Raw genomic sequence first — 57671 nt, forward strand, 5'->3', positions numbered from 1 at the left:
CGTTGTCGCCTTAACGACTTAATCTATCTTACAACTTCTTTATTTAAAAGTCAACAACTTTTTAAAAATAATTTAGTTGAGATATTTTGTCATGCTTTGTCGCAACAACATGAAATCTAATATACGCCCTTATTCAACTAAAGTCAACAGTTTTACACAAATTTTTCTTCTATCTTTTAAATTTCGTATATATGTTGCGATTATTCCTTCTATAACCTCTATATTTCTACCTCACTTTTAAATGTCAGTTTTCTATTAAATAAAAAAACAGCTCCTGATGCAAGTGCATCGGAGCTGCTCCTTCTATTAACGTACCCAAATAAAGTAGGCCAAGAAGACAAAGAATAAAACATACATCAATGGGTGAACTTCTTTTCTTCTTCCTGCTAAAAGCATTGTTATAGGGTAGAAAATGAAACCTACCGCAATACCTGAAGCAATACTATATCCCATTGGCATCATGAACATCGTCAAGAATGCTGGTACCGCAATCTCAAATTCATCCCACTTAATTAAACGAAGCGAGGAAGCCATCATGACGCCGACGATAACCAATGCAGGTGTTGTCACTGCTGTAGTCACAACACTCAATAATGGAGAGAAGAATAGAGCTAGTAAGAACATAATCCCTACTACTACTGCTGTGAAACCAGATTTTGCGCCTGCTGCCACGCCTGCAGTAGATTCAACATATGCCGTTGTAGTAGAAGTCCCAAAGATGGAACCAACTGTCGTGCCTAAGGCGTCTGCCATAAGGGCTCTCCCCGCGCGCGGTAATTTGTCATCTTTAACTAAGCCTGCTTGATTGGCTACGGCCATTAATGTGCCTGCTGTGTCAAAGAAATCTACAAATAAGAATGTCAGTACAACAACTAGAAATTTCACATTGAATAAAGAACTTGGATCATGGATAACCGGATCTAATGCAACACCAAATGTTGGTGCAACGCTAGGAATAGCTGAAACAATCGCTTTCGGAACTTCCACTAATCCAAATATCATACCGATTATAGCGGTGATGACCATTCCATAGAATATACCTGCTTTCGCTTTACGTGCTACTAAGATTACCGTAATAACAATCCCGATAATCGCTAGTAGTACATTACCGTCTGTAAAATCGCCTAATGTAATAAAAGTACTTTTGCTCGCTACGACGATTCCAGCGTTTTTTAAACCCACAAATGTTACGAAGAAACCAATACCTGCTGATACGGCATATTTCAACTGAACAGGAATAGCATTGATAATCGTTTCACGGATGCCTGTTAATGAAAGAATGATAAAGATAACACCTGAGAAAAATACTCCCGTCAGGCCAGTTTGCCAAGGGATATGGTAAGTCAAGATGACAGTGTATGCAAAGAACGCATTAAGCCCCATCCCTGGTGCTAATCCGATTGGATACCTTGCGACAAATCCCATAATGAACGAACCCACTGCTGCAGCCAAGGCTGTAGCTACAAATACAGAACCATAGTCCATGCGCATGGCATCTGGCAAATCTTTTACATCTGCTAGTGTCAGGATGAGTGGATTTAATGCTAATATATAGGCCATTGCTAAGAATGTTGTAATACCGCCAATTATCTCTCGACGATAGTTAGTGCCAAGCTCCTCAAATTGAAAATATTTCTTCATGTTAATCCTCCATATGCCGCCTTATACGCCAGAAAAGAAAAAACAGTCAACTCCCGATGAGCTGACTGTCTGCAAATTTCACTAGTATCCATAACTAATGAAATAAAAGGTTCCCCTTTTATATATATGCGTAGTCAAGTCATTTACGGTAACTCGGTAGAAACTTTCGGGCCATATTCCCGACATTATACGACGACTTTATTTAATTTACTTCGATAATATAGCATGCAACAGCTAGAGTTTCAATAGAAATTTACGAACAATTTATATATACATAGAATAATAGTTCGTAACTAATTCACTTTTATAGAAAAACGGTTCGCATATCAAGTTAAACCATTTACTTTTAGCTTTCATATATGACATCATTAGGAGAAAGCATTGAGGAGGCTAACCAAAAATGAAAAAACCTTCTGCACATTACACACAAACAATCCAAAGTGAGTATGTATTATTTGAAGAAATAGAAGACAACACGCTTCTGATTGATTGTGAGATTGATTGTCAATTTGGCAGGAAACAAATCCAAGAAGTAAAATTTGAGAATTGCCGTTTCAGCACAGTCGAATATAAACAAACGGAATTCCTAGATGTAATCTTCCAAAAATGTGATTTGTCTAATTTTAATTTCAACAAGTCAATATTCTATCGCTGTGAATTCCAAACCTGCAAACTGCTCGGAACGCAATTTATAGGAAGCACATGTAAAGATGTAAGCTGGCTGAATTGCTTGATGAATTACGCTATCCTCTCTGAAGGTAAAATGAATCAGGTTTGCTTCCGAGAAAGCCAGCTAGAAGAAGCTTTCTTTCACAATTGTAAATTCCAGCAAACCAGTTTTGAGTTATGCAATCTCCAGCTAGCGGATTTTTCAGAGAGCAAATTAAAGGGAGTGGATCTATCCTCCTCTGACTTCGTGGACATTAAGCTGACCCCTAGTTTAGCAAAAGGCCTCTCTATCCGTTTTGACCAAGCCCCAGCCATTGCGGCTATGCTCGGTGTAACGATTAAAAACTAAAGAGGTGTTTCCCATGAAAAAATATGATTTTTTAATTTTTGATTTAGATGATACATTATTAGATTTTCAGGATACCGAAATCAAAGCGTTAGAATCGCTGTTCAAAAAATATGAAGTACCTTTTAACGAAGAAAGTGTTAGCGCCTATAAAGCGATGAACAAGAAGTTGTGGGCTGAAATAGAAAAAGGCAGTTTAAGCAAAGCTGACCTACTTAATCAACGATTCGCCGCTTTCTTTGAACTTTATGAAAAAAAAGTAGATGGCCAATTGGCAGAAAAGGAATATCGTTCGCTCTTAAACCTAGGACACAAAATGCTTGATGGCGCTCTCGCCCTCTTAACTGCTTTAAAAAATCACGGCTACACCATTGTCGCTGGGACAAACGGCATCGGCATCACACAAAGACAACGTTTGACTGACGCCAAGATTATCGACTTCTTTGATGATTTATTCATTTCAGAAGAAGTGGGATTTGAAAAACCAAATACCCAATTTTTCGAAGCAATTTTCAAGAAGTACCCAGCTATGACAAAGGAAAATACCTTAATGATTGGTGACAGTCTCACTTCTGATATTAAAGGGGCCACAAACGCAGGCATCGATTCTGTATGGATGAATCCAGCAAAAGCACCTCATAACGGTATTGAAAGCACCTATGAAGTACAGACACTGGACGAACTACTTGCTCTATTAGGAGAAGAAGTTGCTTCAATGGAATAACTTTTTATAAGAATAGAAAAAGCCTAGAATCCCAAGTATATGGGTTTCTAGGCTTTTGTTTATTATTTAGTCTTTAGCAAAGTTACTCTGCTTCATTTGTAACATATCCTACTTTTCCAGCACCAATTCCCATTATGAGTAGAACGAATGAGATGAAGATGAGGAGGATGAGTGGGATTGTCCATCCACCAGTCAAGTCATGAAGTGTACCGACAAGAACTGGTCCAACAGCCGCTAACAGATACCCGAAGGACTGTGCCATCCCTGATAATTCCGCCGCTTCTTTCCCATTCCTTGTCCGCAATGTAAAGAACATCATAGCTAGACTGAAGGCACTTCCCCCAGCAATGCCAAGCATGATGGCACATACAGGAATGAGCACACGAATTCCTAGTAGAAGTCCTGCAAAGCCAAGGATAAACAAAGTAATCGTTATGATACTCAGTCCAACTTGGTTTTTCAATTTTTCCGCTATGATTGGAACAATAAACGTTACAGGAATAATGGAAAGCTGCATGATAAATACGATCCACCCAGCAGTGCTTGAGTTAAAACCAATTACACGGAGAATATCGGGCAGCCATGTAATTAATGTATAAAACATAAGTGATTGTCCGCCCATAAATATAGTTATCTTCCATGCTAGTGGCGAACGCCACAAACTACTTTTCTTCTCCGCTTTCACATTAACTTTTACTTTCTCGCCCTTCTGACTTTTACTAAGCTGCGGAAGCCAAAGCAGCAAAGATATGATGGTCAACACTCCCCATATACCAAGTGCTCCTTGCCAGCCTAAGTTACCCGTCGAAGCGATAGGTACACTGACTCCTGAACCTAGTGCACCGAAGAGATTCATGAATATAGCATATATGCCGGTCATGAATCCTATTCTCTGCGGGAAATTCATTTTCACAATCCCCGGGATCAGAACATTACCAATTGCAATGGCCATCCCTATTAAAATCGTTCCAGCGAATAAATAAAAAACGCCAGAAACTGATCGTACTGCAATCCCTATAATAAGCAGGATTAGCGAGAACGTAATCGTTAATTCCATACCAAACCGATTTGCTATTTTAGGAGCAAATGGAGAAAGTAGTGCAAAGGCAAGCAACGGCAATGTTGTGATAGTTCCTATAAGAGTATTGCTGATGCCTAGATCATCACGTATAAAAGGAATGAGCGAGCCTGCTGAAGTTAAAGGAACCCTCAAATTAGACCCGACTAAAATCACGCCAATAAGTAATAACCAGCCATTTTTTGTTTTTTTATTTGATGTAGACGACATGGCTTTCTGATTCATGCTGTTATTCCCCTGTCATTTTAATAATTTCTTTTCTTAGTAACTCCATATAGTTTTCCACATATGTAGCTGCAGCTTCTTTATTCTGGCCACGAATGGCTGACAATAAATCGATGTGAAGCTCTTCTTCAAATTTAAAAGTCGCATTCATTGCCATTAAATCCTGCACAAAAGAATAGATGGTTTCTAGCAGCGGTTCATATAAATCAATGAGGAGCTGATTGGTAGATGCCAATACAACCGCTTTATGAAAACGAATATCTAATTCGATAAATTGTGCCCAATCCTTACTTTTGACAGCTTGACGAGAAAGTTGAATATATTCTTCAAGCTTCGCTAAATCAGCCTCTGTTCTATGCTCGGCGGCTAGCTGTGCAGCCTGCTTTTCTAAAGCTAAACGTACATCAAGAATTTCAAGCAAAGCTGTTTTTTTCACATATCGCTTAAGCGCAGCTCCAAGAGAATTAGTAGAGCGTACAATCGTTCCGCTGCCTTGTTTCGTTTCAAGCAATCCCGCATGGACTAATGCCCGGATTGCTTCTCGAAGTGTATTGCGGCTGACATCAAACTTTTCCATTAGCTCCATTTCAGGAGGTATTTTCTTTCCTACTTTCCAGCTTCCAGATTCAATCAACTGCTCTATTTGAGTCGCAACCTGTTCTACTAGATTCATTTTGTTCGTTTTTTGAATCATTTTTATACCTCCTTTAAAATTTGTAGGATGATTGGTATATCGGTAAAATTATCATGGATAAATTAAATTGTCAATGGGATTTACTTTTTCTATTAAATTTATCCCATGCTAAATGCAACTCATCTTTCACCTGAAAACAAAATAAAGGTTACGATCTCTCTTAAGAAGAGCGTCGAAACCTTTAGCAGTTTTCTATTTATTGACCCTGAAATTTTTGGAAGTATTGTTGGGTTAATTCAATAAAACCTGTCAACGGAGGGGACATCCATTTATCCTTATGCCAAGCAATATGCGTAAAGATAGGAGGAATATTATTTTCCCACTTCAATTCCACTATTCTCCCTAGCTTTATGTCTTGTTCCACAACCATTGTTGGCAATGCGGCAATACCTATTCCAGCAATCACGCATTGCTTAATCGCCTCAATACTGCCAAATTCAAACTTATTGATTGGATACACTTTTGCTGAATGACAGGAATTTTCTAAAAGAGTGCGATAAGAACAGCCTGTTTCAGTTAAGAGAAGAGTTTCCTGTTCAATATCTTTAAGGTAGATCTCTGATTTAGATGCTAATGGATGGCTAGGTGATGCTACTAATTTTATATCTTCTTGGATTAGGGGTTTTATCGTTAAAGCCTCTTCCGGTTTAGAAATATCCATGATGAAAGCTACATCAAGCATCCCATTCATTAATTGCTCTCTAGCCAAATCATCTGAATGTGCAGGCTTAAACATCAACTTTACGTTTGGGTATCGATCTTTAAATTCTTTCAATATGCCCGGCAACCTATATGTACATTGGCTTTCTTGAGCGCCTATTATAAGGGTGCCTGAAAGTTCTCCATCTTGTGCGATCGCCATCTTCGCTTCTTCATTAAGTTTGATCATTTTTTCAGCGTATAAAAGAAATTTCCGTCCAGCTTCTGTCAAAACAAGACGCTTCCCTAAACGTTCAAATAAAGGTGTTCCAAGTTCTGCTTCTAACGATTTTATTTGGGCTGTAACACTCGATTGCGCAAAGTTTAACATTTTTGCCGTTTGAGTAAAGTTCAATGTTTCAGCAGCTACCATAAACGTAATAAGTTGTTTGTTTTCCATATTCTCGCCTTTCTAAATCGTATTTTTCGATTGATTCAATCAAAATAATCCGTTTTTACGATTCATACTTTCATTATAAAATAGAAATAATCAATTTAACAAATGGAGGAAGCAAATGATGAGCATTGTTGTTCTTTATGGCGGAAGCCGTCCAAACGGAAATACCGAGAGTTTAACCAAAAAAGTGATAGAAGGATTAATGGTAGAAGAAATCTATCTAAACGATTATGTAATTCAACCAATAGTAGATAAACGACATGCAGAGGAAGGATTTCAAGAAGTCGATGATGATTACAATTCCATCATTGAGCGCATTCTTCCACACAACATTCTTATTTTCGCTACGCCAATCTATTGGTATAGCATGTCAGGAACAATGAAAAACTTTATTGATCGATGGTCACAAACATTGAAAGACTCAAACTATCCAGACTTCAAAAAACAAATGTCCCAAAAAAGCGCCTATGTTATTTCAGTAGGAGGAGATGAACCTCATCTAAAGGGTTTACCAATGATTCAACAGTTCCAATTTATTTTTGATTTTGTAGGAGTACATTTTGCAGGATATATTCTTGGCGAAGGAAACAAGCCTGGAGAGATTATTGAAGATAAAGTAGCTTTATTTGCGGCTGAACAGCTTAATGATCAGTTACAAATACTACTATCAGAATAAAAATCGAGACTACAAAAGTGAGCTAGAAACCCTTATACACAAGGAATTCCTAGCTCTCAATACCTCAATATTATTCACCTTGCACTTATAACAAAACTATTTAATGATTGCACATTGTCATTTGGGGTATTCATCAGTTCAAAGTAACTGTTAACCATTGTTTGTATCATTTGAGGAGCAACGCTGAACTCTTTACGAATGCTATTCGCATAACTTGTCTCCCACTGCCCATCCTGCAAATACTTGGCATTGACTGTACATTGCTTCTCTATTTCGAAATTCGCCATTTCAAGCATCTCTTGTATTTGTACTTTATGAAACAAGTTTTGTATATTTCCATCATTGTCTACAAAGTTAGAGTGTAAGGCCAGAATGGAAGCTGCACAAAAATGGGCACGCTGGGTTATGTCAGTGAAGTTAAGATCCCATTCCGCAAAGCATATACGTTTAGCTACTTTTCGCAACTTCTTAAAATAGTGAAGCAAATCTTCCGGCCTTTTGAAGTACCAAGAACTATGGGATAACACGGCTATATCAAATACTTCGTTAGTGCCAAATGCGTCAAAATCCATTTCAAAATGAAACGTAATGCGATCTCCTAATGTAGACTTCTTAATCATGTCTGTAGCCTGCCCTAATGTCAAAGGAGCTCCATAATCACGACTGGCATTATCAATTCCAATAACCTTCCCTTCTTCTCCCACTGCGTCAGCTAAGGCGACTGTTGTATCACCTTGGCCACACCGAATTTCTAGTATTCTCATACCTCTTTTTATCTCAAATTCCTTCACTAAGTCTAATCGATGTTGTAACTGAACTTGCTGAACTTTATCTTCTTCAAATAGCTTATATGTAGCTAGAAACGTTAATGTTGATTCGCTTAATTCTATTGATTTCAACGTCATTCCTCCTGACTAGCAGTTATACGTCGTAATGTTTATATCATCTGAATACTGTACTTCTTTTAGGGATTTAATTCTTGATAAAAGCTTTTATATAGAAAAAATACATTCTTCAATAAATAAATTGGTTCCTATTTTAAAGAATATTCTAAAAATTATTTGTGAATTAATAATATCATAACTTGATTAATTGTATATTTATTTTTAATACCTACTTATTTTTAGCTCTGTTTACTTATAAACAGGTATCATTAAATTTTCTAAGAACATCTAGGCTTAGTATTTTAACAATAAAAAGACCTCCTTTATCACTATGAATATGAATAAAAGAGAGTCTTACTTTACTTACAGTTATTTTTCCTGAAACTGAGCGAATTTATCATAAAGTATGCGTTATATTAACTTCGCATTTTGTAAATCAAATGTAGCGTGTAGACTAACGTTTTACCGTAAATAATTCATTATATGGTATAATATGTTACTTATTAATATTTAGCTAAAGGATGATACCATTGGAAATATTAATTTTCTTAGGAGTAATATTTTTACTTTATTTCATAAGCAGATTATTTAAAGTTAAGAAATATATACACTTTATGTTAGTGATGTCTATCCTATTAATAGGAGTTTATTGGATGAACCATTTTTAAAGCTTATAAATAAAAAGACGGGCATAATCGCCAAGTCAGCGACAACACCCGTCGGTATTACTGTTGTTTCAAGCGTTCATTAAGAACCTTTATTCTAACCCGCTTACATCCATTTCTACCTTATCAGCAAGTCAAACGAACGTTGATACACTATTACCCCGTCAAACTGATCGTTAAAATGATTATAAACTAACTAAAATTATTATCTTAGAATTGCAGCCTCTACAACCCATTTGCCAAAATTATTATAATGCTTATAACTGCTGTAATTAAACCCAAAAGGAATAACAGTATTCTTTTTATTAAAGTAGGAGAAAATATATAAGTAATTTCATATATTAGTTCAACTAAAGTAGAAATAGACCCTGACCCTACCCTAATACTATCAATATCTTCTTTCTTACCAAATATAGCCCCACCCATCAGAATAAAGCCACCTATTGCAAATATCGCAAAAATAATATTTATCCCCATAATATAGTACCCCTCTTGTTGTTCTCTTGTTTTTCTTTATATTTTAATTTACTACCAATTGGATAACTAGCATTTCTTACCACTAAAAATGGCGTGCATATTTAGTAGACAACTGACTAGCCCTATATAGCACTCCCTCCCTATACATTTTTACTGATTTTAATATTTAGCCCATTATGTACTTTCTATAACTATCATTCCGTAAGTACTTTATCCTTCTTCTTTTTACTCCTTTGTTCTTTTCCTTTCCTTTCTTGTTCTATATCTTTCTATTATGATTTTTGATCTTCTTTTGCTGATTCAAACTACAATCATCAATCAATTAATTTAATTTAACCAAATAAAAAAACTCCCTTCTACTTAGTTAAAGAAACTAAATAAAAGAGAGTTTAAAAATTGACATATAAAAAGTGACATGTGATTCTAAAAAAATTCAGAACCAATATCAACTAAAACATTGATATAACTGTATTTATAGCATATTCACACTATAATACTTGCCCTTATTATTCCCACTCAATAGTTGCAGGTGGCTTGCTCGTTACATCATACAGTACGCGGTTCACATGGTTAACCTCGTTGACTAGACGTACTGAAACTCTTTCTAGTACATCATATGGGATACGTGCCCAGTCAGAAGTCATGCCGTCGATTGAGGTTACCGCGCGGATACCGATTGCATAATCGTATGTGCGTTGGTCGCCCATGACGCCGACAGATTTGATGTCAGGCAGCACAGTGAAGTATTGCCAGATTTGATCTTCAAGGCCGGCTTTTGCTACTTCTTCACGCAAGATTGCGTCTGATTCGCGGACGATTTCTAATTTATCTTCAGTTACTTCGCCAAGTACACGGATAGCTAGACCAGGACCTGGGAAAGGTTGGCGCCATACGATTTCTTTTGGAAGACCTAATTCAGTACCTAGAGCACGCACTTCATCTTTGAATAATGTTTTAAGCGGTTCAATCAATTCAAATTGCATATCTTCTGGAAGGCCGCCAACATTGTGGTGAGATTTAATCGTTTGAGCTGTTGCTGTACCGCTCTCGATAATGTCAGTGTATAGAGTGCCTTGTGCCAAGAAGTCCATGCCTTCTAATTTTGATGCTTCATCATCAAATACATAGATGAATTCGTTACCGATAATTTTACGTTTTTTCTCTGGATCGCTTACGCCTGCAAGCTTGTCCATGAAACGTTTGCGTGCATCAATTTTGATAACATTCATGTGGAAGCCATCAGCGAATGTTTCCATTACGCTATCTGCTTCACCTTTACGTAAAAGGTTGTGATCCACAAACATACATGTTAATTGATCGCCGATTGCTTTATGGATTAAAACAGCTACTACTGAAGAATCCACGCCGCCTGATAGTGCGCAAAGCACTTTTTTGTCGCCGACTTGCTCGCGGATTTTGCGAATTTCCATCTCGATGAAGCTATCCATCGACCAATCGCCTTTTGCACCACATACATCGAATACAAAGTGACGTAGGATATCGTTGCCGTATACAGAGTGGCGAACTTCTGGGTGGAATTGAACAGCATAGAACTTGCGCTCAGCATTGGCCATAGCAGAGATTGGGCAAGATTTGCTTGTCGCAATCGTTTTAAAACCTTCTGGAATAGCTGTTACCAAATCGCCGTGGCTCATCCATACAACTTGGTCTTTTGGAAGCTCTGCAAATAGAGCGTTGTCTTCAACAATATTGATTTCGGCTTTACCGTACTCGCGGTGATCAGCAGGCTCAACTTTGCCTCCTAGAGAATGTGTCATCAATTGCATGCCGTAGCAAATGCCTAAGATAGGCACACCCATTTCGAAGATTTGGTCATCAATGCGAAATGCATTTTCATCATATACAGAATTAGGGCCACCGGAAAAGATAATCCCAGTCGCGTTCATTTCTTTTAATTCCTCAGCTGTAACAGTATGAGGGTGCAATTCACTGTAAACGCCAAATTCACGGATTCGACGGGTAATAAGTTGATTATATTGGCTTCCAAAATCAAGAACGATAATTTTTTCTTGATCCTTTAAAATTGTACTAACTGACAACAGTTCCACCTCTTTTTTATTAGTAATGAACATCGCCTTGTATAAAAAAACGCGCACGAAAGAAAGCTCCTTCATACGCGTTTCAAATTATACAAAAGCAAAATAAACGAATGCATGCATACATCATCCATCGTCTAAATTGCCTTCATAGTCAAACTGTTTACGGTAGTTTGGTAGAAACATTCGAACCATATCTTCGAACATATATGAGGGTCGTTCATTTATTGTTAGTTTTCTTCATTTTACAGGCAATACGACGCAAAATCAACCTGATGTCCGATTGATTAAATATTTCCAACATTCGATTAGTTCATCGCTCGGTTTACCAGGTACATCTTTGTTGTAAAGCCGCTCCTCCATGGCTCTTGTTAAGATGCCCATTTTGTCTGTACTGTATGCGGCATCCACATGCTCAGCAAAGTCTTTGAGGGTTTGTCCTTCTTTTCTTCTGTGACCCGCTCGCTTCAATTGCTTTAGTAAATCTTCATACATTGCATCTAACTGGCGGTAGCCTTTTGTACGATGCTTAAAGATCAGCCATTTCGGCATCCACTTGCGGCGGGTAAAGAATAGAAGCAGAAGAATGGCAACGCCACCAATCAAGATACCCAACCAAATAGCACTCCAGTTGTTCGTTTGATTAGTAGCTGATTTCTTTTCTACCTGTTTCTTCTCTTTTTTCTTTTCTTTTTTTACTTTCTTTTCTTTTTTCTTTTCTTCTTTTTTCTTCTTCTCTACTTTTTGTTGTTCATTTTCTTTCTGCTTTGGATTGATGGCTGTTTTTTTCTCTTTGCTTTTCACATCATTTAGGACATTATCAAACCCACCAAAGCCAATTGTCGGTTCAAAGGACATCCATCCTACACCTGGAAAATAGGCTTCTACCCAAGAGTGGGCATTATTGTTAGTCACGACATAATGATGTTTGTTATCGCTCATCGGCACTTCATCGCCCTCTGAGAAACCCTTCACCCATCTAGAAGGAATGCCAATCGTCCTCAGCATGACCGCCATTGAGGTAGAGAAGTTGTCACAGTAGCCCGATTTCGTATCAAACAGGAATTGATCTACATAATCTTGTTTTCCCTCGGGTGTTCCTACTTCTAAGCGTGAATACTTATAGCCGTTGTTTTGAAAATAGGAAACAATGGCATTAGCCTTGCCGTATAAGCTCTTTTCATCTTTTGTAATAGTTTTAGCCAGTTTCTCTACTCTGGCAGGCAAGGTTTTCGGCACTTGTAAATAAGGCTTGAAATCCTTTGATAATCCCTTCAAGTCAGACGTCCTAGTTCTTGTTAAAGCCTTCAGGCTGTATTCTGGCTTGGAGTAGGTCATTGAATAGGATGGCAGGACAATTTTTTTGCCATCCATTGTCGGACGGATTTTTTCGCTATCAATCTCGATATAAAATTGATCGCCCATATTTTGTTCATCCATTTTTTGCAGTCCATATGGCTGAAGTACAAATTTGTAGTCTTTCTTCAGCTCAATTTCTGCATGTTCTCGGTTTTTCTGTTTGCCGGGTTTAAGCGACATAGGTATCTTTTCGCCATAGTCAAAAGTATGAACATATATGTCCCCTTTTTTTCTTACCCAGCCTTTACCTGTATAAATATTTTTCGTTTCAATGCGCCAATATTGGTTTTCTTTAGCCGTCGCGACAAAAACAGGTCTATGATCCTCTTCAAAAGGACCGCCTAATTTCTCGTCATCTTCGACGTACCCAATCTTGCCAATCTCTCCAGTCTGGTTTTGCTGCATATCTAGCAGTTTCTTGAGCGGCTGTGGCGGAGCAACGACTGCCTGCTTCTTAGGTGCCACATAGGCGAATAATGTACAAACTGCAATCATACACGCAAATGGCAGCAGCCATTTGAAGCTGCTTCTTTTTTTCGGTATAGCTCGTTCGCTTTCAAGCAACCTATAAAGATATAACCCTGACATTAATAGGGTTCCTTCAATCATAGTGCGGATAATGGCATACTTAGCATCATACTCCGTAAATGTATCTAACAGGCTTAAAAAAATGATGGTTACCAAAAAGAAATAAAAAATGGAACGCTTGGCAGTAATCCAATGGTGAATGAGATAAATCGCCATCCATAGCAGAACAAAGAATAAGATACTGCGGAATGAATCTGCGATGCCGTTCCAGTCGCCGTTTGTGACAGCTCCTATACTTCCAGTAAACTCGCTAATAATACGCGTAAAACTATTTAGTGAAAAAACAGCTGTGCCCATATAGACATACATCAAAAACCAGGCAATATAAATAATCTTCACCACAAAGGAAAGCACAATATTGATATTAAAGGCATTGCCCGCTAGGCATAAAACGATAAACAGTAGAAACAATCCAAGGTGCCCTGTAGAGGTTAAGTTCACGACTGGTATCAGCCATTCACATAACATCAGGAACACAAGAAGGTAAAGCCCTATTTTTTGAGCCCATTTTGCAATTGTTCTGCTCATGGCTTCATCACCTCCATAAAGGCGTTAGGAAACTGTGATGGCGTAAGAGGTACAATGCGGATACTTTGATCTATTAGTCCGCCTATTTTCTCCACACTATCTTCCAGCGGCCGAAGTAAAAAACACACTGCTGGTCCTGATTGTTTGGACGTTCTTTGCAATACCTGAGCCCATTCTTTCGAAAGATTGCTCGTGACAAAATAGATGCCTGAATTATTTTCGAGCAAACGATGCTCCGGCAGGCTTTTTTCAAACTGCTCTATTGGTTCTGGTTGTAATTGGGCCATTTTATATAACGCTTGCTTCAACTGATCATTCGTGTGGATGCCTTGGATGAATACTTGTTTAGCCCCTGCAAATAAAAAAGACAACGTTTCGCGCTTTTTGACAGCAGCAGCTAATATGGATGCACAGAATTCCACTTGTTCTTCAAATAGCTCTTCCTGTGTCCCATCCAGGATCAGGCACCACTCTTTTGACTGTTGGCTTTCAAAGGTTTTGGTCTGCAAGGTTTGTGTTTTCGCGAATGTCTTCCAATGAATCCATGACATCCGATCTCCTGGCTGATAGTCACGAACACCAGATACCACCGTGTGATCGCGTTTCGATGAAAGATTAGAGCTCCCAGTACTACTTTTATTTTGCAGAGGTGGGCTTGTATATTTCATCTCAGTAATTTTAGGCGTCACCACAATAATTAACGGTGACGGCACAAATACTTTCCTTTTCATCCACCCAAAGAAATCTGTTACAGTCAGCTCAATGCCTGCTTGTTCATAATATCCTCGTTTCAGTTCAGTCGCTTCATAAGCAAATACAAAACTTTTCTTTGTTCCTAGCATTGTTACCTGCCGGGTATCTTCTTCCTTTACGGGAAGTGCGCCTTCAGCGGCCTTTTCCTCAGCTATCACATACAGTAGCGGAAAACGGAACATCCGCTTGATGGTCGTCTCCACTATGACTGACTCCCCCTGTACGGCTTGCTTTTTTATACTTGTCCGTTCTGCAGAAAAGCGAAATGGCCAGAAAAATAGCAGAGTTGAATACAAGGCAAATGGCAGAAACATAAAAAAGATAAACCAGCTGACAAAGCCCCCCTGCATTAAAGCGAAGGAAAGAGAGATTGCAAGCAACAGCAAAATCAAGAATAATCGAATAAATGCTTGCAAACTCCGCCCTATTGCATGGCGCTTCATCATAACAATGCCCTTTTAACTGGAACTGGAGTATTTATGATCATGCGGCCAATCACATCCTCAGCCGAAATTTCATCATATCTTGCAGCCGAGTTCAAAATAATCCGATGAGAAAATACATAAGGCGCTAAATATTGGACATCATCAGGCGTCACATAGCGTCGGCCCTTTAAGAATGCATAGGCTTGAGAGGCTTTCATCAGAGCAATGGATCCCCTCGGGCTGACTCCAAGGAATACAGACGGATTCTCTCGTGTGGCTCTGGAAAGGTCTACAATATAGGTTTTGACAAGTTCATCTACATGGACCGTCTTGATCTCTTTTTGAATCTCTTTTAATTCCTCTAATGAAAGAACAGCCTCCAGTGTTTCTATAGGACGCGATCCTTCAGCCCTTCTTAATACTTCCATTTCGTCCTCATGCGAGGGATACCCCATATTTAATTTTAAGAGGAAACGATCCAATTGAGCTTCTGGCAGTGGATACGTCCCTTCGTATTCAATAGGGTTTTGGGTGGCCATGACAAAGAAAGGCTTGGTTAATTCAATTGTCTTTCCTTCAACCGTAATAGCTGCTTCTTCCATCGCTTCAAGCAAAGCGGCTTGCGTTTTAGGAGATGTACGGTTTATTTCATCCGCTAGCACGATATTTCCCATGATAGGACCTGGGTGAAAACGGAATTCCATCTCTTTGGGATTATAGATTGATACACCAAGCACATCAGAGGGCAACAAGTCAGGTGTAAATTGAATCCGTTTAAAATTGGCGCTAACGGATTTTGCAAGAGCGCGCACCATCATGGTTTTCCCAACGCCCGGTACGTCTTCGAGCAATATGTGGCCTTCCGCTAATAGTGCAACAATACTTAACTCTGCTATATGTCTTTTGCCAATCATCACCTTTTCAATATTTCGTATGATGGCTTGAATTTTTTCTTGCGCTTCCATACTTGTCCTCCTCTACCGTTATGTATCATGAAAATCGATTCGTAGTTCTCTTATTATATAGGCTAATGTACACTGTGGCAAAAAACCTATTGAGTTCCCAGTCTTTCCACTGCGAAAGAATTTTAGAAGCGCCATCAAAAATAAAACCGGTTCTATCTTTTTAAGAACCGGTTTCTAGTTGAGTAGTGTATGAAGTTATTTCCAAAAATCATCAAAAATCGTAATAGGCATATGGCGTTTATGTTGGGACTTGCAATAGTAATCCTCTAGTTTCTTGCGAGCCGCTTCAGGGATTTCCTTGCCGTCCAAGTAATCATCAATTTCGTCATACGATACGCCAAGTGCTACTTCATCCGGAATAAGAGGACGATCTTCTTCCAAATCAGCTGTTGGCACTTTTTCATATAAGTGTTTTGGACAATCAAGCGCTGAAAGCATCGCCTTTCCTTGCCATTTGTTTAAGCGGAAGAGCGGCATAAGATCTGCTGCTCCATCACCAAATTTGGTATAGAAACCTGTGATGGCTTCAGCCGCATGGTCTGTACCAAGTACCACTGCACTATGATGAGCAGCAATGGCATATTGCACTTTCATGCGTTCACGCGCTTTTTCATTTCCTTTTAGGAAGTCTGTCAACTTAATGCCCGCTTCTTTTAACGATTGGACACCCGCATCTACTGCAGGCTGAATATTCACTGTATAGGTGAAAGTGGGATTAATAAAGGTCAGCGCATCCTGGCAGTCCTGTTCATCTCTTTGGATACCATATGGTAATCTTACTGCCCAGAAGGAATACTTATTATCCCCGTTTTCCGTATTTAGCTCATCCACAGCCATCTGTGCCAGTTTGCCCGCTAATGTCGAGTCCTGTCCGCCTGATATGCCAAGCACGAAACCTTTGACGAATGAATTCTTCTTCGCATATTCCTTTAAGAAATCAATGGACTTACGAATTTCTTCTTCAGGATTAATCTCAGGCTGCACACGCAATTCTTCGATTATTCTCTGTTGCAATGTCATCTATTATCTCCTCCTAAATGTAATTCGTGCACCATATCTCTAACTTCTTGAATGTTGCGCATTTTATTGTCCCAACATTTTTGGCTAAGGTCGACAGGGTATTCTTCCGGATTCAATGAGCGTTTATATTCATCCCATAAGAAGTTGAGATTGTCTTTTGCATATTCTTTCATCTCTTGTACTGAAGGTGTTTCATAGATTTGCTTACCGTCTTCAATTACTTTCTTATGAAGGTTTTTAGCAGCAAAGTTCGTAACAAATTTTGAGATAAAGGTATGCACAGGATGGAACATTTTCAGGCGCTCTTCCGCTTCTGGATTTTCATCATGCATGGTGATGTAATCTCCTTGCGCTTTTCCGTTTTCTAAATCAATAATACGGTAAACTTTTTTCAATCCAGGAGTCGTTACCTTCTCTGCATTAGCGGAAATCTTAATGCGATCCTGCATGTTCCCTTGCTCGTCTTCCAACGAAACGAGTTTGTATACTGCTCCTAATGCTGGTTGATCATATGCTGTGATTAGTTTGGTGCCTATACCCCAAGTGTCGACCTTAGCGCCTTGCGCAAGGAGATTCAAAATTGTATATTCATCTAAATCATTAGATACCACAATTCTGGCATCCGTGAAACCTGCTTCGTCTAACATTTTGCGGGCAGCCTTTGATAAAAAGGAGATATCGCCGCTGTCGAGACGGATTCCCAAGAAATTAATCTTGTCGCCTAATTCTTTCGCAACTTTAATGGCTGCTGGTACTCCGGATTTTAATGTATCGTACGTATCTACTAAGAATACGCAATTTTTATGGCGGCGTGCATATGCATGGAATGCTTCATAGTCATTTTTATAGGCTTGTACCAAAGAATGTGCATGCGTTCCAGCAATTGGAAGATTAAATAGCTTTCCAGCTCTAACATTACTTGTAGAATCAAACCCACCGATAAATGCTGCACGTGATCCCCAAATTGCCGCATCCATTTCTTGCGCACGTCTTGTGCCGAATTCCATGACGATATCTTCTTTGACTACTTGCTTAATGCGGCTTGCTTTAGTTGCAATCAATGTTTGGTAGTTCACAATATTTAGCAAAGCTGTCTCAATAAGCTGTGCCTCTACTAAAGGTGCCTCTATCCGGAGAATGGGTTCATTGCCGAATACAAGCTCCCCTTCTTCCATCGAATAAATATCACCTGTAAACTGCAAGTCTTTTAAGTAATCTAAAAAGTCTTCTCTATAACCTTGTTCCTCACGAAGATAGTTAAGGTCTGATTCGCTAAAACGAAACTCTCGTAAATAGTCCAGTATTCTTTCTAAACCTGCAAAGATTGCATAGCCATTGCCAAACGGCAATTTTCTAAAATATAATTCGAAAACTGCTTTTCGATTATGTATTCCATCTGCCCAATAGGACTCAGCCATATTAATTTGGTATAGATCTGTATGCAGCGCTAGGCTATCATCTGGATAATGTGATTTCATTTTTCATAGTCCCTTCTTCCACATTTTACTTAAAACATAGTATACACCAATTGTCTCTGAATATATCTTCCTAAGGCAGTAGTTGCCACAAAAAGGGAGCACTATTCCTTAAAAGGCACTTTTTCAATGGTCAATAACATTTTCTTTAACGGAATTCCACTGCTAAATCCAGTTAACGTTCCGTTCTTACCAATAACCCTGTGGCATGGCACCGCAATGAGAACAGGGTTTTTGCCAATTGCACCACCGACTGCTCTCACAGCCTTCGGATTGCCGATAGCTTCTGCTATATCTGCGTAGGAGACCGTTGACCCATATGGAATTTGCTGTAATGCTTCGAAAACCTTCAGTTGAAAAGGTGTACCCTTTAAATCGAGCGGCAAATCAAAAATTGTTCTTTCCCCCGCAAGATATTCTTGTAATTGGCTTTTGTAGAGGGCCATTTTTTCTGGAGCTTCCACTAATTCGGCGTCGCCTAGATACTTACTTCCCCATTCTTGTACTTCTTCCAATGTGATCCCGACACAACACACCCCTTGATCGGTCGCTGCCAAAACTAAAGAACATTGTTCATCTTCCAAGCGTGTCCAATATAAATGCACTTTGAATCCCCCCTGTAGCTTTCAAAATTCAGTAATTTTAGAGAGCAAGAAAATGAAGCCTTGCTTACTAAATGAATAGATATTGGTAATAATTCTATCAAAAAACCAAGTATGTTACATTAGAAGAAACACTATTCACTAGGAGTTACATATGAATTCAATCGAACCTTCAGCCATTCACTTTAAACATATAGAGTACGAAACAGGAGAACAGCATATCTTACGTAATATTACAGGTTCTATTTCAGCAGGTAAGATTACGGCGCTTGTAGGACCTTCAGGGGCAGGAAAAACGACTTTGCTTCGGCTTTGTAACGGATTAATCTCCCCTACAGCTGGTGAAATTTTCATCGATCAAACGCCTATAGCTTCAATAGATCCGATTTCACTACGACGACGTGCGGGCATGGCGCTTCAATCTGCACCCATGCTGAACGGCACAGTTTTTGAAAATTTAGCTTTGCCAAGGCAGCTGCAAAATCGGTCATTAGATAAAAAGGAAGCGATTAAATTATTAGATGATGTAGGATTAAAACCCGAAAACTTGAAGAAGTCTATTCGCGAGTTATCCGGTGGCCAGCGACAGCGCGTATCGCTTGCACGTACATTAGTGAACCGTCCGAGCATTCTTCTATTGGATGAGATTACCTCTGCGCTTGATCCTTCTTCTATTAAGGAAGTAGAAACATTGATCAAAAGGTTGAATGAAAAGGACCAAACGACGATTATTTGGATTACACATAATTTAGAACAGGCCGTCAGAATGGGACATTATGCATGGGTAATGGCAGAGGGAAAACTAATAGAAGCAGGAGAAAGCTCTCTGCTAAAGAATCCAAATGAAGAAATCACCAAACGGTTTATTAAGGGGGAGTTGGTATGAGTTACGGTACACTCTCGCTTACACTCGTCTTTGTCTTAATTCCGCTGCTACTATCTAAAACACTTCATCTTCAGTTAGAAAAAGATGTTTTAATCGCTACCGTTCGATCCATTATTCAATTGCTTGCTGTCGGGTATTTCTTGAAATTCATCTTCGAATCAGACCATCTTGTTTACATCCTATTCATGGTTGCATTGATGATTGGTGTCGCTACAGGCAATGCCAGAAAAAAAGGCAGCAAAATAAAAGGCATCACATGGAAGATTGCCTTGACGCTTACAGCGATTGAGATATTAGTGCAATCTATATTACTTGGATTTCACATTGTGCCGCCAACAGCGCAATATATTATACCTATTAGCGGGATGGCAATCGGCAACTCGATGGTGCTGTCGATTCTCTTTTTAAATCGGTTTCAGGCTGAAGTCGATGCCCATCGCGATCAAACCGAACTCATCCTGACACTTGGCGGAACGCCGCGGCAAGCCATTCATACACAATTGACCAGAGCTATAAAAGCAAGCATGATACCGACAATCGAAAGCCAAAAGACGATTGGTTTAGTCCAATTGCCCGGCATGATGAGCGGTCAAATTATTGCTGGCGCAGACCCTGTACAAGCTGTTCAGTTTCAACTTTTAATTCTCTTTATACTTCTTACTACTGCAGCGATTTCGAGCATTCTTCTCGGCTTCCTATCATACCCCTCCTTATTTAATGAGCGGATGCAGTTGTTGAAAGAGAAAGAATAATAGAATTTAGGCAAATAAAAAAACGTTTTTCCTATTCCATGTAGGGAAAACGTTTTTCTGTCATAATATTAAATTTGTACCTCAATACTAAGTTACTTATATTATTGTGCAATTGCAACTTGTTTTCTTAAAAAGCAACATAATTCGACACAAAAGAGCCTAATCATTCTATATAAAACTCTTCTGTCCGAACACATTTATCATAAACCCCTCCTAGCTTTTCAACAACTTTTTTGCTTAAAAAGAAAATAAGAAATGAATATAAAAACGTTACACCGGGACACCAGTGCGCTAATTGATTGAAACTTTCCTAAAATTATTTTTTTCATTTAACTTTGAACAGAATGACTTTTTCGTTAAATATGATATAATTGAAAAAAATAAAATATTCACAACAAGGGGAAGTAGCATATGTCACTTAAGGATTTTTTCATCGCATTGTCTGAAAACCAGTTTTTAAACAACAATGCGAAAAAATATGGTCTTAAAATGGGAGCTGCGAGTGTTGTAGCTGGCACGAATATCAATGAAATGATTAAAAGCATTAAAGAGTTAAACTCACATGGCATTTCGTGCACAATCGATAACTTGGGGGAGTTTGTTCACGATAAAGCTGAAGCTACAGCTGCAAAGAATCAAATCTTAGCTGTAATTGAAGCCGTTAACGAAACAGGGGTAGATGCGCATATCAGTTTAAAACCTTCACAACTAGGTTTAGATATTGATTATGATTTCTGCTATGAAAATTTGAAAGAAATTGTCGAATTAGCAGACCGCTATGATATCTTTGTTAACTTCGATATGGAAAACTATGCACGCCTACAACCATCATTTGACTTGCTTGAGGAATTGTCACGCGAGCACGATAATATCGGAACTGTTATTCAAGCATACTTTTTCCGTGCAAAAGAAGATATCGAGAAATATAAAAACTATCGCCTTCGCATCGTAAAAGGCGCTTATAAAGAGCCAAGCGAAGTAGCTTATCAAACAAAAGAAGAAATCGACCGCAATTATATTGAGCTGTTAGAGTACCATTTATTGAATGGCAAATTCACATCAATTGCAACGCATGACCATAATGTAATCAACCATATGAAACAATTTATCGCGGCACACAACATTCCAAAGGAAAAGTATGAATTCCAAATGCTGTATGGCTTCCGTCGTGATATGCAACTTGAGCTTGCAAAAGAAGGCTATAACTTCTGCACGTACGTACCATTCGGCCAAGATTGGTACGGGTACTTTATGCGCCGTTTAGCTGAGCGTCCACAAAACTTAGAGTTAGTTGTTAAACAAGTGTTCAACAAAAAGACAAACACATTAATCGGCTTGACTGCTGCAGGGTTTGCCCTTGGTCGTTTAACAAAACGCCGCAAGTAATATGTTAAAATAGATAAAGCGGATTCATATTTATATGAATCCGCTTTATCTTATTTATTCCACCCTTTTTCTTTAAAACGGGCAATAGCTTCAATTCTGTTGCTGACTTCTAATTTATCTAGGATTGTGGAAATATAATTTCGTACAGTACCCGGGGAGAGAAAAAGTTCAGCGGCAATTTCTTTCGTTGTCTTCCCTTTTGCGACAAGTTCTAATACTTCACTTTCGCGATCGGTTAAAGGATTTTCGATTTCTTCCTCATAAACAATATCGATTAGTTCTGGTGCGAATATCCGTCTTCCATCCATAATGACTCGTATTGCATTAACTAATTCCTCAATTGGGCTATCTTTTAATAAATAACCTCTCACACCTGCTTTTCGTGCACGCTCAAAGTATCCTGGCCGTGCAAACGTCGTCAGGATGATCACTTTACAGTCTTTATCTTTTAGTTCTTCGGCAGCATCGAGCCCTGTCTTCTCAGGCATTTCGATATCCATGATGACAATATCAGGTTGAAACTCTTCTACTAGTGTTAGGGCATCTAAGCCATTATAGCCTACCCCTACTACTTCCATATCTGCTTCCATATTAATTAAAGACTTGAGCGCGCCCAGCAGCATTCCCTGGTCTTCTGCTATAACAATTTTAATCACTTTGCATCCTCCTCTTTGACCGAAGGCATTTTATGTCCATTATACTAGCAAATAATTGAAAAGCCATTCCATTTGACTGGAACAGCTTTTTGTGGAATTTTTCTTTATAAATAGTGCGGCACTTTTCTTTTATATTTTTGTGTACGCACTCTTTTTTTGACATCTTTAAACGTCACAAAGCTTTTTTGCGATGTATCATACAATTTATAGCGTAGTGATTCTAGGCTTGTTTTTAGCGTGATTGTAGTAGCCCGTTGCAAAGGCGGTGTTTGCTGGTGCGCATCAGCTAAATGATAATTTGGTATGCGCGGCGCTAAATGATGAACATGATGGAAGCCAATATTGCCTGTTACCCATTGCAGAACAATCGGCAATTCATAATAAGAACTTCCCTCCACTGCCGCTTTTACATAATCCCATTCTGATTCATTTTCAAAATATGAATCCTCGAAGGTATGCTGAATGAAAAAGAGCCAAATACCTAGCGCACCCGCTACAAACATGGTCGTCCCATGGATAATCAAAACGGAGGGGATATTTGTCAGCAATGCGAGTCCAACAAGCAATGCAGCAAGTCCCAAGTTTGTCGCGTATGTGTTAAGGCGTTCTTTTTTCCTTGCGTCTTTACGGTTGAAGCGATTGGATACCAATACTAGATAAAGAGGCCCTAAACCAAACATCACGATTGGCTGGCGATACGCTCTATAGCAGAAACGGCGCCATGGTGTAGCGCTAATATATTCCTCAACTGTCATAACCCAAATATCGCCGATTCCCCGCTTATCCAAGTTTGAGCTTGATGCATGGTGAATCATGTGCTCTCTCTTCCACTTTTCGTACGGAAAAGATGTAAGCACCCCTGTCACAAACCCCACATAGTCATTTGCTTTCTTGTTTTTGAAAAAAGAACCGTGTGTACAATCATGGAAAATAATGAACGTTCGCACTACAAAACCTGCAGCAACAATGCTTAGAATAATTGCACCCATCACTGTATATGGCAAAATCAAATAGGCAATCACCCAAAGAATTAACATCGGCGCAATGGTATTAATCATTTGATAAATACTTTTTTTCATTTCTGATTGCGCAAATGGCATCACTGCTTTTCTTAATTGTTTCGTTTTTTCGCGATCTGTCAAAAACTCCACCCCCAGCTTTTTAATCTCTTGATATTATTTTAAGCGAGGTAGAGTCATCCCCATAGACATAGATGTCATAAGGATAATATGACACTTATCATGTTTGGCCATCTAATAAACTATTGACTGTCTATTTCATTTGCCGGATACATAAAGTATAATATTTTATACATGAAGCAGCATAATTCATTACGATTTTATGAAAAGATCTGATAGGGAGGGCTTTTTTATGGAATTACTTCTAAACCAAAAGCAAGAACTAAAGCTTTTAATGACGTCTCAACTCCGCCAATCGATTGAACTGCTACAATACTCAACAACAGATTTAGAACAATTCATACGGGAACAAGAGCTGGAGAACCCATTGATTGAATTGCATGATTCTCCCCCTTCTCCCCAAATTGAAAGGATTTCTTCTGAGTGGGCGATAAAACCTGCGGGCATGCCTCAGGAGATGATCAAGGCTCGTGAGGAAAATGGAAGAGATCAATTAATACAAATTGTTAATGTCACTTATAAAGAAAAGACAACGAAAGACCTTTTAAAATATATTATTCATAACCTCAATGATTCCGGCTATCTAGAGATAGATGAACAGAACTGCCCCTACACAGATGTAGATCTCTCCCATGGGATTTGCCTTTTACAGCAAATTGGCCCAGCAGGTGTTGGCGCTCGTACAATTGAAGAATGCTTAACCCTTCAGTGCAACGAACGGTTTCCTCAGCACTATTTATTAAAAGAGGCAATCAAAACATGCTTGCCCTTAATTGCAGAAAAAAAGTGGAAAGAAATGGCTAAAAAGCTGAATTGTTCTGTAGAAGAAGTGGCTTATATAAATAACTGCATCTTATCTCTCAATCCAAAACCATGCTTATTAAAGCAAGACAGAACAGAATTTGCACAACCAGATATCATCGTGATTGAAGAAAGAGGAGGATTTGCGTTCTTTTTGAATGATCGCTATTTGCCGACAGTTACATTGAATGAACAAAACTTACATATCCCAACCAGCAATGGCGTAGAAAAACAGTATATAAAAGAGCAGTACAAAAACTATCAATGGCTTGTCAACAGCATTGAACAGCGCAGGCAAACGATTATCAAGATTATGCATGTCCTATTAGAAAAACAGCCAGCCTTTATCCGAAACGGTTTATCAGAACTCTCTCCTTTAACCTTAAAGGAAGTGGCCATGGAAATCGGTATGCATGAATCAACTGTTAGCCGAGCGACATCCAACAAGTATATCCAAACACCGGCTGGCCTGTTTGAATTAAAGTCATTATTTTCTTCGAAAGTGGAGAGTACGAATGGTCATCAATTCTCGCAAGAAAAAGTGAAAGCCCTTTTAAAACAATTTATAGGAACTGAAAACAAGAAAAAGCCTTTCTCAGACCAAAAAATTGCTGAGTTTTTCAACACGGAGTATGCAATCCAGATTGCCAGAAGAACGATCAGCAAATACCGCGATGAGCTCAATATTCCATCGGCCAGCATGCGTAAACAGTGGATTTAATAGTTAGATAGACACTAAGATAAGAGGTGGATCCATAAAGATGGAAACAATATTCGGTGACTTACCTACTCTCGAAACAGATCGTCTTCTACTTAGAAAAATCGAATTGGAAGATAAAGAAGATATATATGCCTACACTTCAAATGAAGAGGTCTCAAAATACGTGACATGGGACACACATAAGTCACTAGCTGATACGAGTGGATTTATTGAATTTGTGCTCGCACAATATCGGGTAAAAAAAATTGCGCCATGGGGCATCGAGTATAAAGAAAATGGAAGGCTAATCGGCACTATTGATTTCGTAATGTGGCAGCCAAATTATCATGTTGCTGAGATTGGATATTGCCTGTCTCAGAACTATTGGGGAATGGGCATTGTAACAGAAGCTGCAAACGAAGTGATAAAATACGGCTTTACCCACATGGATTTAGTCCGCATTCAAGCAAGATGCATGGCAGAAAATATTGGTTCCGCACGAGTGATGGAGAAAATCGGTATGTCCTTTGAAGGAGTTATGCGAAAAGCCATGTACACCAAGGGTTTCCAGCGAGATATCAAAATGTACTCTATCTCGGATGAAGAGTTTTTTGCTTCCCCATAATCAAAAAGGGATTGGATTTTAATCCAATCCCTTTATTGTGTCTATGAGTTTTCTTTTTGTCTCGACTAATTTATTTTCTGCTTCAATGTCGGCATCTCCATATTCAGTAAAGAATTCCGCAAAGTTTTCTCCTTTATATCTCGGAACGATATGCATATGAAAATGTGTGAGTTCATCAAAAGCCCCACCATTTTGGCATACCGTAATTCCCTCTGGATTAAACAACTTATTTATAGCTTTGGACATCATTCCTGATGCCTTCATTAATGATGTTGCCGTAAGTTCGTCAAATTCATCAAAATATCGAATATGTTTTTTCGGCAAGATTAGAACATGTCCCTCATTATAAGGTTTGTGGTCTAAAATACAACAAACATAATCATCTTCGAATACTATGTGAACAGCTTCTTCTTTATTTGCTAATTTACAACCTAAACACTCCATTTAATACCCCTCCCCTTTGTATCTCATTATATACTCGTTTTCTAAAATTTGTAATAATTTAAAAATATATAATAAAAGGGCAGTCAGCATTAGCCAACTGCCCCACCCTGGGTTTAGAGCAATCATGAAATTCTACGTGTTCAAAAAGTAACTGTTATTTGCTTTATAAGGGAATTGCCTTACATACTCACCTCTGACAATAAGCCTTTGGGTACCATCTGCGTTGCATGTGACAAGTGTGATAAGTCGTTTTTGACCGATATCTTGAATCACATCAACCTGAGTGGGCTGTACATAAGACATATCTTCTATTCGATATTCATATATCTCTTGAAAATCCGTTAGATACACCTTCATGCCCTTCTTAGCTTTAGTCAACGGGCTAAATAGTGTCTTTCCATCATTCATATTGTGGGCAGCGAGGGCATAATTCCCCTCTCCCATTTCTTGCTCTTTTTTCATCGTACCTGCTCCGACTGTCAAATTGGCATTCGAGATGCCATAAACAATAGGTAGCTGAAGCTTTACTTTAGGAATGTGGATGGCGCCGATCGCATGAATATTTTTTTTCTTCGTCCGTGCATCTAAAACATCCCGAAGTGTTACATTCTTCACTTGGGCAAAATCAAACGAAGAATGCCTATCTTCTTTTTCAGTTGGCTTACTGGCTTTTTGTATCGTCTCTTTTGACATCTGGCCAACTAAAAAGCTCATGATCGGTTTTTGAAAGCTCAACGTCAATCCAACAAGAAGCAATAAGGTTCCTGCAACCAATAATATTTTTCTAGTCATAGAAAACCTCTCTTTCCAGAATTTTACTTACTTGTTAAAGTCCAAAATTTTCCGCGCGGTATCTTGGCCATTTTGAATACAATTCCCTATTCCTACACCATAATAAGAACAGCCAGCCAAAAATACATTCGGATACTCCATTTCCATTTGCTCTGTTAGAGATTGAACGATTTTCGCATGGTCCATACCATAGACAGGCATTAAATCTGTCCATTTAGTTACATTGGATACGACTGGTTTTCCTTCAATTTTAAGTGATTTTCTTATATCTTTAAGTGCAACGTCAACTAATTGGGCATCATTCAATCCCTTTAATTGTTCAAATGCGGGGTTTGAGCTTTTATAAAACATACGAATTAACAGATTCCCTGACTCTGAGGTATGTTTCCATTTTCGACTAGTCCATGTGCAAGCATTACATAATACATCGGTGTTTTCAGACACAATATATCCTGTGCCATCTGCAGGCAATTGATTGTCTGGTATGTCAAAGCCTACATATACAGCAATAATGGAGGCATTGCGGATTGAATTTAGTTCTGTTTGAATCTTTTCGTCGCGCAGTAATGTGCTCGCAGACTGATGCGGTGTAGATAACACTATCGTATCTGCTTCTATGCTATCGCCATTATCGAATTCACATAAATAGCGGTCTCCACTCTTCAAAATTGCCTTTGTCTCTAATCCCTTGACGATTTCAACATCTGTTAGGGTTTCTTCTAGCTTTTCTATAAGCTGTGATAGCCCTCGTTTAAAGGAGATAAATTTTTTCTCGGCGCTTTTTTGGAACTGCTCTCGGTTCTCTCCAAAACCTTCGATAATGCTGCCGTACTGATTTTTGTAATCCAGCAAATAAGGAAGTGTTGAAGCCATGGTCAATTTATATAAATCACCTGAATAAACCCCTGACAGTACAGGTGCAATCTGCTTTTCTACAAGCTCTTTCCCTAAATAATATTCAAGGAACTCGCCGATCGAGCTATCCTTTGTAAATGGGTTTTCCGCTAAATCAAAATCATTTAATGCATCTTGTTTACCCTTTTCAGAAATGAGGGTACTACTATTAAGTGAATCTATACTTGTCGGAATGCCAAATACACTATCTGCTGGTATGGCATGCAGCTTGTTATGGCTATAAATATAAGAAATACCTGTGCTGTTATAGACAAGTTCACTCTCTAAGCCTATATCTTGTACAAGTGGCAACACACTCTTATGGCGAGCAACGATTGAGTCAGCTCCTGTCTCCATAATGAATCCTTGCTCGCGTACAGAATGCATTTTTCCGCCGAGATGGTTATTCTTTTCTACGAGAATGAGGCGGAGAGGCAAATTTTTTTCTACTTTCTGTTTTTGGAGTTCATGCATGGTACAAAGACCCGTGATGCCTCCACCGATTACAACAACTGTCTGCAAGCTGTCCATCTCCTTTTAGTTTGCTTGTTTCCTGCTAGGTGTTATCACCTTTATCCATGCTTTAGTATAATCTTTCGTAAAACTTGCTGCCATGATTTTGGTCACAGTTTAATTTTAAATGATGGAGTTATTAGTGAATGTGTCAAAAAAAAAATAGTCAATTCGAAGGGTTATTAGTTGTAGAACTCTTTTATACATTTTATTCTTTTAATATACACCCCCGCTTTTCCACTTTAAATCAGTAACAGTACTTAGGGGCTTTCATATAATTTTTGCAAAATTAATACAGTTTTCTTCCAACTGAGAGGATGATATTTTTGGATTTACTGATGATTATTTTCGTCTTAATGGGCTGCTTACTTATCTCTAACATTATTAGCCACTACATACCCTCAATTCCTACAGCGCTCATACAAGTCGCTTTAGGTGTCATTGTAGCCCTTCTATTTAGCAATGTAACCTTAGAATTGAAGACAGAATGGTTTTTATTGTTATTCGTAGCTCCCCTACTTTACAATGATGGCCGTAATTTTCCAAGGGACCAGCTTTGGAATATGCGAATGCCTATCTTGGGCAATGCCATCGTCCTTGTACTAATCACCACAATAGCCGGCGGTTACTTTATCCATTGGTTAATACCATCTATACCGCTTGCAGCCGCTTTTGCGCTTGCTGCTATTCTTTCGCCTACAGATCCTGTTGCTGTCAATGGGATTGCTAAAAGAATACAAATTCCAGAAAAAATTTTAAATGTAGTACGAGGCGAATCATTGATTAATGATGCTTCTGGCCTTGTTGCCTTCAACTATGCAGTAGCAGCTGTTGTTACTGGCTACTTTTCCATTAAAGAAGCGCTAATTGACTTCTCATACACTTTTTTAGTGGGCGCATTAATCGGTTTGGTTGTTGGCATCATTCTAACTCAAATCCGCTTTTCATTAAGACGTGCAGGGATTCGAGACGTTGTGTTCCATACGTTGCTCCAGCTGTTGACACCATTCCTTGTTTACCTAGCGGCAGAAGATTTGTTCCATGCTTCCGGTGTTATTGCCGTAGTTGTAGCAGGTATTACGCAAGCCCTCGTTAAAGATAAAACAGAAACAGTACTCGCTGAGGAGCAATTGCTTACTGAAAATACGTGGTCAATCGTGCTATTTATTTTAAATGGAATTGTCTTTTTACTATTAGGATTAAACATTCCCTCCACAGTTGAAGCCTCCATTGAAAATGAGAGCATTAACAACTGGAAGCTAATAGGGTATGCCGTGGCAATAGGTACCGCTATATTAGTGATCCGTTTCATTTGGTCACACATAGGTGCTATCTATGAATACAAAAAAGGTAGAGATGAAGAAAAACCAACCTTAAAAACAAGCTTACTAAGCAGCCTGACAGGCGTGCGTGGTGCTGTCACAATGGCCGGTATCTTATCACTGCCGTTCTTTACAAAAAATGGGGAGCTCTTCCCTGAACGTTCGCTCCTTTTATTTCTAGCTTCCGCTGTCATTTTATTTACACTGCTTGTGGCTACCGTTTTCCTTCCACTCCTCATTGATACCGAGGAAACAAAGGAAGAAAAAGCTGACTCATTAAGCTTCAATGAAGCCAAGCAGAAAATCTTGATGGCATCTATTAAACAGATCCATCGTGAGATAAACGATAAAAATCGGACAGCAGCTTATCAGTTAATTGGCGAATACCAGCAACTCTTCCGCCAGGCTCAGCTGGACGGCAATGCTGCTAAAACTGGAAATCCTGGATATCAGAGCGAAATTATGAAAATCCGCTTAAAAGCTTTATCTATCGAAGAGCAATACATTCAGGAGCTGCATAAAGGCAACCATCTGGATGAGGATATGTATATCGGATTCCAAACAGCTTTTATAGAGCGAAAAAGAGCCATCCATCAAAACATGCGGAAAGGCGTCTTATATATTCTTTATCGCGTTGTTCACGAATGGCGTATTACTCGTAAAAAGTATCGCTTGGACAAAGAGCAGTTCATTTCTTATATCAAGATGAGACAAGATGTACGAAGAAACACGTACCAACAAGCGCTAATCTACCTGAAAGAACAAGCAGCAATTTCAAATGAACCAGACCTCTACTATATCGTTTCATTTGAATATGAAAGAGCCCTTAACCAGCTGAAAAAGCCAGTTACAATGGATACGAATAAACAAGAGGAAATCAAAGATGAACTCCGATCTGTAATTACTGAAACAGAAAGAGCCGAGGTTCATCATATGTATGAAATGGGCGAAATCAATCGGGAACAAGAACGAGAATTACGTAGATTTATCAATTACATCGAAAGTGTTAATCTATATGAACAAGTAGAATAAGTGATTATAAAAAGACACGCGAGAGTAAATTCTCTTGCGTGTCTTTTTTGCATAACGTTTATTCATGTTTCGCAATTTCACTGCTAATGAGCGCTGTATAATATTTCGCACCTTCAGCATTTGGATGGATATGGTCATTATAAAATAGCTGTTCTTCATCTTCTGTCGCTTCATACCAATTAATCAGCCGGACATTGTCTCTTTTTTTAATAGCCTCATTCAATTTGCGATTCACATTATCCTGCCAATTTCGCGTAACGCGCGTGTTGATAAGATAAATTTGCCTAGTCTTTCCAATGGTGTTTAGCAATTCTTCTAGCTGTGGTCCGCTAAAGTCGCCATTAGAACCAAGTCCGACAACAACTACTTTGCCAAGCTTTCCTTGGCTTTTCAATGATGTGACGACATCGTACGTATCATACATTTGTCGCCCTACTTTTGCATCGACGACAATTTGCGGAATTTGTGCCTTTAATGCAGAGGCAGCACTTAGCATAACTGAATCTCCAATAGCTGTGACGCTAAGTGAAGAGGGAACAGTGCCTGGAACAATCTTTTTCTTTTTCTTTTTTTCATTTGCTTTTTTTTCAGCCTGTTCTTTCTTTTTCGCTAGTTGTGCTTCTTTTTCTTTTTGTGCCAACTTCGCTTCTTCTCTTGTACTGTTATCTTTGGAATTCTCTTTTTGTGAAGTAACTTCCTTTTTAGCAGCATCTTGCTTCTCTTTCTTCGGCTCTGTTGTACCGGAAGAGTTCTCTAATTTTTTCTCTTCATTCAGCAGATGCTGCTCTAGCGCCCTGCTGCTTGCTTGAGTATCAGACGGCGTAGAAATCATACCCATCATAAAAATGATGACTATACATCCAAGCATCGCTGATCCAATGCGGTAAGGTAATGTCCAATCTTTCCACTTCCATGACCATTCATGTGTTTTAAATTTGGATACCCAAACCTTCCATTCGCCCTTTCGAATGGGATCCTCCACAAAACGCCATGAAAGCTCTGCAAATAAAACTGTCATTAAAATAATGATTAGCGTCTTCCAGAATGGTATAGGCACACCTTCAAGACCTGCTCCCATCAAGACAATAAACGGAAAATGCCAAATATATATCCCGTAAGAGCGAACACCAACCCATAATAACGGTCGAAAGCTTAAGATTTCACCCAGCCAACTCGCCGGATGGACGATGACAGCAATCAGCACTGCTGTCGCAAGAGATGCTAACAACATCCCGCCTTCGTAAAGAAACGGACCTTCTTCATGCATAAAAATAATCATGAGTAACAGTACTAACGCACTGATGATCCCTGCTCCATTTAATAATTTTTTGGCTTCATCTGTAATATTGGCTTTTAATTTACGACTTGGCCATACGAATGCCAGCGCCGCACCAATGAGAAGCGAGAAGGCTCTTGTATCTGTGCCATAATAAACACGGCTCGGGTCCTCGCCCGGCGTGTACATCCAAAACATAGCTATAGCAGAGATGAATGCGAGGGAGCAGATACCAATCGCTACCTTCCCGCTCATCTTTACAAATCGGAGAACTACTAACATCACCAACGGCCAAATAATATAGAATTGCTCTTCAACAGCGAGTGACCACATATGCTGCAATGGAGATGGTGGAGCAAACTTTGTGAAGTACGAATGATGTTGTGCAACGTAAAACCAATTGCTGACATAAAAGACAGCAGATAATATTTCTTCACGCAATCCTATTAAAAATGATCGTTGAAATAACGTAATCCAAAAACCAACCAATAGCAGCATGGCAAATAAAGCGGGAATTAGCCTTCTAAAACGCCTGATAAAGAATTTCTTGAAGTCAATTCTCCCCGTCGTATTCCACTCATTGATCAGCAAATCTGTGATTAAATAGCCTGACAGCACAAAGAATATCGTTACTCCCAGATAGCCGCCGGCAATTCCTCCAACATGAAGATGATAAAGAATCACCGAAAGAACAGCGATTGCCCTTAGACCATCTAATCCGCCTATGTATCTATGATTTTTTTGAATCGGCTTTGGCATATATTTCACCACTTTCCACTTATCTTCCCATCTTATATATGACGATTCAAACGACAGTTTGTTTTTAAATTTTGCTAAAAAGCGACAAAAAATTTTATTTCATCCTATTATATCCTATCGCAAAGTTCGTCTTATAACAAAAAATTACATAAATCGGTAAATAAGTTCCTCTTAAATTAGCAGAAAAGCCGACATCTAGGTACATGTCGGCTCTAAATTTTTTTATCTTTCACATGCCCATCCATCATGGTCTCGGTCCATCTTTGACTGGTACGCAGGATGAGATTTAGAAACACCATGGGGATAGTACTTGCGTAATTCGGTGCAATTTTTAAAATTTGTTTTTTTGGTAGTAGCAGGCTTTTTCTTTTTAGCTGATGAAGTCTTGGCTACAGACGGTTCCTTCTTACCACTCCATAGACCCTTTTTCTTTTTCTTTACAATCGCTTGAAGATGCACAAGTTTTGATTCGTATGAATAAGTGCCATAGTCATAGAATTTCTTTACATAGCCTTTTTTCACCAACAACTCTTGCAATAGCTGGCCGTCCACCCATACCCATACAAGTGTGCGTCCGTATTTATCTTTTCTTGCCCCATCATATTGCAATTGAATTTTTTTAGCTTTTTTAAGTTTCGTACATGTGTATTGTGATGCTGTTTTTCCATAAGGCTCAATTTTTTTCGTTGATTCTGGGGTATCCACATAAAGGAATCGTGAATAGCCTGCTTTCTTAAAGTGTGCTGTATCGCCATCTACACATTTCGTCAGAGAATCTGTAAATTTCGCTGATGCCTTAGCATTTATATCAGCAGGGATAGTAAGCCCCATTATGATAAAAGCTACGACCATCCAAACAATTAAAGCTACTGATACTTTTTTCAATATGCCCACCTCTAAAAATTTATAAAGAAAGGTAATTTCTTTATAAATTAAGGTACCATATTCTTATGGAAAATAGTATAAATTTTTGAAACACACCATTATATTTATCACTTTTCCTGCATTTACTGTTTTTAGCTTGGTGATGCTTTTCAAGAGGCAGCGTAAACTAGCCTGTTATAAATAGCAGAGATACTTAGTCTTAGCTTGCTGCTTCCCTCTACTTATGTGGTTTTCACTTTACCATAGGCACCGCCACCGCCCATTACCAATGAAAGCTCTCCCTTCCTTCCTTTATCGATTAAGTCTGCAATCTTTTCGGGCACTACCGTTTCTAACTCTTCTCTTGAAATGACGTGAAGAATATTCATTTCTGTCCCAAATGTTGCTAGAAGCTTTTCCATTGTTTTTTTGCCTACTCCCGGAATAAAATCTAATGGAATTTGATGGATATATGGAGGGCGTTCTCTACTTGATTCGTCCTGTGTGGATAGTTCTTTAATGCGCACAGAAACACCTTTCGTCAGATGTTTTCCGCCACAATTTGGGCATGGAATCTCTGTTGTTCTAAACCCACAGTCTGCACAGGCGGTTTCGTGATATTTCCCTAAAAGTGGATTCAGCCCATAGTTTTCCAAAATAGCTCGTCCATCCTCCTCTTTTAATGCTTTTTTCAGCTCATCAAAAGTGGGCTCTTCTAATCGGATTTTTTGATATTCTCTGGCCATTTTACCTAATGAATGTGCGTCAGAATTTGTAACGTATGTGTATTTCTCTAACTCTTGAATACCTTTGACCATGTCTGTATCTGAGCTCAGTCCAAGTTCAATACCATCGATTTGGTCCATATCAAATACTTCCGCAAGGCTTTTTTCAACACCCTTTCCGTAAGCGCTCTTAAAAGGTGTAAAAACATGTGCAGGTATAAATAAACCTCCAAGCTCATGTACTTTATGCTGTAAAGTCAATGTGTCACAGGCTATTCTTTGGGTGCTCAAATTAATATTCGTGATATGGTTGCTCATCCAATTTGAAAAGGTACGAATCGTTTCCATGGATCGGAAGTAAGCTAAGACATGTAGCGGTCCCTTACAATTTGCATCATTGACCTCTATCTCAACACCTGGGATTAATGTAGTGCTTTCAAAGCGAAGCCCGCCACCCTCTAATGCTATCAATTGATTTGCCTCTACTAATGCAGCCATTTCTTCCAATACTTCGGGCGAATGGCAATCAATTATTCCAACGATGTCCAATCCTTTTTTCATGGTTGCTGTTTTTAATATATTTTCCAAAGTCAGCGTTTTGCTTCCTGTAATCTTTACTGGTCGCCCCTTCCAGGTACGTCCAATATGAATATGTAAATCTGCATAATAATCATGCAACAAGTGATATCACTCCTTAGATGTTCTAACTTATATTCCCAAATTAACAATATTTTAAACGTACACATTAGTCTGTCCTGAGAAAGCGCAAATATGTCTAGAAAAGAATCTTGCCCATATAAAAAAACAGCTGCAGGCTATGCAGCTGTTCCAATTTAATGAATTAGCCCTTCATTTAGCTTTCCTGTTAATCGGTCAATGTCTACTTCAAATAATTCAATCTTGGGTAGGATGGGATAGCCTTTTCTTTCAAACGTCCATGAAGGATCACCGTATTTTTCAAGCAATCGATCAAAAAATAGTTCCTTCTCTTTTTCATCTTCAATTCGTCTGATGGTGCCGAAAACGACAACGCTTGTATAAACGAGTGCAGATTGGCAAGCATATTTTTTCCCAGGATGCAAATCACCCATTTCGCTTACCTCAATACATACTTTCGGATTTTCTTTGATGTTTTCCCAAAAGTGGCTTTCTCTTATATTGCCGATATGTAGATATACTTTTTCATTCTCATAAAGATACACAAGCGGGATAACATAAGGAAATCCATCACTATCTACTGTTGCCACATGTGCTACTTTTGCCATCTTCAAAAAATGCTTTGCATCCTCTTGTGAAATCTCCACACGTTTATTTTGGATTGCGCCGCGCATATGAACACCCCCTTTTTTCTTACTATTCTAACATATATATAAAATACATCATATATAACCTCCAAAATATTTACATATCCAAAAGAATGATTGGAAGCATTTTGGTTAACAATATGAAGTAAAGTGACACTCACTCGATGGTTTTCCATTTAAGTGGGAGTGTATCATCGGGCTTTTACAGGTAATTGTCCAGTCTTTAGATGATGAATGCCAATAACCTGTTATGTCAGATAAATTCTAATGAGGTGAACAGTATGATCCAATTTGATTCACAGATTGAAGGTAAAAAATCGTATTTTGGTGTCATTCGCGATGTATTTGAGTCTCATGGCTGTAGTTTTTGCTCAAACTTTGAATATCATGAAGGAAAATTCGATTCTATCCTCCACCGTGATGGCGGTGAGACCATTTATCTCCGTATGCCTTTTTGGACACTGGACGGAGATTTGGACCATCACGCTACCTATATTCAGTTTGGCAAACCTTTTGTCATCAAGCATGTGGTCAACTTAGGTCTAGATTATGATGAACATTCGCTGGTGACCGCTACAACTGGCCTAAGTCAATTCCAAGAACCAATTGACAAAGACGGTAAAATTGTGGACAAAAGCCGTTGGGTAATTGCTGGTGAAGAGAAAATTAATAAAATGCTTCGATCATTGGATGGCGACCATATAGTACAATAAAAAGACGAAAGCACTTCTCTTAGAGGAGTGTCTTCTTTTTTACAAAAAAATTTACAACACTATACATAGCCAAATGAATTCTACACATACTGAACCTATCAAAAGGAGGGAATTCAAATGGCTCTATTAGAAAACTGGCAACAATGGACATCATTCTTAGGACAACATGTCAACCAAGCAGAACAATCAGGTATGCCAAACAATGCGATTAAACAAGCAGCGATGCAAATCGGTGATTATCTCGCAAACAATGTTGACCCGAAGAATGAACAACAACGCGTGCTTTCCGATATGTGGGGCGTTGCAAATGAAAACGAAAAAGAAGCACTAGCTAGCTGTGTTGTTAAGTTAGTCCAAAACAAGAACTTACAATAACATCAAAACCCCGAATAGCGCTGCTGTTTGGGGTTTTTGTTTCCTTACAAATAATTGTTTAAAAGGTGGCAGATGAAGGAAAAACTACTGTATGAAAACGTTTTGAAGGAGAAGAATATGGCCGTTATGAATAATAAACAACAGACAAATCAATCTCATTACTCGAAACGAAACGTATGGTCTGGTTTTCTTTTTGGAGTAGGTATTGCCGCATTTATAGATGAAGTTGTTTTCCATTTAATACTTCAGTGGCACCATTTTTATGACAAATCAACACTTCATATCGGGTTGTTATCTGATGGTATTTTCCATGCATTCGGCTGGTTTGCGACCATTGGCGGTTCGTTCCTTTTAGCCGATGTCAATCGCCGCCATGCCTTTGCTCCAGTAAGGTGGTGGGGAGGCGTGCTGATTGGTCTAGGAGGATTTCAGCTTTATGACGGCACCGTCCATCACAAAGTCATGCAGCTTCACCAAATTCGATATGTCGATAACCTCATCATCTATGATTTAGTATGGAATATTTTAGCTATCATTATGTTACTTATAGGGCTGTTCCTTGTGTTTAAGACGCGTAGCAGACTTCAGACTGTTGGGAGTGTGACTGATGAACAGCCATAGCAATATGCATTCTACAGTCCACTCTTTATCTGGAGGAATGCCTCAATTCTTTTTGGGGCTTTTCTTTATATTGGCTTTGGTCTTCTATATCCTTGCGGTCGTTCTTTCGAATAAGCGATATCAACCATGGCCGGTAAAGCGCACTATACTATGGCTTTTTGGTGTTTTGTTTGCAGCAGCCTCATTATTAGGACCAATAGCAGAGCGTGCTCACACAAATTTCACCGCACATATGGTTGGTCACCTGCTTTTAGGAATGCTTGCCCCACTGCTAATGGCGCTTGCTTCACCTATGGCCCTTTTGTTACGTACATTACCTGTCGCCAAAGCACGAAACCTAACTCGGCTGCTGAAAAGCTGGCCAAGCAGAATGTATACAAACCCAGTCATTGCGTCCCTTTTAAATATAGGTGGACTCTGGCTTTTATACACCACTCCCTTATATTCACTTATGCATGAAAGCATGTGGATCTATGTTCTAATTCACCTCCACATCTTTGTGGCTGGTTATTTGTTTACTGTATCAATGATTTATATTGACCCTGTTTCCCATCGTACGCCCTTTCTATACCGCGCCATTGTATTAACCATTGCCTTAGCGGGCCACGGTATTTTATCTAAATACATTTACGCTCATCCGCCCGTTGGAGTACCGCAGTACCAGGCAGAGCTGGGCAGTATGATTATGTATTATGGTGGAGACGTCATTGATTGTGCCATTATTTTTATGCTTTGTTTGCAATGGTATAGATCTACACGGCCACGGGCTACTGTATCAGCAAATAGTACAGCAAATTAAATTAAAAAACTACTTTAGGAGCATATTTAATATGAAAATTAAAGCAGCAGTTACACATGGGCAAGGCCAAGATTTTACTCTCGAAGAGGTAGACTTAGCAGCTCCCAAAGCAAATGAAGTATTAGTCAAAATTGTCGCTACAGGTGTATGTCATACTGATGCGGTTGCGCGTGATGCAGCTATCGCTCCCCTTCCCGCGGTGCTCGGTCATGAAGGCGCCGGCATCATAGAAGATGTAGGTGAAGGCGTTACCCGTTTTGCCAAGGGTGATCATGTAGTATTATCCTTCGCTCATTGTGGCCATTGCGACAATTGCTTAACTGGACACCCTGCTGTTTGTGAAACGTTTAATGATTTGAATTTTGGTGGTGTCAATGACGATTATACGCATCGTTTATCCCAAGACGGCGAGCAATTATCAACATTCTTCGGCCAATCTTCCTTTGGCACTTTTGCCGTTGTACATGAGCGCAATGTAGTGAAAGTAGATCCAGATGTAGATTTAGCCTTATTAGGTCCATTAGGGTGTGGAATTCAAACAGGAGCTGGCACGGTTTTAAATAAACTTAAACCAGAATTCGGCTCTACGATTGCAATTTATGGCGCTGGCGCTGTTGGATTGAGTGCTGTGATGGCGGCCAAGATAGTTGGATGTAAGATGATTATTGTGGTCGATGTTAATGACTCTCGCTTAGAGCTAGCAAAAGAGCTAGGTGCAACGCATGCCTTTAATGGATTAAAGACTAATGTAGTAGAAGAGATCAAAAAATTAACAAAAGGCGGCAATAAATATGCAATTGATACAACTGGGGTTCCGCCAGTTGTCCGTCAATGTTTGCAGGCATTACGTCCACTTGGCGTGGCTGCAATTGTTGGTGTAACACCTGAAATGACGATTGATGTCCACAATGATCTAATGGCAGAAGGAAAAACAATGGTAGGAGTCATTGAAGGCGATGCCGTGCCGAATGTCTTTATCCCACAATTAGTGGAGTATTACAAAGCCGGCCTATTTCCTTTTGATAAATTAGTGAAATTCTATGACTTTGACCAAATCAATGAAGCATTTGAAGCCTCCAAAAAGGGCGAGGCGATTAAACCAATCTTACGCGTTCAATAAAACATAACAAGTCTCTTTTATAAATATTTTTTTAATAAATTTTTGATATTAAAGTGGAATAGTGGCCATCCTTTTTACTTACCAAAAAGAGGAGCCCATTCCACTTTATTTTTTATTTCTTCTGTTTTGAGATCAATAATTGGAGCATATGAAAGAAACTATACATACACTGAATGAAGTCAACAAGATGGGGAGTTAGATTCATATTTGTAACATAAATGATGAGGGAATTTTAACAAGCAAACCACTGTATCAAGCTATCAGTTAGTTTAGAAAGGTTATTGACATTAAAATCGAATAGATATATATTATTTCTGAAAACGGTATCTATCAAATCTTACCTAATGAAACGTAAATTTGGAAATACTACTATCATAATTTAGAAATAATACATTCTATTAAGCAGTAAAAAAGCTTTTTGCTCTAGGGTATGAGCTAATGCTGCTACATTATATTTTTGGATTTTCATACTGGTAGAATCCTTATATTGCCGTTTATACATATCTAGAAGGAGGCTAATTGTAATAAGCTTATTTTTTTAGTTTAAAAACCTACTATATTTATCGGTATTATAAGATAAAAAATATGTAAGGAAAGGGAATCTGAAACAATTCTTTATCATATCCATGTAAGAACGATTTTCAAACGAATTATTTAGTTTTAGAAAACATTCCAAGGAGGATTCAAATTGAGAAAAAAATTTACAAAGTTAATTATTCCTTTTGCTGCTGCTTCTTTGTTATTAGCAGCATGCGGTGAACAGGCGACAAATAATTCAAACAATACAAGTTCAGGTCAATCTTCGAAGGTTGCCTCTATCAAGGATGAATCGCTGAAAGCAGCAAGCCCAGATAGCGTTCCGGCAAAAGCGTTAAATCGCAAGGATACGTTTATTGCTACTCTCTCGACTAATCCAGGCGGTGCTTTTTTACCGAACTTCTATAAAACCGGATATGACGGCAATGTATCTTCACCTATTTTTGACGGCTTAGTTGATATCAATGAGAAAGGCGAATACACACCAAAGCTTGCTGAAAAATGGGAAATCTCGAAGGATGGAAAAACGTATACTTTCCATATTCGAAAAAATGCGAAATTTAGTGATGGTAAGCCTGTAACCTCCGAGGATGTCGCATTTACATTGTCCATACTACATGACCCATCATACGCAGGTGACACAGATATTAGCCGTGCCCATATCATAGGCGGCGAAGACTATAAAAAAGGCAAAGCAAAAACAATCAAAGGTATCGAAATCGTTGATGACCAAACAATTACTATTAAAACAGACTCTGTTGATGTGCAAGCACTAAGTATCTTGGGAGGTCCTGTCCTTTCAAAAGCTTATTATGGTAAAGGTTATCACTTTGGCAACCTCGATTATTTAAAAGATCTTTATCAAAAGCCAATGGGAGCTGGTCCATACAAATTCGACAAGTACATTCCAAATCAAGAAGTACGCTATGTAGCAAATGAAAATTATTGGAATGGCGCACCGAAGATTAAGCATTTCATCTATAAAATCGCCAATGAAAATGGCCTACAGTATTTCCAAGCTGGGGATGTAGACTTTGCTGGTTTCACAGCAAATGCGGATAACCTAGAACAATTGAAATCAGTTGGATTTGCAAACATCGATATCTATACTGGCACACCAATTAGCTTTATCTCTATTAACAATAAAAAAGAGTATATGAAGGATGCCAAAGTACGCCAAGCACTAAACTATGGGCTGAATCGCCAACAAATCATTGATACTGTTTACCAAGGATATGGCGAAGTAGCGGATATTCCAATCGCGCCAGTGTCATGGGCATACAACGATGAAGGTGTCAGAAAGTTTAACTATGACCCTAAAAAAGCAAAAGAATTATTGGATGAAGCAGGATGGAAAGTTGGCAAAAACGGCATTCGTGAAAAAGATGGCAAAAAGCTAGAACTTGTTTATCTAAGCGCTAAATCTGATGATGGCTTAATCCCGATTGCCAAAGAGAATTATAAGGAAATTGGCATCAATCTTAAACCAGAGTTCTCCGACTTTAATGCATTAGTTTCAAAAGTAGACAAAGGAAACTATGACTTGGCTTCCTTCTCTACTCCAATGATTATGGATCCAAATGACGTGGTAGCAGATTACCATTCTAAAAATGCAGATAAGAATAACGGGTACAAAAATCCGGCTCTCGATAAGCTGATTGAAGAAGGTCAAAATACACTAGACCAAGAAAAGAGAAAAGAAATTTATCACGAATTATATAAAGAATTTGCTGATAACCCACCAATCATTCTATTAAACTATCGCAAGATTTTGAATGGTGTTAGCTCCCGAATCGACGGAGTCAAACAAGATCCTTACAATGGTATCCTTTCAAGTTTAACTGAGGTTGACATTACAAAGTAAGTGCGATCCTCAATCGGTATGTCGCATTGTGCAAAGAAAATTATTAGCCTGTGACAGACGTTGGTCATTTAGCTAACCGCGATCACAGTGAAATTCATTTAAAAGCGGATGGAGTGTATGCTCCTCCTCTTTTCTGATGGGGGTTTTACGTTGAAAGAATATATTATCCGACGGGTACTTATTTCGATTCCCATATTGATTGGAACATCGTTTCTAATCTTTTATTTATTCGCATTGCTTCCAGGAGATTATGTGGACTCAAATCCTTCTCTTACTCCTCAACGCGCTGCCGAACTAAGGGAATTTTATGGTTTTAATGAGCCTGTCATCAAACGATATTTTAATTGGATTGCTGGGATATTCCATGGCGATCTAGGCTTTTCATTCCAATACCAACAACCGGTGACAAAGGTAATCAATCAATTCATCTGGAATTCATTTATCGTTTCTATCATCTCTTTGGTCATCACATGGATTATTGCATTAATAACTGGTGTGTATTCTGCGATGAAACAATATTCTATATTTGATAGCTTCGTTACATTCTTTGTTTTTGCCGCTATGTCTATCCCCTCCTTCTTTATTGGTTTATTGCTGATTAAGATTTTTGCGATTGATATGAATCTATTGCCTGTAGGCGGGATGATTGACGTCGGCAGCAATACTACTGGATTAGCCCATTATGTGGAAATAGGACGGCATATGATTCTTCCCGTATTTATATTGGTATTACTTGGTACAGGAAGTCTGACTCGATATGTACGAACTAGCATGCTGGAGGTTGTACGTCAGGATTATATTCGTACAGCACGCGCTAAAGGGCTAAAAGAAAGCAAAATTATTTTTAAACATGCATTAAAAAATGCCCTACTGCCATGTATCACTTTATTGGCATTTGAGTTACCTGCACTATTCTCTGGGGCAATCATCATTGAACAGGTATTTAACTGGCCTGGCATTGGCCAAGTACAGCTAGAGTCATTAAATAATCGCGACTATCCGGTTCTAATGACATTCACAATGTTTTTAAGTTTCTTAACGATACTGGGAAATCTATTCGCAGATGTTGCGTATGCTGCGGTCGACCCTAGAATTCGTTTGAAATAATGGAGGTGAAAAAATGAATTCAGCGACAGTCAAACATGCAAACCATGGACAATCAACAAAACGGCCTTCTCTTTGGAAGGATACTTGGAAAAAAATCCGCAAAAAAAAGCTGGCCATGGGGAGTCTCTATTTCTTGGTTTTCATTTTTTTATTTTGTTTTATCGGACCTTTCCTTTCTCCGTATGCAGGCCAATCCGTAAATAGTGCCATCATAAACCAACCACCCTCTTCTCTTCATTGGATGGGGACAGATAAGTTCGGACGTGACGTATTGACTCGGCTCATGCTTGCTGGACGCATATCCCTAACAGTAGGCTTAGCCTCTATGGTCATATCCATTATTTTAGGATCAGCTTTAGGCGCCATATCCGGTTATTATCGCGGATGGCCTGACACGATTATTATGCGGCTAGCGGATGTATTGATGTCCATTCCCGGTTTGCCATTGCTGCTACTAATGGGTGCTTTACTATCAGAACTGAAAGTAGAACCAGAATATCGTATTTACCTTGTTATGCTGATGCTTAGCTTTGTTGGCTGGCCTGGTTTAGCAAGGCTTGTACGAGGAGAGATTTTAACATTTCGAGAGCAAGCCTTTATGAAAGCGACAGAAGTATTGGGATTAAAGGATCGACGAAAAATTTTCTCTCACTTGCTTCCAAACACTGTTCCCTTACTTATCGTAGTGGCCACTTTGAATGTGGCCGGAGCGATTCTAAGTGAGTCGGCATTAAGTTTCCTAGGCTTAGGTGTTGTTCCACCTGCCGCTTCTTGGGGAAATATGATTGATTCTGCTAACTCATTAATAGACTTCCAACAGCGACCATGGCTATGGGTCCCGCCTGGTTTTGCGATATTCTTGACTGTTATCTCCATCAACCTGCTAGGCGATGGTCTTCGCGATGTATTGGATCCAAAAATGAAGCAATAAGGAGGGTTGATTTTGGCAACTCCGTTACTAGAAATTAAAGATTTACAGACTACCTTTTATACGGAACACGGCTCCGTTAAAGCAAGCAACCACGTCAATGTCACTGTCAACAAAGGAGAAATTGTTTGCTTAGTGGGCGAATCAGGCTGCGGAAAAAGTGTCACCGCTATGTCCATCATGAAGCTGATTGAAGCACCTGGTGTCATTGAAGGCGGGCAAATTCTTTTTCAAGACCAAGACATTTTGACACTTGGCAATAGAGCATTACGCAATCTACGTGGCAATGATATTGCAATGATTTTCCAAGAACCGATGAGCGCATTGAACCCTGTGTATACAATCGGAGATCAAATGATGGAACCCCTTCTTCAACATACAAAACTAAGTAAAAATGAAGCCTACGATAAATGTATTGAATTGATGGAAAAAGTAGGTTTGTCGAGAACCAAACAACTCATGAAGTCATATCCTCATGAATTGAGCGGCGGGATGCTGCAACGAATTATGATTGCGATTGCCCTTTCATGTGATCCTAAGTTGATTATTGCCGATGAGCCGACAACTGCTTTAGACGTAACGATACAAGCGCAAATCTTAGAGATTTTAAAAGAAATTAATAAAGAATTGCAAACTTCTATTCTTTTTATTACGCATGACCTTGGCGTAGTAGCTGAAATGGCTGACCGTGTTGTTGTTATGTATGCCGGGAAGGTCGTTGAGGAAGGGACAGTCCTGGAAATATTCAAAGAGCCAAAACATCCATACACAAAAGGTCTGCTTCACGCAAAGCCAGTCATTAATAAATTTCAAGAACGCCTCTATACCATTCCTGGCCAGGTGCCTGACCTTTCTACATTAGGCGACCATTGCTTCTTTCAAGATCGCTGCGAGTACCGAATGGATATTTGTGGCCAATCGATGCCTGCTTTAACATCCGAGTCGACAACTCATTGTGTTGCTTGCTGGTTATACAAGGAAGCACCCCGTAAGGAAGGATTAAAGATATGACCGAATCAATCATAGAAGTAAATGGCTTAAAAAAATATTTTCCGATTAAGTCCGGTGTATTTGGACAAAAAAAGCAATATGTAAAAGCAGTAGATGGCGTTGATTTTATCATAAAGCCAGGAGAAGTATTTGGCCTTGTCGGAGAATCCGGAAGCGGAAAGTCGACAGTCGGCCATACAATACTAAGGCTGCATGAAAAAACAGAGGGTACGGTCAAATTTATGGGTGAGGATATCTTTGGAGTAGATAAACAAAAGCTTCGGCAGATACGTCCGAAAATGCAATTGGTATTCCAAGATCCATATAGTTCACTGAACCCGAGAATGCGCATTGGTGATGCCATCGGCGAGGCATTGACGGATCACGGACTAGCTGATAAAGGTGATATTCGTGACATCGTTTCCGAAACGCTAGAAAAATGTGGCCTTTCTCACCATTATATCGATCGCTATCCACATGAATTTTCTGGCGGGCAGCGGCAACGAATTGTCATTGCTAGAGCAATGGCCTTAAATCCAACCTTTATTGTGGCGGATGAACCGGTAGCAGCATTAGATGTATCGATTCAAGCACAAATCATCAACCTGTTTAAAGATCTGCAAGAACAAAACGGGCTATCATACTTATTCATTTCTCATGATTTAAGTATCGTTGAGCATCTATGCACGAAGGTTGGCATTATGTATTTGGGCAACCTTGTAGAAGTAGCTGACCGCACAGAATTATTTACGAATCCGCTACACCCTTATACAAAAGCATTATTGTCAGCAGTGCCGATCCCTGATCCTACTATCAAAAAAGAAAGAATTATATTAAAGGGTGAAATCCCTAGTTCTGTACATCCCCCAAGTGGATGCAAATTCAGAACACGATGCCCTTTTGCTACGGAAAGATGCGCTCAAGAAGTTCCAGCGCTTAGAGATGTGGGGGCAGGCCATCAAGTCGCTTGTCATTATGTGTAACTTTCTTTTAATAAACTATAATAAAAACCGCCCTATAGATTACTTGGCTCATATAGGGCAGTTTTTTTTCAATTGAAGAGGTACCCGAGCACGGAGTTTTCTTCCCTGACGGCATTTTCTAACTGGCTTAGCTACTATCTCCTTGTACCGTTCCTGCAGATTACTCAGCCAATCTAATCGATAGGCAGTTCTACAGTGATATTAGTCCCCACATTTTCAGTGCTACTCACACTGATTTTCCCCCCATGCATCTTTACAATGGTAGCAACGATGGATAGTCCTAATCCGGTCCCTTCTACCGTTCGAGTGCGTGCGATATCCACACGATAAAAACGGTCAAAAATCCTTTCAATATCTTTTTCATTCAATCCTATACCGGTATCTTCAAACGATACAACTAACCAGTTTCCTTTTGTTTTAATAGAAATTTCTATACTGCCATTAGGTTTATTATATTTAATCGAATTTGTTAAGAGATTGTCCCAAACCGTATTAAGCAACGATAGATCCCCCATAAATTCTATATCCGGTAATGAATAACCAAGCATAATACCCTTCTCATCCATTTGCCATTGATAATTTTTGACTAATTCTTTCATTTGCTTACCAACATTAAATAGCTTTCTTTTTAAGATATCTTCATCACGATCTAACGAAGCAAGAAGCAATAATTGTTTCGTTAATGTAGAAAGCCTTCTAATTTCATCGTTAATAATAGAAACATACTGGCTTCTATCTTCCCTGCTTATTAATTCATTTTCTAATAGGTCTGTATATGCTTTAATATTGGATAAAGGAGATTGGATATCATGAGAAATGTTCGAAATGAACTCCTTCCTTCTATCGTCCACCTTTTCCAGTTTTCTGGCCATCTGCAAAAAGCTAAGCGATAGTTCTCCTAATTCATCATGACGTGTAATATCAAGATTGACATTAAAATCTCCATTAGATAATAACTTTGTAGCCGATGTAAGTTTTGTAATTGGTGTTACTAAATACTTTGCGCTAAAGATAACTAAAGTAATGCTCAATAAAATGGATAGAGCAAGGAGCCATCCAAATAAGATATGCATTTCATTAAAAAGAAGTTTAATATCTGGCCTAAGGAAAAGAGCATATTTCTTTCCATCATGGATTAAAGGCACACCAATTGTATTTTTCAATTCATTTGCAAAAAATCCAGTGACAAAAGTTTCTTGCGGGAAGTTGAGAATACCATGAAAAATATCTCCATTTAATACGCTCTCTTTCGTGGCATTCGAGAGCTTATTTTCCCTAAAACGTGCTCCAAAGTAAGATTCTTCTTCCAAATTGTCAACTAGGTAAATTTGATAGCCGATGGATGATACGTTTTCTAGATATTCTTCTAGATTTATAGTTGGATGATCAGTCGCAAACTCAGCAATATCTAGTGCGATCCTTGTATTCTTTTGATCATTCAAAGGTTTTAGTCTTTGCTGATAATACGTATTAGAGATAATAAAAGCAAAAATCCCGCTAAAAATCATAATGCCCAGCGTAATCACGATAAATTTTACATACAGAGTTTTCACCTTGGATTAGCCTCCAATAAATATCCAACCCCGCGGACTGTTTTTATTTGGAAATCATCGATTGATTTAGAAAAACGATCTCTCAATCTCTTGATGTGAACATCCACTGTTCGTTCATCTCCCTCATAGTTTAGTCCCCATATTTGTTCAATTATTTGATCTCGAGAGAAAACGTGCATAGGATTAGAAGCGAGGAAATGTAATAATTCAAATTCTTTGAGTGGCAAAATTAAGGTTCTTTCTCCCATTTGTACTTCATATTTATTTTTATTTATCGTTGTATTTCCTAAACGGACAATAGTATCGTCTGTTTGTTTATTATATCTTCGTAGTAATGCCTCAATTCTAAATCTCAACTCTTTCATTTCAAAAGGCTTCACCAGATAATCATCAGTTCCAGATCGAAACCCTTCTTCTTTGTCTTCGATTTGATTTTTAGCAGTTAAAAGAATGATTGGGATATTATATTTTTTTCGAATCTCTTTGGTTAATGTATAACCATCTATGAATGGCATCATTACATCCACTACAGCTAGATCGCAAGCTACTTCATTCAATACCCTCAACGCTTCGTTCCCGTCTTTTGCTTGCAACACCTTATAACCTGATTCGGTTAAGTGAATATCTACTACCTGTAGGATATTGATATCATCATCCACTATTAGTATATTCATCACTCTACATGCTCCCTTTCACACTTTCTTTAGATTATAGTCAAAATATAGAATGCTTTAGCTGCTGTCAGTGTGATTTTCATTAAGTGTTTGTATAACAAATAAACAGCCCCCTAAAATAAAAGTATGGGCTGTTTATTTACATTTAATTCTAGATTCTTGGCATCTCCAATTTTACAACTATTTTTCTAATACCAACCCATCACTCATTTTGACAACACGGTCTACATATGAAAGCATTTCTTCATCATGGGTGACCATTAAGGTCGTGATATTCAACGTTTTTGTTAACTCACGTATCAACATCATCACATCTTTTGATTTTTTTGAATCTAAACTTGCAGTGGGTTCATCTGCGAAGAGAATTTTCGGTTTGTGAATGATAGCACGGGCAATGGCAACACGTTGTTTCTCCCCGCCAGATAATGAAGAAGGATATGCATCTTTTCTATGTTCCATTTCAACTAGTTTTAGAATTCGATCAATTTCTGTTTTTTGTTCATGTTTATTTAATTTTGACTCAGATACATCTAACATTAGCAATAGCTGTTCTTCCACTTTTAGGAAAGGAACAAGGTGTGCAAATTGAAATACAAATCCAAATTCACTTGCACGAATTTGACGAATTTTTTCATCATTCATTGTCGCAATATTATTTCCATTGAATACTACTCGCCCGTTTGTTGCAGGCTGTAATCCAGCCGCAATTGTTAGAAGTGTACTTTTCCCTGAACCTGAGGCACCCACTAGTGCTGTGATTTCCCCTTCTTTAAGAGAAAGGTTAATTCCTTTCAAAATTTCTTCTTTTATTTCTCCATTGGTAAACGTTTTTCTAACTTCATCAAGAGTAAATAATGGCATACTAAACCTCTCCTTGTTGGATTGCTTGCAATGGTTCTACTTTTCTTATTTGTATTCCTGACAGCGTAGCACCAATAAAACCTATTATTAAGAAAACAATAGATAATAGGAAAGTTGTCTCAAACGTTAAACTAAAAGGCATTCCTTTAGGAGCCACTAGATTGAAGATCTGGCTGAATGCAATAGACAATACAAGTGAAATGATTGTGATAAAAACCATTTGCGTCCACATCATTTGGAAAAGTTTTCTTGTTTTTATACCAATCGCCTTCAATATGCCGTATAAACCAATCTTTTGAACATTCATCATATAGAAAAAGATGGCAAACAACATCCCACTAATGATTACTAAAAACCAAACAATCATATTTAAAGACATCTGTTCTGCATTAAAACTCGGAATGGTATTGAGAAATTCTTTCTTTGAAAAGGATTGTAATCCAGTAATATGTTTGGGAGATTTATCCCCAGGCACGAAGACCAATTGCATTTCTTTCACTCGGTAAATTTCTTTATAGTCGTTGATATTTATATAAGCAACTGGAGCATGGCTAAATTTCTTTTGCTCTACAAAACCTTTTACAGTTAACTTTCCGCTATACTGATTATTCGTTAAGGCATCCCCAATTTTTATACCTTTATCTTTCAGAGAACTATCTAATACAACTTCGCCTTTCTTTATATTTGGAAACAATTTAGATTTGGTATTCGTAGATGTTACAAATGCAACGCTTCGTTGTTTCTCGCCTGGATCATTTAGAAAACCCATTTGTATAGAGAAGGCAACTGCGTCCTTAGTATTTTTTAACATTTTATCTTCTGTACTTGCATCTATCTTAGACAGGTTATAGGTTTGATCTGAATCCTTGGTCATATAAAACTGGCCTTTGGGTAAATCTTTAATTAAGGCAGCATTGTCTTGAGACAATCCATTTGCCAAACCAGATATAATAAAAGTTAATAAACTTACAAGAAATACTATGGAGCCTAAAATTAAAAATCTTGCTTTATTTTTTTTCATTTCTTTCCATGCTAAGTTCATCACTATTCCTCCAATTCGTTTTCTATACTCCCACTATAAAGTATTAATATGAACAGACGATGAACAGCTGTTATATTTAGAATTAACCCTGACCTTCGGAAAAATTGAACTGTTGCTATGTGATTCACGATAAACAAAGGCTAGTTTTCATGTTAATAAATGAAAACTAGCCTTATTATTTTACGCTCGAAGTTTAAATTAGAAATCTCTTAGCCTTCCTTTTTACAAGAAAGCATATATTCATCTTTTAATATAGAATGATACGCGCTATCTACTAATACACCCTTGATCATTTCACTCTTTCGAAGGATGCCTTCACACTTCATACCTAAGCGCTCTAGTACTCTTCCAGATGCTGCATTCTTCACCTCATACGCTGCAAATACACGCTCTAAGCCAAGGATATTAAAGGCTAAGTCGAGGATCAACTTCCCTGCTTCTGTCGCATAGCCTTTACCCCAATAATGCCGATTCATGGTATACCCCAGTTCTCCGCTATGATTATATTCATGCACTCTGAACTCAATCGCACCAATCATTTTATTGCTGTCTTTTAACACGATAGCATATTTGCCAATAGGTTCTTTTATAAAATAATTTGCTATAAAATTCTTTGTCTGATCTAAATCTTTATGCTCTGCATAAAGAAAACGAGTCGTTTCTTCATCTGATGTATATTCAAACATATCCTCAGCATCCTCAAACGAAACTGGACGCAATAGAATCCTTTCACCTTCCATTTGACTATGCTCAACTATTAACGTGTTGATATTTCCCAAGCTGACACCCCTATTTTTGACTAATTTCAGTCCTATCTTTTTGTTGGACTCATTAGAACATTATACCATAAATTAACTATTTAGATATTTTTAAATTTTCTCCTTTTTATTTATGGTAAGTAGATTTGTTGCAGTATATGGTAAATTAATCTTTTAATTATAATTATTTTTTGTCTACTTTTTTAGCACTTCATCCGTTGTATCAATGAGGAGGAAAAATATGAATCAAAAAGACGCGTTTACCTCCTATCTGATTCAAATTGGAGAGGAAGTGTTTCTACTTTTACGCTCAAAGGGAGCATCAAAAGAAGATGCAGAAGATATTATTCAAAATACTTTTTATAAAATCTATTCCATGTTAAGTAACCTGGATGAAAAAACAATTCGACCATGGTTTTATCGAGTGGCCCTCAATGACTTTATTGATTTAAAAAGAAAAAAATTTCAGCATAATGTTCCACTATCTGATGAAATTCAATCTAAGTTAGCTAGTGGAAATGATGATTTTGATCAGCTTTTTAATCAAGATGAAATTATGTATTTATTAAAAAATGTTAAAAAAGAGTATAGAGAGATTTTTATTTTAAAATACTATTATGAATTAACTTATGGGGAAATATCACAATTACTTCATTTACGTGAGGACAATATTAAGCAAAAGCTTTACCGGGCACGAAAAACAATCCATACAGAAAATGGAGGGATTAATGCATGGATTCATCGATTCAAAAGGCATTAAAAAAAGCAAAAAAAAAACAATTGGTTAAAATTGCTCTTATTTCTTTTATCGTTTGTATTACCCTACTATTTATAATTAGCCGAATAGGCATGTATTTAACTGTCCGAAATACAGCTCAATTACATGAAAGTTTATTTTTAGAGAACGCTATTTCTCAACCTAATGTCCATATTGACTCCCAGGTAACAAGCAATTCTACGATGTTCGGCGGCAATATTATCACATATCGCTCAAAAGATATAGATGGTTATCTAGTACCTTGGAGTACATTAACGAGTACTTATTCATTGTTTGGTACTTCTGGTGATAGCAACGAACGAACACCTGGCTTCCACAAGAACGGGGATACTTATTTTGAGTACGATAAACAAACAAAGCAAAGGTTCGCCACGTTTTATCATCCTGCGATTAAACAATATTATGGTGGTGTTCAAAATCAGCTCCCAGCTGTAATTCAAATAAAAAATCAGGTAGCTGAGGTGGCAATCTCATTCAAGCAGCCGTTAACAATGAAACAAGTACGCGATTACATACCCGAAAATTTAAATATAGCTTGGCTATATATGATGTCCGAGATAGTAGATGAAACACCAGGACCATCAGGCGTACAAGTTTATGGGTATTCCGATTCTAAACTCTCAAAAGATTCATTCGAGGATTTTGTTAACAACCTTAAAAAATACGATTCAAGACAATCAATGGAGGTAATCCAAGAATATATTGCCAAGAATAAAAACAAACCGTTTAACGAAATAACTTTGTTAGGGGTCATGCTAACTGGTCGCACTGAAAATTTTAAAGAATTACTTGGGAAAGACTTTATTAGAGGTGCATCGATAGGCGTGACAGTACCGATTGTGCCGTATATTCAACCAACGAAATAGACAAGATTACTTTGTAGCAGAAAAAAATAATGCCAACCAGCAAATGGTTGGCATTATTTTTATAGCAGCTTCTAGCTTAACTTTTATTCTCACCAATCTGGTCTGTTATATCTTTGAATTAAATAAAATGGAAGTTATTTATTCGTCCTCAACTTCAAATAGTCCATTTCCCTTTTTATTGATGCAGTGTTGACAATTTGTCAATTTAACTATATTCTTTTTGAGAATGATAGTTTCATATTCGCAGTTAAAGAAATTATTTTTATAGTGTTTTTATGAAAGGAGACTACACATGGCCAAGCCAAATAATAGTTCTGAACTCGGTTTGTTGCTGAGACAATTATTAAAAGAACGTTCATTATCCATGCGCAATTTTAGTGAGCTCACTGGAATTGATACAGCCACAATTTCACGAATCATTAATAATAAACGAAAAGCAACTCCTCAACATTTAGAAAAATTTGCAGAATGTCTAGGAATTCCTTTAATTAAACTATTTGAAGCAGCAGGCTATCCTCTAGAACAGAATACTGGAGAATTAGATTCGGATCTTCATGTGTCTATTGGTGCAATACAATCTATATTTAAGGATTCTAATATTAATGACGAGAATTTTTCAATTGAACGAGTGAAGCAAAAGTTAAAAAGCTATGAAGCATATGCAGAAACAGAAGAAGGAAAAAATACAATTACTAATGGTTTTAAACAAAAAATACAGGAAGTTGGTAGTGTAGGACCCTTCATTAATAAATTAAAGGACTTTCATACAAGGTTTATATCAAGGAAAGGCTCTATTTTTGAATTAGCCCTAATCGGTAGTTCATTACTGTATTTTATTATCCCAGTTGATGTGATTCCGGATTATTTACTGCCCATCGGCTATTTAGACGATGCGATTGCTGTACAACTTATTACGAATGCATTATTAAAACCATAATGATTTAGGCAGGTGAATTTATGAAACGTAGTAAACGGAAAGTATTTAGAAACCTCTTCTTAACATTCATTTTGATCATTATAGCTGGTGTAACTTATTGGTGTTATCAATATAATAGCGGCTTAGCTTCGGCAGAGAAAGGGCCTTCTAAAGAGGTGAAAACAACATTTAAACCTTTTGAAGGTGCAGATACGCATATTGGAAAGATGAATGTATTGTTAATAGGAAGTGATTCAAGAGGAGAAGAACATTCGAGATCAGATACCTTAATGATTGCGCACTATGATCAAAAAACGAATAACGTAAAGCTTGTTTCTATCATGAGAGATACATATGTTGATATCCCAAAACATGGTATGCAAAAAATAAATAGTGCTTTTGCATTTGGCGGACCTGAGCTTTTAAGAGAAACCATAAAACAAAATTTCGATATTGATGCAAATTACTATGCTGTTGTCGATTTTAAAGGATTTTCTAAAATAATTGATCTACTAGCACCTGATGGTATTACTGTGGATATTCCTTCTACTATGGAATATGGCATTGGTATGACTTTGCATCCCGGTAAACAAACTTTACATGGCGATCAGGTACTAGGTTATGTACGATATCGACATGATCGTTTAAGTGATTTTGGGCGTGTAGAACGACAGCAAGAAGTCTTAACAAAAGTGAAAGAACAAGCCATCAGTATGAAAACATTGGTGAATTTACCGAAGATACTTGGAACGGCTGATAGCTATATTGAGACCAATGTGGATAATAAAACAATCCTTACAATTGCTAAGGGTTTACTAGCTGGAAAATCAAAAGGCATGGAAACATTGCGTATTCCTATAGCAGATTCTTATGAGAACAAAAATGAAATTGTAGGTGCTGTGTTAGATGCTGATCTTGAAAAGAACAAAAAAGCCCTAAAAACATTTTTATCTTCTAGTGAACATGAGAAAACCCAATAAGTAAAACTACTTCATATAGGAGAGGTCCCCATTGAATTTAGATTATCAAATTTTTAAACTCATTAACCAATTTGCAGGAAAAAGTATCTTTATTGATCATCTAGTTCTCTACTTTTCAAAATATGGCCCTCTGCTATTTGGATTATTTTTTATCTGTCTTTGGTTTTCAAGGTCTAAAAATAAAGAACAAAATCAGAAGATCGTTTTGTCTGCATTAACTATTGTCATTCTTACACTTGGGATAGACATGATTATTGAAATCGTCCATTTTCGACCACGACCATTTGTTGACCATTCAGTAACACTATTATTCAACAAATCAAATATGGACCCTTCATTCCCCAGTAACCATGCTGCTGGATCATTTGCCTTGGCGTTTGCAGTTTTTTGGAATAGACGAAAAGCCGGATTGATACTGCTTGGATTAGCATGTGTTATGGCACTTTCAAGGATTTATATCGGGGTGCACTACCCCTTGGATGTTTTAGCTGGTGGTTTTATCGGATTTTGTGTTTCTTTACTTGTTGTGACACAAGCGAGAATCCTTAATCCTTTATACAACTTTATTATAGACATTTTCAATAAGCTCTCTTTTAAAAATTATAGATAGGCATTGCATATTTTGTTGTTCATTTTATTAAATATCTAGGAGGTGTTATGAATGGGAATTAGTCCTGTAACGGCAATTATACTTGCTGTTGTTGCCATAATCATTTTCGGACCAAAGAAACTACCTGAACTGGGAAAAGCTATGGGTACTACCCTTCGCGAATTCAAAAAAGCTACAAACGGATTAATGGAAGATGATGAACCGTCTAAAAATCCTTCAGAATCTACAAAATCTGAAGATAAATAAGCTAGGATGTTTATAAATGAATCATACTGAACTAACGATTATTGAACATATAGATGAATTAAGAAAACGATTGATGATTATTGCTGTATTCTTTGTGGTGGCAGTGATAGCTAGTTTTTTTCTTGCACAGCCTCTCATCCACTTTTTGCAATTTAGCAATGAAGCAAAGACATTACAGCTTCATTCTTTTAAAGTAACAGATCCAGTCAATATTTATTTCCAAGTGATTTTTGTATTGGCAATTGTTATGACGTCACCTATTATTTTATATCAGCTATGGGCCTTTATCACACCAGGTTTATATCCGACAGAACGAAAGGCCACATTGAGGTATATCCCTTATATTGTATTTTTATTTTTGCTTGGCGTTATGTTTTCATATAAGATTTTATTCCCTTATATGATTCATTTCATGGCAGAAATGTCTATGGATATGGATATCCAACAAACGATTGGCATTAATGAATACTTTCAATTTCTGCTTCAGCTGACACTCCCATTTGGGATTGTATTTGAATTGCCAATGGTTGTCTTATTTTTAACGCGACTTGGCATTATCACGCCGCAAATGCTCAGCAATTTTCGGAAATACGCCTACTTCATTTTAATGGTTATTGCAGATATTATTACACCTACGGATGTTATGTCGCTATTTATAGTCTCTATACCTTTATGCATTTTGTATGAGATTAGCATCATAATCTCTCGTTTTGGCTATCGAAAATATTTGAAGTCGGAGAGTGAAAGGTCAATCGTAGCAGAAGAAAATCCTTCTACCCTATAAGGTAGAAGGATTTTTTATTGGAAAGGTTGTAAATCCCAAAATGCCACCTTAACATAACAACAGTTATTTTACATCATGTATTGTCAGTTTCTGTTCTGGAGTAAAGCTAACATATTCATAATCTTCTTCCCCGTTCACTATACTGCGATACCCCGCCTCAACCATACCATAATCGATTGATTGGTCATTCAACAGTTTCTGCATCAGCTTGCACTGTTGTAGCATCTGTTCTTTTGTTAGCTTCCCTTTTTCGATCTCTAGCATAATTATGATGGGCTTTGGTGTTTTAACCTGAGGCGTCCATTCCTTGGCGACTTTACTGTATACTTCTACATCAGTATCCACTGAATCGACTTGCGGCACTTTTTTCCGAAGGAGCGTTCGAATATACCTCTCTGCCTCCGTATTTAGTTTTTTAGATGCCTCTTTGTCTATGTTAGACTCATGAATCGTATCACTAAAGACTTCATAGGGTTCGATACCTGAGACATAGAATGAGTAGGTGGTTTCAACTGCTGATGGATCCTTTTTCACTACTTTAAACTGATAGGTACTGTCAGTCCATCCATACTCTACAGATCGCTTAATCTTGTAATTCATATCCGGATAATTTTGTTCTAAAAACGCTTCTAGACTCTCTTTTGCTTTATGTTTATCCATTGTATTTCCGCTCATTTGTATGTAAGCAACTACGATGACGGCAATTAATGAAATGGCAATTACACTATATATTATTTTCTTTTTCATATTCATTTTCCCTCTCTTATTTTAAGAATACAAAAGCCGATAAGGATTCCAATAACAGTAACCAACAGGTGAATAATCAAAGTAGTCAGTGCTATTTGAAGAGCTTCCGAAAAACTGTCAGCATAAAATTTACCGAACCAATTCGTCATATATATCAGGCAATTCCACAGGAAATTCGGTACGCCCGCAAGCAGGACTGTAACGAGGACAGATCGGTAGAACAGATACGTGACTGCTCCCAAAATGGCATAGGTCAGGATAAACCCACTATTGTCATTCATAACGGTCGTGCTCATCGCTAAAATAAAGGCAATTGCTACAAAGAAAATCTGTATTGTCGTCAATTTCATGGTTATGTTTCGAATCATGTTTTTTGAAGCACCGTGGGGTCTTACTTGAGCAGGCAGTGGAATTTGTGATTGTTCCGCTATATGCCGGCATTCTTGGCAGCTTTGCAAATGTTCCTCAACAAACCGTTGAGTATCCGGATGCAATAACTCTTCTTCATATAATGGCAGTAAGTCTTGCGTCACCGCACAGTTTGTGTTCATAAAGTCAGCTCCATTGCTTTTTGAATTTTTAATTTCAATCGGTGAAAAGTAACCCGTGCATAGTTTTCAGATTTACCGATTAATACACCAATCTCCGCAAAACTCAGCTCTCCGTATATACGAAGCAGTACAATCTCTCTCGCTGAATCTTCCAACTTTGAAATATAATATAAAAGTTTTTTTGTATCCTCTTTGATTTCGGCTAATTCTTCCAAATTATAGATTTCCGTTTCTGGCATCAAAGAGAGTTTTTGCATTAAGCTACGCTGATACTTATTCTTTCGGTAATGCTTCTTCAATAAGTTCACTGCGATCGAAAACATCCAAGTCGATAAGGTAGAAACACCATTAAATGATGCGATGTTTTTACATGCCTCATAAAAGGTATCATGGCAAAGGTCTTGAGCAGTTGCCTGATTTCCTGTCTTTGCATAAAAAAATGCGTAAATTT

The 57671-nt window shown here is 38.1% G+C and carries 55 protein-coding genes, 1 pseudogene and 2 riboswitches (1 of these 58 running past the window's edge); of the genes and pseudogenes, 26 read left to right on the plus strand and 30 right to left on the minus strand.

What is annotated here, in order from left to right; translation table 11 throughout:
- Positions 1 to 306 precede the first annotated feature (306 nt).
- A complete protein-coding gene (locus AC6CHJ_RS15530; protein WP_066790091.1) occupies positions 307 to 1641 on the minus strand; it encodes an NCS2 family permease in 1335 nt (444 codons plus the stop codon).
- Between the two features lie 111 nt (positions 1642 to 1752).
- Positions 1753 to 1854: riboswitch (purine riboswitch) on the minus strand.
- A 187-nt stretch (positions 1855 to 2041) separates the two neighbouring features.
- On the opposite strand from AC6CHJ_RS15530, the gene AC6CHJ_RS15535 reads away from it, so the two are divergent.
- Positions 2042 to 2659 (plus strand): pentapeptide repeat-containing protein, encoded by a 618-nt coding sequence (locus AC6CHJ_RS15535; RefSeq protein ID WP_392997169.1) that lies wholly within the window; start codon positions 2042 to 2044, stop codon positions 2657 to 2659.
- 13 nt (positions 2660 to 2672) lie between these two features.
- A complete protein-coding gene (locus AC6CHJ_RS15540) occupies positions 2673 to 3380 on the plus strand; it encodes a YjjG family noncanonical pyrimidine nucleotidase (protein WP_392997171.1) in 708 nt (235 codons plus the stop codon).
- Positions 3381 to 3462: 82 nt separating this feature from the next.
- On the opposite strand, the gene AC6CHJ_RS15545 is transcribed toward AC6CHJ_RS15540, so the two are convergent.
- The 3 genes from AC6CHJ_RS15545 to AC6CHJ_RS15555 form a co-directional block, all read right to left on the minus strand.
- Positions 3463 to 4683 carry a CynX/NimT family MFS transporter gene (locus AC6CHJ_RS15545; protein ID WP_249774895.1) on the minus strand — a complete coding sequence of 407 codons (1221 nt, stop codon included), beginning with the start codon at positions 4681 to 4683 and terminating at the stop codon, positions 3463 to 3465.
- Between the two features lie 4 nt (positions 4684 to 4687).
- Complete coding sequence (locus AC6CHJ_RS15550) at positions 4688 to 5377, minus strand: FadR/GntR family transcriptional regulator (protein ID WP_498289229.1); 690 nt, start codon at positions 5375 to 5377, stop codon at positions 4688 to 4690.
- Between the two features lie 196 nt (positions 5378 to 5573).
- Entirely contained in the window at positions 5574 to 6476 is a 903-nt protein-coding gene (locus tag AC6CHJ_RS15555; protein WP_249774897.1) for a LysR family transcriptional regulator, read from the minus strand.
- A gap of 118 nt (positions 6477 to 6594) precedes the next feature.
- Between AC6CHJ_RS15555 and AC6CHJ_RS15560 the strand changes: the two genes are divergently transcribed.
- Positions 6595 to 7149 (plus strand): flavodoxin family protein, encoded by a 555-nt coding sequence (locus AC6CHJ_RS15560; RefSeq protein ID WP_249776026.1) that lies wholly within the window; start codon positions 6595 to 6597, stop codon positions 7147 to 7149.
- Positions 7150 to 7223: 74 nt separating this feature from the next.
- On the opposite strand, the gene AC6CHJ_RS15565 is transcribed toward AC6CHJ_RS15560, so the two are convergent.
- From AC6CHJ_RS15565 to AC6CHJ_RS15605, 9 genes are all read right to left on the minus strand, one after another.
- On the minus strand, positions 7224 to 8048 hold the full coding sequence (locus tag AC6CHJ_RS15565) for a class I SAM-dependent methyltransferase (RefSeq protein WP_498289232.1): 825 nt from the start codon (positions 8046 to 8048) through the stop codon (positions 7224 to 7226).
- Between the two features lie 875 nt (positions 8049 to 8923).
- The gene (locus tag AC6CHJ_RS15570; RefSeq protein WP_150285558.1) at positions 8924 to 9175 is read right to left on the minus strand and encodes a hypothetical protein; all 252 of its coding nucleotides are present in this window, start codon (positions 9173 to 9175) and stop codon (positions 8924 to 8926) included.
- A gap of 506 nt (positions 9176 to 9681) precedes the next feature.
- Positions 9682 to 11268 carry a glutamine-hydrolyzing GMP synthase gene (gene guaA / locus AC6CHJ_RS15575; protein WP_498289297.1) on the minus strand — a complete coding sequence of 529 codons (1587 nt, stop codon included), beginning with the start codon at positions 11266 to 11268 and terminating at the stop codon, positions 9682 to 9684.
- A 95-nt stretch (positions 11269 to 11363) separates the two neighbouring features.
- A riboswitch (purine riboswitch) is annotated at positions 11364 to 11465 on the minus strand.
- 34 nt (positions 11466 to 11499) lie between these two features.
- Complete coding sequence (locus AC6CHJ_RS15580) at positions 11500 to 13707, minus strand: transglutaminase-like domain-containing protein (RefSeq protein WP_498289234.1); 2208 nt, start codon at positions 13705 to 13707, stop codon at positions 11500 to 11502.
- Complete coding sequence (locus AC6CHJ_RS15585; RefSeq protein ID WP_498289235.1) at positions 13704 to 14906, minus strand: DUF58 domain-containing protein; 1203 nt, start codon at positions 14904 to 14906, stop codon at positions 13704 to 13706. The genes AC6CHJ_RS15580 and AC6CHJ_RS15585 overlap by 4 nt, the downstream gene beginning before the upstream one ends.
- Entirely contained in the window at positions 14903 to 15850 is a 948-nt protein-coding gene (locus tag AC6CHJ_RS15590) for an AAA family ATPase (RefSeq protein ID WP_147197918.1), read from the minus strand. Before AC6CHJ_RS15590 ends, AC6CHJ_RS15585 begins: the two co-directional genes overlap by 4 nt.
- Positions 15851 to 16045: 195 nt before the next feature.
- Entirely contained in the window at positions 16046 to 16870 is an 825-nt protein-coding gene (nadE, locus tag AC6CHJ_RS15595; protein ID WP_147197917.1) for an NAD(+) synthase, read from the minus strand.
- Positions 16867 to 18348 carry a nicotinate phosphoribosyltransferase gene (locus tag AC6CHJ_RS15600; RefSeq protein ID WP_066790129.1) on the minus strand — a complete coding sequence of 494 codons (1482 nt, stop codon included), beginning with the start codon at positions 18346 to 18348 and terminating at the stop codon, positions 16867 to 16869. The genes nadE and AC6CHJ_RS15600 overlap by 4 nt, the downstream gene beginning before the upstream one ends.
- A gap of 101 nt (positions 18349 to 18449) precedes the next feature.
- Positions 18450 to 18950 (minus strand): methylated-DNA--[protein]-cysteine S-methyltransferase, encoded by a 501-nt coding sequence (locus tag AC6CHJ_RS15605; RefSeq protein ID WP_498289237.1) that lies wholly within the window; start codon positions 18948 to 18950, stop codon positions 18450 to 18452.
- A gap of 250 nt (positions 18951 to 19200) precedes the next feature.
- Here AC6CHJ_RS15605 and AC6CHJ_RS15610 point away from each other — a divergent pair.
- From AC6CHJ_RS15610 to AC6CHJ_RS15620, 3 genes and pseudogenes are all read left to right on the plus strand, one after another.
- Positions 19201 to 19833: pseudogene (locus AC6CHJ_RS15610) on the plus strand (ABC transporter ATP-binding protein); the annotation flags it as partial.
- Positions 19830 to 20585 (plus strand): ABC transporter permease, encoded by a 756-nt coding sequence (locus tag AC6CHJ_RS15615; protein ID WP_392997189.1) that lies wholly within the window; start codon positions 19830 to 19832, stop codon positions 20583 to 20585. The pseudogene AC6CHJ_RS15610 and the gene AC6CHJ_RS15615, both read left to right, overlap by 4 nt.
- Before the next feature lie 411 nt (positions 20586 to 20996).
- Positions 20997 to 21971, plus strand: coding sequence for a proline dehydrogenase family protein (locus AC6CHJ_RS15620; protein ID WP_147197911.1), 975 nt, complete (start codon positions 20997 to 20999; stop codon positions 21969 to 21971).
- A 50-nt stretch (positions 21972 to 22021) separates the two neighbouring features.
- Here the strand turns inward: AC6CHJ_RS15620 and AC6CHJ_RS15625 are convergent, their stop codons facing one another.
- Positions 22022 to 22627, minus strand: coding sequence for a response regulator transcription factor (locus AC6CHJ_RS15625; protein WP_066790141.1), 606 nt, complete (start codon positions 22625 to 22627; stop codon positions 22022 to 22024).
- Positions 22628 to 22731: 104 nt separating this feature from the next.
- Positions 22732 to 23727 carry a Delta(5) desaturase DesA gene (gene desA / locus AC6CHJ_RS15630; protein WP_498289299.1) on the minus strand — a complete coding sequence of 332 codons (996 nt, stop codon included), beginning with the start codon at positions 23725 to 23727 and terminating at the stop codon, positions 22732 to 22734.
- Between the two features lie 271 nt (positions 23728 to 23998).
- On the opposite strand from desA, the gene rpoN reads away from it, so the two are divergent.
- Together rpoN and AC6CHJ_RS15640 are read left to right on the plus strand one after the other, a co-directional pair.
- Positions 23999 to 25288: an RNA polymerase factor sigma-54 gene (rpoN, locus tag AC6CHJ_RS15635; RefSeq protein WP_498289240.1), complete on the plus strand. Its 1290-nt coding sequence runs from the start codon at positions 23999 to 24001 to the stop codon at positions 25286 to 25288.
- Between the two features lie 34 nt (positions 25289 to 25322).
- Positions 25323 to 25892 (plus strand): GNAT family N-acetyltransferase, encoded by a 570-nt coding sequence (locus AC6CHJ_RS15640; protein ID WP_498289300.1) that lies wholly within the window; start codon positions 25323 to 25325, stop codon positions 25890 to 25892.
- Between the two features lie 18 nt (positions 25893 to 25910).
- On the opposite strand, the gene AC6CHJ_RS15645 is transcribed toward AC6CHJ_RS15640, so the two are convergent.
- From AC6CHJ_RS15645 to AC6CHJ_RS15655, 3 genes are all read right to left on the minus strand, one after another.
- A complete protein-coding gene (locus AC6CHJ_RS15645) occupies positions 25911 to 26336 on the minus strand; it encodes an HIT family protein (protein ID WP_498289242.1) in 426 nt (141 codons plus the stop codon).
- Between the two features lie 132 nt (positions 26337 to 26468).
- Positions 26469 to 27128 carry a class A sortase gene (locus AC6CHJ_RS15650; protein WP_498289244.1) on the minus strand — a complete coding sequence of 220 codons (660 nt, stop codon included), beginning with the start codon at positions 27126 to 27128 and terminating at the stop codon, positions 26469 to 26471.
- A 27-nt stretch (positions 27129 to 27155) separates the two neighbouring features.
- Positions 27156 to 28544: a protoporphyrinogen oxidase gene (locus AC6CHJ_RS15655; protein WP_498289246.1), complete on the minus strand. Its 1389-nt coding sequence runs from the start codon at positions 28542 to 28544 to the stop codon at positions 27156 to 27158.
- 308 nt (positions 28545 to 28852) lie between these two features.
- Here AC6CHJ_RS15655 and AC6CHJ_RS15660 point away from each other — a divergent pair, with 308 nt between their 5' ends.
- The gene (locus AC6CHJ_RS15660; protein ID WP_371923790.1) at positions 28853 to 30889 is read left to right on the plus strand and encodes a Na+/H+ antiporter; all 2037 of its coding nucleotides are present in this window, start codon (positions 28853 to 28855) and stop codon (positions 30887 to 30889) included.
- A 58-nt stretch (positions 30890 to 30947) separates the two neighbouring features.
- Here the strand turns inward: AC6CHJ_RS15660 and AC6CHJ_RS15665 are convergent, their stop codons facing one another.
- The 4 genes from AC6CHJ_RS15665 to AC6CHJ_RS15680 form a co-directional block, all read right to left on the minus strand.
- The gene (locus AC6CHJ_RS15665; protein WP_498289248.1) at positions 30948 to 32924 is read right to left on the minus strand and encodes an acyltransferase family protein; all 1977 of its coding nucleotides are present in this window, start codon (positions 32922 to 32924) and stop codon (positions 30948 to 30950) included.
- A gap of 222 nt (positions 32925 to 33146) precedes the next feature.
- Positions 33147 to 33809 carry a thermonuclease family protein gene (locus AC6CHJ_RS15670; protein ID WP_498289250.1) on the minus strand — a complete coding sequence of 221 codons (663 nt, stop codon included), beginning with the start codon at positions 33807 to 33809 and terminating at the stop codon, positions 33147 to 33149.
- 221 nt (positions 33810 to 34030) lie between these two features.
- Positions 34031 to 35191: an endonuclease Q family protein gene (locus AC6CHJ_RS15675; RefSeq protein ID WP_498289302.1), complete on the minus strand. Its 1161-nt coding sequence runs from the start codon at positions 35189 to 35191 to the stop codon at positions 34031 to 34033.
- Positions 35192 to 35346: 155 nt separating this feature from the next.
- A complete protein-coding gene (locus AC6CHJ_RS15680) occupies positions 35347 to 35844 on the minus strand; it encodes a pyridoxamine 5'-phosphate oxidase family protein (RefSeq protein WP_498289252.1) in 498 nt (165 codons plus the stop codon).
- 254 nt (positions 35845 to 36098) lie between these two features.
- On the opposite strand from AC6CHJ_RS15680, the gene AC6CHJ_RS15685 reads away from it, so the two are divergent.
- The 10 genes from AC6CHJ_RS15685 to AC6CHJ_RS15730 all read left to right on the plus strand — a co-directional run bounded on the left by AC6CHJ_RS15685 (position 36099) and on the right by AC6CHJ_RS15730 (position 45854).
- Complete coding sequence (locus tag AC6CHJ_RS15685; RefSeq protein ID WP_066790159.1) at positions 36099 to 36530, plus strand: YugN family protein; 432 nt, start codon at positions 36099 to 36101, stop codon at positions 36528 to 36530.
- Positions 36531 to 36647: 117 nt separating this feature from the next.
- Positions 36648 to 36905 carry a DUF3243 domain-containing protein gene (locus AC6CHJ_RS15690; RefSeq protein WP_066790161.1) on the plus strand — a complete coding sequence of 86 codons (258 nt, stop codon included), beginning with the start codon at positions 36648 to 36650 and terminating at the stop codon, positions 36903 to 36905.
- Between the two features lie 117 nt (positions 36906 to 37022).
- Positions 37023 to 37526, plus strand: a complete 504-nt coding sequence (locus AC6CHJ_RS15695) for a DUF2243 domain-containing protein (protein ID WP_498289254.1) — start codon at positions 37023 to 37025, stop codon at positions 37524 to 37526.
- Positions 37513 to 38325 carry a cytochrome c oxidase assembly protein gene (locus tag AC6CHJ_RS15700; RefSeq protein WP_498289256.1) on the plus strand — a complete coding sequence of 271 codons (813 nt, stop codon included), beginning with the start codon at positions 37513 to 37515 and terminating at the stop codon, positions 38323 to 38325. The genes AC6CHJ_RS15695 and AC6CHJ_RS15700 overlap by 14 nt, the downstream gene beginning before the upstream one ends.
- A gap of 31 nt (positions 38326 to 38356) precedes the next feature.
- Positions 38357 to 39445, plus strand: a complete 1089-nt coding sequence (locus tag AC6CHJ_RS15705; RefSeq protein ID WP_498289258.1) for an NAD(P)-dependent alcohol dehydrogenase — start codon at positions 38357 to 38359, stop codon at positions 39443 to 39445.
- 688 nt (positions 39446 to 40133) lie between these two features.
- Complete coding sequence (locus AC6CHJ_RS15710; protein WP_498289260.1) at positions 40134 to 41846, plus strand: ABC transporter substrate-binding protein; 1713 nt, start codon at positions 40134 to 40136, stop codon at positions 41844 to 41846.
- A gap of 150 nt (positions 41847 to 41996) precedes the next feature.
- Positions 41997 to 42953 carry an ABC transporter permease gene (locus tag AC6CHJ_RS15715; protein ID WP_066790172.1) on the plus strand — a complete coding sequence of 319 codons (957 nt, stop codon included), beginning with the start codon at positions 41997 to 41999 and terminating at the stop codon, positions 42951 to 42953.
- A gap of 13 nt (positions 42954 to 42966) precedes the next feature.
- The gene (gene opp4C, locus AC6CHJ_RS15720) at positions 42967 to 43884 is read left to right on the plus strand and encodes an oligopeptide ABC transporter permease (protein ID WP_066790174.1); all 918 of its coding nucleotides are present in this window, start codon (positions 42967 to 42969) and stop codon (positions 43882 to 43884) included.
- 12 nt (positions 43885 to 43896) lie between these two features.
- The gene (locus AC6CHJ_RS15725; protein WP_498289262.1) at positions 43897 to 44892 is read left to right on the plus strand and encodes an ABC transporter ATP-binding protein; all 996 of its coding nucleotides are present in this window, start codon (positions 43897 to 43899) and stop codon (positions 44890 to 44892) included.
- Positions 44889 to 45854 (plus strand): ABC transporter ATP-binding protein, encoded by a 966-nt coding sequence (locus AC6CHJ_RS15730; protein WP_498289264.1) that lies wholly within the window; start codon positions 44889 to 44891, stop codon positions 45852 to 45854. The genes AC6CHJ_RS15725 and AC6CHJ_RS15730 overlap by 4 nt, the downstream gene beginning before the upstream one ends.
- Before the next feature lie 173 nt (positions 45855 to 46027).
- Here the strand turns inward: AC6CHJ_RS15730 and AC6CHJ_RS15735 are convergent, their stop codons facing one another.
- The 5 genes from AC6CHJ_RS15735 to AC6CHJ_RS15755 all read right to left on the minus strand — a co-directional run bounded on the left by AC6CHJ_RS15735 (position 46028) and on the right by AC6CHJ_RS15755 (position 50763).
- Complete coding sequence (locus AC6CHJ_RS15735) at positions 46028 to 47407, minus strand: HAMP domain-containing sensor histidine kinase (RefSeq protein WP_498289266.1); 1380 nt, start codon at positions 47405 to 47407, stop codon at positions 46028 to 46030.
- Positions 47404 to 48084, minus strand: a complete 681-nt coding sequence (locus tag AC6CHJ_RS15740; protein ID WP_498289268.1) for a response regulator transcription factor — start codon at positions 48082 to 48084, stop codon at positions 47404 to 47406. The genes AC6CHJ_RS15735 and AC6CHJ_RS15740 overlap by 4 nt, the downstream gene beginning before the upstream one ends.
- Positions 48085 to 48261: 177 nt before the next feature.
- A complete protein-coding gene (locus tag AC6CHJ_RS15745) occupies positions 48262 to 48942 on the minus strand; it encodes an ABC transporter ATP-binding protein (protein ID WP_498289270.1) in 681 nt (226 codons plus the stop codon).
- A gap of 1 nt (position 48943) precedes the next feature.
- The gene (locus AC6CHJ_RS15750) at positions 48944 to 49984 is read right to left on the minus strand and encodes an ABC transporter permease (RefSeq protein ID WP_498289272.1); all 1041 of its coding nucleotides are present in this window, start codon (positions 49982 to 49984) and stop codon (positions 48944 to 48946) included.
- Positions 49985 to 50193: 209 nt separating this feature from the next.
- Complete coding sequence (locus tag AC6CHJ_RS15755) at positions 50194 to 50763, minus strand: GNAT family N-acetyltransferase (RefSeq protein WP_392997214.1); 570 nt, start codon at positions 50761 to 50763, stop codon at positions 50194 to 50196.
- 220 nt (positions 50764 to 50983) lie between these two features.
- On the opposite strand from AC6CHJ_RS15755, the gene AC6CHJ_RS15760 reads away from it, so the two are divergent.
- The 7 genes from AC6CHJ_RS15760 to tatC all read left to right on the plus strand — a co-directional run bounded on the left by AC6CHJ_RS15760 (position 50984) and on the right by tatC (position 55922).
- Positions 50984 to 51502: an RNA polymerase sigma factor gene (locus AC6CHJ_RS15760; protein WP_498289274.1), complete on the plus strand. Its 519-nt coding sequence runs from the start codon at positions 50984 to 50986 to the stop codon at positions 51500 to 51502.
- Entirely contained in the window at positions 51475 to 52386 is a 912-nt protein-coding gene (locus AC6CHJ_RS15765; protein ID WP_498289275.1) for a sigma factor regulator N-terminal domain-containing protein, read from the plus strand. The genes AC6CHJ_RS15760 and AC6CHJ_RS15765 overlap by 28 nt, the downstream gene beginning before the upstream one ends.
- Positions 52387 to 52678: 292 nt before the next feature.
- On the plus strand, positions 52679 to 53323 hold the full coding sequence (locus AC6CHJ_RS15770; protein ID WP_150285589.1) for a helix-turn-helix domain-containing protein: 645 nt from the start codon (positions 52679 to 52681) through the stop codon (positions 53321 to 53323).
- A gap of 20 nt (positions 53324 to 53343) precedes the next feature.
- Positions 53344 to 54282, plus strand: coding sequence for an LCP family protein (locus AC6CHJ_RS15775; RefSeq protein ID WP_498289277.1), 939 nt, complete (start codon positions 53344 to 53346; stop codon positions 54280 to 54282).
- Between the two features lie 31 nt (positions 54283 to 54313).
- Positions 54314 to 54892, plus strand: a complete 579-nt coding sequence (locus AC6CHJ_RS15780; RefSeq protein ID WP_147197862.1) for an undecaprenyl-diphosphatase — start codon at positions 54314 to 54316, stop codon at positions 54890 to 54892.
- Positions 54893 to 54943: 51 nt separating this feature from the next.
- On the plus strand, positions 54944 to 55138 hold the full coding sequence (gene tatA / locus AC6CHJ_RS15785; RefSeq protein WP_147197860.1) for a twin-arginine translocase TatA/TatE family subunit: 195 nt from the start codon (positions 54944 to 54946) through the stop codon (positions 55136 to 55138).
- 16 nt (positions 55139 to 55154) lie between these two features.
- Positions 55155 to 55922 (plus strand): twin-arginine translocase subunit TatC, encoded by a 768-nt coding sequence (tatC, locus tag AC6CHJ_RS15790; protein ID WP_498289279.1) that lies wholly within the window; start codon positions 55155 to 55157, stop codon positions 55920 to 55922.
- Between the two features lie 63 nt (positions 55923 to 55985).
- Here the strand turns inward: tatC and AC6CHJ_RS15795 are convergent, their stop codons facing one another.
- The 3 genes in view from AC6CHJ_RS15795 to AC6CHJ_RS15805 are tightly spaced (at most 2 nt apart) and all read right to left on the minus strand, a layout consistent with a single transcriptional unit that may run on beyond the window.
- Entirely contained in the window at positions 55986 to 56669 is a 684-nt protein-coding gene (locus AC6CHJ_RS15795) for a YfjL-like protein (protein ID WP_498289281.1), read from the minus strand.
- Positions 56670 to 56671: 2 nt separating this feature from the next.
- Entirely contained in the window at positions 56672 to 57220 is a 549-nt protein-coding gene (locus AC6CHJ_RS15800) for a zf-HC2 domain-containing protein (protein ID WP_147197854.1), read from the minus strand.
- Positions 57217 to 57671: the 3' portion of an RNA polymerase sigma factor gene (locus AC6CHJ_RS15805; RefSeq protein ID WP_498289283.1), read on the minus strand. The gene runs 40 nt beyond the window's last position; only the last 455 of its 495 coding nucleotides appear in the window; its start codon lies beyond the right edge, outside the window; it ends in the stop codon at positions 57217 to 57219. The genes AC6CHJ_RS15800 and AC6CHJ_RS15805 overlap by 4 nt, the downstream gene beginning before the upstream one ends.

It is taken from the genome of Rummeliibacillus sp. GQ308 (assembly GCF_059759115.1).

Bases quoted from the DNA above. Each gene is read 5' to 3' on its own strand.
- AC6CHJ_RS15530 (WP_066790091.1), bottom strand. From the start codon at position 1,641: ATGAAGAAATATTTTCAATTTGAGGAGCTTGGCACTAACTATCGTCGA.
- AC6CHJ_RS15535 (WP_392997169.1), top strand. From the start codon at position 2,042: ATGAAAAAACCTTCTGCACATTACACACAAACAATCCAAAGTGAGTAT.
- AC6CHJ_RS15540 (WP_392997171.1), top strand. From the start codon at position 2,673: ATGAAAAAATATGATTTTTTAATTTTTGATTTAGATGATACATTATTA.
- AC6CHJ_RS15545 (WP_249774895.1), bottom strand. From the start codon at position 4,683: ATGAATCAGAAAGCCATGTCGTCTACATCAAATAAAAAAACAAAAAAT.
- AC6CHJ_RS15550 (WP_498289229.1), bottom strand. From the start codon at position 5,377: ATGATTCAAAAAACGAACAAAATGAATCTAGTAGAACAGGTTGCGACT.
- AC6CHJ_RS15555 (WP_249774897.1), bottom strand. From the start codon at position 6,476: ATGGAAAACAAACAACTTATTACGTTTATGGTAGCTGCTGAAACATTG.
- AC6CHJ_RS15560 (WP_249776026.1), top strand. From the start codon at position 6,595: ATGAGCATTGTTGTTCTTTATGGCGGAAGCCGTCCAAACGGAAATACC.
- AC6CHJ_RS15570 (WP_150285558.1), bottom strand. From the start codon at position 9,175: ATGGGGATAAATATTATTTTTGCGATATTTGCAATAGGTGGCTTTATT.
- guaA (WP_498289297.1), bottom strand. From the start codon at position 11,268: ATGTTCATTACTAATAAAAAAGAGGTGGAACTGTTGTCAGTTAGTACA.
- AC6CHJ_RS15580 (WP_498289234.1), bottom strand. From the start codon at position 13,707: ATGAGCAGAACAATTGCAAAATGGGCTCAAAAAATAGGGCTTTACCTT.
- AC6CHJ_RS15585 (WP_498289235.1), bottom strand. From the start codon at position 14,906: ATGATGAAGCGCCATGCAATAGGGCGGAGTTTGCAAGCATTTATTCGA.
- AC6CHJ_RS15590 (WP_147197918.1), bottom strand. From the start codon at position 15,850: ATGGAAGCGCAAGAAAAAATTCAAGCCATCATACGAAATATTGAAAAG.
- nadE (WP_147197917.1), bottom strand. From the start codon at position 16,870: ATGACATTGCAACAGAGAATAATCGAAGAATTGCGTGTGCAGCCTGAG.
- AC6CHJ_RS15600 (WP_066790129.1), bottom strand. From the start codon at position 18,348: ATGAAATCACATTATCCAGATGATAGCCTAGCGCTGCATACAGATCTA.
- AC6CHJ_RS15615 (WP_392997189.1), top strand. From the start codon at position 19,830: ATGAGTTACGGTACACTCTCGCTTACACTCGTCTTTGTCTTAATTCCG.
- AC6CHJ_RS15620 (WP_147197911.1), top strand. From the start codon at position 20,997: ATGTCACTTAAGGATTTTTTCATCGCATTGTCTGAAAACCAGTTTTTA.
- desA (WP_498289299.1), bottom strand. From the start codon at position 23,727: ATGCCATTTGCGCAATCAGAAATGAAAAAAAGTATTTATCAAATGATT.
- rpoN (WP_498289240.1), top strand. From the start codon at position 23,999: ATGGAATTACTTCTAAACCAAAAGCAAGAACTAAAGCTTTTAATGACG.
- AC6CHJ_RS15645 (WP_498289242.1), bottom strand. From the start codon at position 26,336: ATGGAGTGTTTAGGTTGTAAATTAGCAAATAAAGAAGAAGCTGTTCAC.
- AC6CHJ_RS15650 (WP_498289244.1), bottom strand. From the start codon at position 27,128: ATGACTAGAAAAATATTATTGGTTGCAGGAACCTTATTGCTTCTTGTT.
- AC6CHJ_RS15660 (WP_371923790.1), top strand. From the start codon at position 28,853: ATGATATTTTTGGATTTACTGATGATTATTTTCGTCTTAATGGGCTGC.
- AC6CHJ_RS15665 (WP_498289248.1), bottom strand. From the start codon at position 32,924: ATGCCAAAGCCGATTCAAAAAAATCATAGATACATAGGCGGATTAGAT.
- AC6CHJ_RS15680 (WP_498289252.1), bottom strand. From the start codon at position 35,844: ATGCGCGGCGCAATCCAAAATAAACGTGTGGAGATTTCACAAGAGGAT.
- AC6CHJ_RS15685 (WP_066790159.1), top strand. From the start codon at position 36,099: ATGATCCAATTTGATTCACAGATTGAAGGTAAAAAATCGTATTTTGGT.
- AC6CHJ_RS15690 (WP_066790161.1), top strand. From the start codon at position 36,648: ATGGCTCTATTAGAAAACTGGCAACAATGGACATCATTCTTAGGACAA.
- AC6CHJ_RS15695 (WP_498289254.1), top strand. From the start codon at position 37,023: ATGGCCGTTATGAATAATAAACAACAGACAAATCAATCTCATTACTCG.
- AC6CHJ_RS15700 (WP_498289256.1), top strand. From the start codon at position 37,513: ATGAACAGCCATAGCAATATGCATTCTACAGTCCACTCTTTATCTGGA.
- AC6CHJ_RS15705 (WP_498289258.1), top strand. From the start codon at position 38,357: ATGAAAATTAAAGCAGCAGTTACACATGGGCAAGGCCAAGATTTTACT.
- opp4C (WP_066790174.1), top strand. From the start codon at position 42,967: ATGAATTCAGCGACAGTCAAACATGCAAACCATGGACAATCAACAAAA.
- AC6CHJ_RS15730 (WP_498289264.1), top strand. From the start codon at position 44,889: ATGACCGAATCAATCATAGAAGTAAATGGCTTAAAAAAATATTTTCCG.
- AC6CHJ_RS15745 (WP_498289270.1), bottom strand. From the start codon at position 48,942: ATGCCATTATTTACTCTTGATGAAGTTAGAAAAACGTTTACCAATGGA.
- AC6CHJ_RS15750 (WP_498289272.1), bottom strand. From the start codon at position 49,984: ATGAACTTAGCATGGAAAGAAATGAAAAAAAATAAAGCAAGATTTTTA.
- AC6CHJ_RS15760 (WP_498289274.1), top strand. From the start codon at position 50,984: ATGAATCAAAAAGACGCGTTTACCTCCTATCTGATTCAAATTGGAGAG.
- AC6CHJ_RS15765 (WP_498289275.1), top strand. From the start codon at position 51,475: ATGGATTCATCGATTCAAAAGGCATTAAAAAAAGCAAAAAAAAAACAA.
- AC6CHJ_RS15770 (WP_150285589.1), top strand. From the start codon at position 52,679: ATGGCCAAGCCAAATAATAGTTCTGAACTCGGTTTGTTGCTGAGACAA.
- AC6CHJ_RS15775 (WP_498289277.1), top strand. From the start codon at position 53,344: ATGAAACGTAGTAAACGGAAAGTATTTAGAAACCTCTTCTTAACATTC.
- tatA (WP_147197860.1), top strand. From the start codon at position 54,944: ATGGGAATTAGTCCTGTAACGGCAATTATACTTGCTGTTGTTGCCATA.
- tatC (WP_498289279.1), top strand. From the start codon at position 55,155: ATGAATCATACTGAACTAACGATTATTGAACATATAGATGAATTAAGA.
- AC6CHJ_RS15795 (WP_498289281.1), bottom strand. From the start codon at position 56,669: ATGAAAAAGAAAATAATATATAGTGTAATTGCCATTTCATTAATTGCC.
- AC6CHJ_RS15800 (WP_147197854.1), bottom strand. From the start codon at position 57,220: ATGAACACAAACTGTGCGGTGACGCAAGACTTACTGCCATTATATGAA.